Genomic DNA, 52,351 nt, shown 5'->3' on the forward strand with positions numbered 1-52,351 from the left:
GGTAGCTGGGTCGAGCGCTCATGTGCCAGCTCCGCTGCACGTTGCACGCGGCTCAACGGTGATTGTTGGGTCGACACTGTCAGCAGTTCGACGATGTCAGGATGGTCGGTTAACGGTTGGTCGGCCAGATAGCCGAGGTCGTAACAGATAACAGGAGTCTGTAGCACGAAATGCGCCGCATTGGTCGACCGGAACATACGCTTATCCTTAAGCAGGAGGAAAAGAAGCGCGATGTCCAAACCGTCCCTGGTTCGTGCTCGCGAAAATTGGCACGCACGCTACCAAGGCAAAAAGCAGATAGATGTAGGAAGAGTCTTTAAAGTCGGAAGGAATTGTCCTTTACGAGAGAGTACCCTGCAGAAAAGTCCGGGCTGGTCCGCCGGGCTTTTTGTGTTCGCTGCATTTCAGCCTTCGTTGTCTATACTGCGTTCGAATTCGGCCAGTCGCAGGGTTTGCCATCACCCAAGCTAAAAAGGAGTTTGCCTCATGACCGAAGACTCAAAGATCAAAGGGCCGGCGTCTTACTTCCCCTCCATTGAAAAAAGGTACGGGCACCCCATCACTCACTGGCTGAATCTGCTCGAATCAGTCAGCAGCAAGAAGCACATGGAGTTGGTGGCCTTACTCAAATCCGAACATGGCATGGGCCATGGTCATGCCAACGCGTTAGTTGCCTACTATTTTGCTTCAGCCCCATCGCAGCACACTCGATGCCGTGATGGGTCAATCAAGTGAAACACGCCACCACCCTCCCCCGTTCCACCGCTCTTACATGAACAATTGTTCATGCCGTTGTTCACAGCCCTGCATTAATGCATGTGTTAACTGGACTTGAATCGCAACGAATGATTTGTTCGCGATCTACTGACAATTTCATCACATTTCAACCGATAGCCTTGACGATTCAGCCGCTTCGCCGACGTCACGGTGAGCGCAACGTGCGAACCACTCATGAAAAAATCGTTAGTCAGCTTTCTGAAAAGTGATCAGGGTGCGCTGTTCCTTTTGCTGGGCGTGTCCGCGCTTTTGTTGCTTTTCGGGCTGGGCGCCAGAGAGCTTTGGGGCCCGGAAACCCGCTGGGCCAACATCGCCCTGCAAATGTTGCAAACTGGCGATTATTTCGACCCTTATCTCAAGGGCATGCCCTATTACGACAAGCCACTGCCCTCCTATTGGTTGATCACGGCCACGGCCCACTTGATGGGTGGCCTCGGGCACTGGTCCCTACGCCTGCCCTCGGTCTTGTCGGCGTGGCTGAGCGTCTGGCTGGTCTACCTGATCGGCGAACAGTTGTATCGCAAAGGCACGGGCCTGATCGCTGGCTGGTTTCTGGCAACGACGTTCTTTTTCGTGTTCTGGGCTCGGGTCGCCACGGCGGACATCCTCACGGTTTGCGGTGTCCTGGGCGCGGTCTGGTGGTATTGGCGCGGCCCCAACGACACGCGCCTGAGTCGCTATATCGTATTTTTTCTGATACTGGCGCTGACATCGCTGTTCAAGGGTTTGATCGGGTTCATTCTTCCCGGGCTGATCCTGCTGCCGCACCTGCTGGGCGAAGGGCGCTGGAAAAACCACCTCAATCCACGTCTGTGCCTGGCGATACTGATTGCGGGCGCGTTCTACATGTTGCCGTTCCTGCTGTCGCATCGTTACGGCACACCTAGCTACGGACAGAGCGGGCTGGATCTGGTCTTTCGGGAAAACGTGGTCCGGTTCTTTCATCCTTTCGACCAATTTGGCCCGATCTACACCTATCTGATTTATCTGCCGGTCTACACCCTGCCCTGGGCGCCCTGCTGGATACTCGGCCTGTGGGTGGCCGTGCGCAGCTGGAAGCACACCGAGCCCAACGTTCGCTGGCTGATCGGCGGCCTGGGGTTGTTGTTCCTGTTCTTCACCGCCAGTGGCAGCCGGCGCAGTTATTACGTATTGCCGCTGGTGCCGTTTGCCCAATTGCTGGCGGCCTGGTGGGTCACCCGGCGCATGGCCGAACGCGAGGCTGCCGGTAAAGTCAGCGGCCCCGGCTGGACCAAGGGCATTGCCGGCGCGGCGGTTTTTTTATGGTTGATTCTGGGTGTCGTCTACCCCTGGACCAACGGCGGAGACGGCGGCGTCATGCAGTTCACCAGGGATGTGCGTGCCGAAGCCAGCAAAACGGCGCCGTGGAACGAATGGCGCCTGGTGCTGGTAGACGTCGACAACAAGTTGCCCATGTACCTGCAAAACCACGGCTCACCGTTCTACTACGTACTGCCGGACTCGGACCTCCCAAAAACCGGTGACAGCACAGCGCTCATGGCGTGGCTGGAGAAGAAAAGTGGCGAGCGCTGGAATCCCGAACGCACGATCATTTTCGAACAGTACGAAGACATCAATCGGTTGCCGCTGGGTTATCTGACTGCCGATCATCAGTTGATCACCACCAGGCCCAACAACGGCGCCCGCCTGTTTCACGCCCATGAATCCGGCAGTGCCGCGTACATTCCCAAGGTGAAAACGGACGGCTGAGGCGCCATTTTTCCGCGTGAATAACCTTCGTGGATTTTCGGGGGTAGTCGGCCGACTGCCCCATCTGGCGCCCACCTGCTTACCGCGCAGGCAATCGCCCCCTGGCTGCGCGCCGATCTCAGTGGCAGATATTTTTTGTTTGCTACTATTACTGAACGGCATCGAGGTCTGTGGCTTGCAAAGTCAGCTGTCACCTCCCTGGCATTGATCCACTCCTTTCCAATTGCCAGATCACAGGGGGCTGCGATGCGCCTTCCAATTCTTTATGCGTTGTCAGCGCTGCTGTTTTTGAGCGGCGCGCCCTGCATTGCACAGACCGCAGAGACCGCCACCACCACCGCCAACCCTGCCCCCGGCACGCCGATCCCGGCGCCCGCGAAAGATGCCGTGTTTACCCAGGAGCAACTGGATCAGATGCTGGCGCCCATCGCGCTTTACCCGGACCCACTGCTGGCACAGGTGTTGATGGCTACTACCTACCCTGGGGAAGTCGCCGAAGCGGTCACCTGGTCGAAAGCCAGTCCGGACGCCAAGGGCGATGACGCGGTCAAGCAAGTGGCAAACCAGCCGTGGGACCCCAGTGTGCAGGCGCTGGTCGCCTTCCCCCAGGTCCTGGCGACGCTGGGACAGGACCCGGTGTGGGTTCAGCGCTTGGGTGATGCCTTCCTGGCACAACCGGACGATGTCATGGAGGGGGTGCAACGCTTGCGTCGTCAGGCACAAGCCGCCGGCAACCTGCAGAGCAACCAGTATCAGAACGTGACCATCCAGAACGTGGCGGCACCCGCCCCGGCAGCGGCCCCCACGACCACAGCGTCCGCTCCGCCCCCGGCCAGCAGCAGCTCCACCATCATCATTCAGCCCGCTGATCCGCAGGTGGTGTACGTCCCCACCTATAACCCGACCACCACCTACGGCACCTGGCCTTATCCAGCGTCGCCGCCAGCCTACTATCCACCGCCACCGGCCTATTACCCCGGTCAGGCGTTGATGGCCGGGCTGGCGTTCGGGACCGGTGTGGCGATCATTGGCGCGTTATGGGGGGAATGCGACTGGGGCAATAACGACGTCGACATCAACGTCAATCGCTACAACAACATCAATGGCAACAACCGAATCACCAATAACAGCTGGCAGCACAACCCCGTGCATCGCAATGGCGTGCCCTATCGAGACACCAGGAGCCGCGAACAGTACGGCCGTCAACTGGACGGTGCCAATCAACGTGAGGCTTATCGGGGGGACAATGCCCAGCGTGCCCAGGCGCGTGACAGGGCCCGTAGTTCGATGGACAAACACGGCATCGAACGACCGGCCACCAGCAACCTCGAAGCCCGGGATCGGGCCCGCGAAGCCCAGGCGCGTGACTCGGGCAATCGGTTGCAAGCCGGGGCAGACCGGCCCAAGGCTGCCGACAGGTCCAGGGCCACAGATCGACCGCAAGCAGCTGACAGAGGCCAGGGCACGGCCAGGAATACTCGGGAGAATCAGACGTCCAGGAAAGAGACGGCGCAGGTCAATCAACGCGCACAGGGCAATGCACAGGCACGCCAGACCACGCAAAACCGGCCGGCCGCGAAGCCCGCCAGCCGCGGCAGTGCCCGCGACAACGCCTTCGCCGGCGCGCGCTCGCCGTCCCAGGCCAACCTGCAAGCCAGTCGTGGCCGGGCCAGTCAGGCATCCGTCCAGCGTCCCAGCGCTTCGCGTTCAGCCGGTCAACAAATCAGTCGGCCGTCCACTCCACCCGCGCGTCAAAGGGGGGGCCGCCGTTGAATAACCATCCTCGAGTACCGACTCTCAAGGGCTTGCTTGGCAGTGCCCTGGCGATCACGGCCGGCTTGGCCTGGTCATGCATGGCCATGGCGCAGCAGGCATTTCCAACTCCGGAAAAGGCTGCCCAGGCGTTCGTCGAAGCACTGGGCACAAAACACGCCGATCAGAAACGCCTGACCGAGCTGCTGGGCAACGAATGGCGCACCTACATCCCGCGCGAAGGCACGGAGCGCAAGGACGTGGATGCGTTTTTGAAGCAATACCGCGAGCAACACCGCATTGAAAAAACCAGCGACGGCAAGGCGATTCTGTCGGTAGGAGGTGACCACTGGACATTGCCTATTCCCCTGGTCAAAAGCGCGCAAGGTTGGCGCTTCGACATCAAGGCTGGCAACGCCGAAATCCGCGCTCGTCAGATTGGTCGCAACGAACTCGCCGCCGTGCAATCGGCGCTGGCTTATCACGACGCGCAGATGGACTACGCATCGGTGGACCGTGACGGTGACGGCGCACTTGAATACGCGCAGAAAATCTTCAGCACCCCGGGCCAGCACGACGGGCTCTACTGGGCGGACGACAACAGTGGTCAGATCAGCCCGCTGGGCCCCGAGTTCGGCAAGACCATTGCCGGCCAGGACTGGCATGGCTACCGATTCCGCATCCTCGATGGCCAGGGTCCTTCGGCACCCGGCGGTGCCTATAGCTACCTGATCGGCGACAAGATGAGCCGGGGCTTTGCACTGATCGCCTGGCCGGCGAAGTACGGCGAGAGCGGCGTGATGAGTTTCATGATCAGCCATGACGGTCAGGTATTCGAGAAAGACCTGGGGCCGGAAGGTGAAAAGCTGGCGCAGTCGATGAAGCTGTTTGATCCGGATGACAGTTGGAAGTTGGTGCCTGCGGATGACGAGCAGCCGGATTGATTCAGGTGTCATGCGCGGCAGGTTGTTGACGGACACTCGTAGTTGGCAATTGCGCGGTGATATCTGTACCGGGGGCGCTTGATAAAATGAACCGGCGCCTGCCTAAAGCGCCGCCGTACAGTCATTGACTGCGTCGATAGTCACCATTGACTCAATGAAGTTCTCTTAAAAAATCCGCGGCGTAACATGGGCTCCATACCCAACAAACAACACCCCTGGAGCACACGATCATGAAACGCCAAACCATCCTCAGCATCGCTTTTTCGATCTTCGCCGTTAACGCTTTTGCCGCGACCTCTGTTCAGCCTGTTGTCGCTGAAGGTGGCTCGGATCGTCTGATTGAAAGCCGTGTGGCTGAAGGTGGCTCGGACCGCCTGATCGAAAACCGCGTCGCAGCCGATGGTTCGGACCGCCTGCAAGGCAACACCGTCGCTGCCGATGGCTCCGACCGCCTGCAAGGCAACACTGTCGCTGCCGATGGCTCTGATCGCCTGCAAGGCAACACCGTCGCCTGAACACATCGCCTCACCGCCATACCCGCAAAAAGCCCGGCCTGATCAGCCGGGCTTTTTCATGGGCACCCGTTTTGTGCTTGATCGATTATCCTGTGCCACCCCATTGCCCGCTGCCCTGTATCTGTCGGAGACACTTGTGCCCCCCTTGACCGCTCGCGAGGTTTATCAGCAATTGCGTGATGTCGCCCAAGGCATTCGTACGTTAACGCGCCTGGACGAACAAGCCGTGGCCTGCCAGGTGCAGGTCGACATCGAGGGTTGGCACCTGACGCTGGAGGTCGAGGCGCATCAACTGCGCCACTGCCTGCATTGCCTCAGCTCGGACGGTCGTACGCTCGCCGGTTGGCAGCGTTACGGCACCGACCCGGTGAGTCTGCTCAGCACCTGGGAGCTGGCGCAGATTGAGCGGCGGCTGGCCGAGCCTCAGTGCGCTTGATTGCGCCGTGACCACTCGTCCGTTCGTCGCGCCTGTGCTACATAAGACCTCTGTATGAACTCCGCTCCCGATGAGGTCTGCTTATGCTCCACTTTTCGCGCCTTTCACCGCTGCTGACGGGAGCCCTGCTTGGCGTTCTCGCCAGTGGCACCCAGGCCGCTGCTCCCACCCCGGCACCCGATGCGTTGCAACCGCTGCTGGCCACGATCAACGAGCGCTTGAATCTTGCTGATCAGGTGGCACTGACCAAATGGGACAGTGGCAAGCCGATCCAGGATACCGCCCGGGAGACGCTGGTCATCGCCAATGCCCGCCGGCAGGCGATCGAACACAAAGTGGACCCGGAGGACGCGGCCGAGTTGATCGCCGCCCAGATCGAAGCCAACAAACTGGTGCAGTACGGCTTGCTGGCGCAGTGGCAAGCGGCGAGCAAGGCGCCTGACGTGCCACGGCCGGACCTCAATAAAATCAGGCCACAACTGGACGAATTGCAAAACCGACTGCTGCAGCAATACGCCGATTTCGCGCCTTATCGCGTGGACCCGGACTGCCCGGCCTGGTTGGCCGCCCAGCGTTCCGGCCTGATCAAGGATGCGCTGCATGGCCAGGCACTGATACGCGCCACCGGGGAGCTTTGTATCACTGAGCAATGAAGCCAGCGGTATCCAGCGGGAGGGCGATGGTGCCCTTGAGATGACCATCGCCGGCAAGCCGGTGCCTGCACAAAGTGCCTTGGCCCATTCATTGACTGCGTCGATAGTCACCATTGACTCAATGAAGTTCTCTTAAAAAATCCGCGGCGTAACATGGGCTCCATACCCAACAAACAACACCCCTGGAGCACACGATCATGAAACGCCAAACCATCCTCAGCATCGCTTTTTCGATCTTCGCCGTTAACGCTTTTGCCGCGACCTCTGTTCAGCCTGTTGTCGCTGAAGGTGGCTCGGATCGTCTGATTGAAAGCCGTGTGGCTGAAGGTGGCTCGGACCGCCTGATCGAAAACCGCGTCGCCGCCGATGGTTCGGACCGCCTGCAAGGCAACACCGTCGCCGCTGATGGCTCCGACCGTCTGCAAGGCAACACTGTCGCTGCCGATGGCTCCGACCGTCTGCAAGGCAACACCGTCGCTGCCGATGGCTCTGATCGCCTGCAAGGCAACACTGTCGCTGCCGATGGCTCCGACCGCCTGCAAGGCAACACCGTCGCTGCCGATGGCTCGGATCGCCTGCAAGGCAACACCGTCGCTGCCGATGGCTCGGATCGCCTGCAAGGCAACACTGTCGCCTGAACACATCGCCTCACTGCAATATCCGCAAAAAGCCCGGCCTGATCAGCCGGGCTTTTTCGTGGGCGATTTTTAAGCGAATCTATGGCTCTTCTCTCAGGAGCCTCGGTATGAGCAAGATTGAAACGCTGGCCAACATCCTGCTCGGCCCCTTGTTGCTCATGCAGGGTGCACACACCCGTCGGGTCACGCCAAAGCTTCCGGAAGCCGAGGGCGAGCGCGAAGGCGTGGTGGGCTCCGGCAAAGACCTTCGTGTGCTGATTGTGGGTGATAGCGCCGCTGCCGGTGTCGGCGCATCGACTCAGACTGAAGCCCTGAGCGGTCAAGTGGTCAGCCGTCTGGCCAACGATCATCGAGTGCTCTGGAAGCTCTGGGCGCGCTCCGGCCTGGACTCGCGGGCGCTGCTGGATCTGCTCGAACAGCACCCGCCGCACCCCTTCGATGTGGTGCTGCTGTCCATTGGCGTCAACGATGTCACCAGCACGTTGTCGGTCGATCAGTGGATCGCCTTGCAACAGCAGTTGATCGATGTGCTGCGCGATAAATTCGCGGCGACGCAGATCGTCATGTCCCCTCTTCCACCCATGCACCTGTTTCCCGCATTGCCGCAGCCGCTGCGCTGGTACCTGGGCAATCGGGCGGCGCGTTTCAATACACGGCTCGCCGGGCTGGCGACTGGCAACGATCACTGTACGATGCTGACCACCCGCCTGGCGCCCGTGGCCGGTTCGATGGCACGGGATGGTTTTCATCCCGGCCCGGCGATCTACAGTGTGTGGGCGGACGATGCCGTCGAGGCCATTACCCGGCGCCGTCGAGAAACCGCATCAGGCAAGGTTTGAACAACAACAAAAAACAGGAGTTGAAAATGTCTGGACTGAAACTGCAAGCCGACGCCGCCGCGTCCCTGGACCAGTGGCACGCGATGATCCGCAGCGGCGACTTGAGTGCCCTGCCCGGGTTGCTCGACCCGAACGCGATCTTCCGCTCGCCGATGGCCCATACGCCATACCCGGGCGCACCGGTGGTCTCGATGATTCTCAACACGGTGTTCAACGTCTTTCAGGACTTTGCCTACCACCGCGAATTGGCCACCGCCGACGGCTTGAATGTGGTGCTGGAATTCAGCGCCAGGGTCGGCGAGAAACAGCTCAAAGGCATCGACCTGATCCGCTTCAACGAACAGGGAAAAATTGTCGAGTTCGAGGTCATGGTTCGTCCGCTCAGTGGCTTGCAGGCCCTGGGCGAGGAAATGGGGCGGCGTTTGGGTGCTTACCTGGCCGCCAGTAAAGTCTGATCTTTTCAGCAATCAGTCACCGGTCGTGCCTGACCTTGCCGCCACCGTCTACGTCTTTGATCGACCAAGGAAGTCCCTGATGCCTGTGAAACCCCTTCTGCTCTGCGCCGATGCGTGCCTGGCCCGGACTGCCGGGGCCCGGCGATGACGGCGATTATCCGGCCGCGTCCGTTGCTGACAGGCCTGGCCCTGTTGCTGCTATTGGTGTTCTGGCTGTCCCTGGCCCTCGGGCCCGTCAGCCTGCCGCTGGGCGAAACCTGGCTGGCGGGTTTTAGGCTGCTCGGGCTGCCCCTGGACGGCGCCGATACCCAGCAGGCGCAGCTGATTCTCGGTCAAATCCGTCTGCCGCGCAGTTTGCTCGGCATCGCGGTCGGTTCGGTGCTGGCATTGTCCGGCGTGGCCATGCAGGGGCTGTTTCGCAACCCGCTGGCTGATCCGGGGCTGGTCGGCGTGTCCGGCGGTGCGGCGCTGGGCGCGGCCCTCGCCATTGTCGGCGGCAGCCTGATCGGTGGACTGCCGCCAGCCATCGAACCTTATCTGCTGTCGGTCAGTGCGTTCGTCGGTGGCCTGATCGTCACGGCGGTGGTGTATCGCTTCGGGCGCCGCAATGGCCAGACCGACGTCGCGACCCTGCTGTTGGCAGGCGTGGCCATGACGGCGATGGCCGGCGCCGGGGTCGGGCTGTTCACCTACCTGGCGGATGACGCCACGCTGCGCACCCTGACCTTCTGGAACCTGGGCAGCCTCAACGGTGCCAGTTACTCACGCTTGTGGCCGTTGCTGATCGTGGCCGTGGGCGTGGCGTTGTGGTTGCCCCGTCGAGCTGCGGCACTCAATGCGATGCTGCTGGGCGAATCGGAAGCGCGTCACTTGGGGTTCAACGTTGAGCGGATCAAACTGGAACTGGTGTTGTGCACGGCGCTGGGCGTCGGTGCGGCCGTGGCCGCCGCGGGGTTGATCGGCTTTATCGGCCTGGTGGTTCCGCACCTGATGCGCCTGCTGGTCGGTCCGGATCATCGGGTGTTGTTGCCGGCGTCATTGCTCGCCGGTGCCAGCCTGTTGCTGCTGGCCGATCTGGTCGCCCGTTTGCTGTTGGCGCCGGCCGAATTGCCGATCGGCATCGTCACGGCACTCATCGGTGCGCCCTTCTTCCTGTACTTGCTGGTGCGGGGGCGTTCCTGATGTTGCGCGCAAACAACCTGGCAGTACGGCGCGGCAGTCGCACCGTGTTGGCGGGCATCGATGTTCAGTTGCATCCGGGCCGGGTCCTCGGCGTCCTTGGACCGAACGGCGCCGGCAAAAGCACCCTGCTCGCGGCCTTGTGCGATGAGCTTGCGGCCAGCGAGGGCACAGTCAGCCTTGACGGGCAAAAGCTGAGCGACTGGCCAGGTCAGGAGCGGGCCAGACGACTGGCGGTGTTGCCCCAGAGTTCGAGCCTGAACTTCGCCTTTTCGGTCAATGAAGTCGTGGCCATGGGCCGTTTGCCCCATGCCAGTGGCCGGGTGCGCGATGCGCAAATCGTCGCCGAGGCGCTCAGCGCCGCCGACGCCTTGCACCTGGCCGGACGCAGTTATCTGGCCCTGTCCGGGGGTGAGCGCCAGCGCGTGCACCTGGCGCGGGTGCTCGCGCAATTGTGGCCGGGCGCCGAGGGGCAGACCCTGTTGCTCGATGAACCGGAGTCAATGCTCGACCCGCTGCACCAGCACACCACCCTGCAAGCGGTGCGCGATTTCGCCGGGCGCGGCGCGGCGGTGCTGGTGATCCTGCACGACCTCAATCTTGCCGCGCGCTATTGCGATCATCTGCTGCTGTTGCAGGACGGTCGCCCCCACGCCTACGGCCCCCCGGACGAAGTCCTGACCGCCGAAGCGCTGGAAGCGGTCTATGGCTTGCAGGTCCTGATTCAGCGCCACCCGGAACGTGGCCATCCTTTGATTATCGCGCGCTGATCACCCATCCTCAGGTGGTGAATCAAGGGCCCTGATAAGGAAAACCGATGCGCATTCTGTTGCTTTGCCTGTTCAGCCTGCTGGCTGCCTGCCAATCCCATCACGCCGCAGCACCACCGGCACCAATTGCTCCGCAAGGCCGGGATCACGCCGATTTCGGGGTGATCCGTGAACTGGCCACCGGTCGCGCCCTGACCCCGCAGGAACTGGTCGAGCACCTGGCTGGCGCGCCCCGGGTGCTGGTGGGTGAACAACACGACAACCCCGATCACCACGCGCTGCAACTCTGGCTGCTGCGCGAACTGGCGGCGCAACGTCCCCAGGGCAGTCTGCTGATGGAAATGCTCAACCCGGACCAACAAGCCAGGGTCGATGCGGCGCAGGCCGCCAGCCGTGCCGGTCACCCGCCGGCCGATCCTTATCAGGCGCTGGCCTGGCAAGCCAATTGGGATTGGGGGGTTTACGGGGCAGTGGTCAACTACGCGTTGCGTCAACCCTACCCGCTGCTGGCGGCCAACCTCGACCGGTCGCAGATCCTGCAGATCTACCAACAGCGCCCGACGCTGAGTGGCGACGCCTCCACCAGGCCGCAGGTTCAAGCCACGCTGCTGGACGACATCCGAGGGTCCCATTGCGGGTTGCTACCTGAAGCGCTGCTGCCGGCCATGCTCGCTGTGCAACAGCAGCGCGACCGGCGCATGGCCGAACGCCTGCTGGCCGCGCCAACCCCTGCCCTGTTGCTGGCCGGGGCGTTCCATGTGCGCAAGGACCTGGGGGTGCCGTTGCACCTCAAAGACCTCGGCGCCGCCCAGGGCAACGTGGTGTTGGTGTTAGCCGAAGCGGGCAAGACCGTGAGCGCCGAAAACGCTGATTACGTGTGGTACACGGCGGCGCAACCGGAACAGGATCATTGCGCGCTGTTGCGTCAGTGAGCACAAATGCAAAAGGGTCGGCTGTGTGTCATTGCATGGGCTTGACGGCGCTGTCAGGTGCATGGGTCACCGAGGAAACTGCCGGGATTCTCAGTGCACTATGCTCAAGAGCGTCAGCCCAACAACGGGTCAAGGTCCTTTGCGTTGACCCGCCGATGGGATGCTTATCGCCAGAGCCTCTGCGAGGCGGCAATCGATCCCTGTCACAGCCTCCATGAGGAACACCGATGCCTTCAATTATCGTCTTCGCATGGGGGCTGGCGGCCATTACCGTGGTGGTGCATGCAATCGGCCTGGCTTTGTTACTGAAGGCTCTGGCTCGGTTGGAAACGCTGCATCTACATCACCTCTGGGCCATTATTGGCAGACTGGTGTGGGTGGCCTCCTACCTGATTCTGCTCCATATGCTAGAGATCTCGATCTGGGGGATGTTCTATCTGTGGCAAAAATGTCTGCCCGATATTGAAACGGCCTTCTACTTCTCCGGGGTGACTTACGCAACGATTGGTTACGGAGACGTGACGCTCGCGAAACCGTGGCGGTTGTTCGGGCCGACCGAGGGCTTGATCGGCATACTCATGTGCGGCTTATCCACGGGCTTCTTCTTCGCGGTTGTTAATCATATTTATCAGATAGCTCACTTGAAAGCTGACAACGATCACAAGTCCTGAAGCGCTCTCAGCGTGCAGGTCAACGTCCCAGGCAGCGCATCTACTGCTCGCGTTCTCTCCAGCAAGCGGGTTTCATTGACCAGAGCGGGCTACTCGTTGATCTGCGCGTGTATCCGCCCGGCGCGTACAGCTTCCACCAGGGCCGCATGATCGCGCTCGGTCTCATCCGCATAGGATTGGGCAAACGCCGCCAGAGCCAGGTCAAAGGTATCGCTCCCACCCAGATAACCGCTGATGCTCGCTGCGTCTCCGGACTTGGCATGTGCCCTGGCCAGTGTCCATCCGCACACCTGCGCATAGCGTTTAAGCTGCACAGCCGAGAATTTTTCCACCGGAGCGGTGTACTTCATGTCGCGCAACTGGCGAACGAAAAAATCATGCTGATGCCGACCGCGCACCCACCCCAGAAAGATGTCGCTGGCGGACTGCATCAGCCGCTGGCCGACGACGATTCTCTGGCCCTGTCGTTGATATTGGCTCTTGCCACAATAGGGTTCCAGGACGGAGCGGCAGGCTTGCTTGAATTGCAGCAACAGCGGATGTCCGTCCTTGTCGACAAGCAGCACGACATAGCACCGGGTTCCGACGCTGCCAATGCCTGCCACCTTCATGGCGAAGTCTTCCAGGCGGTAACGATCCAACAGCACCCGACGCTCATCGGGCAGCGATTGTCGGTAGTCGGAAAGCCGATCATGAACGTGCGCTTCGAATTCCGCTTCAGCGACATGGAAAAGGGTCGGCCGATGTTCAATGAAGCGATAGTGACCGCTTTCCTCGCAGACAATTTTCGGAAACAGATGCTCTGCTACATGTGCGTGGGCCCTTTCGGCGATCTCCTCGCGATTCTTTCTGATGGGTCCTTTTTGAGCCATGGCCGTGATGCTGTCCACCTCCTGACGCGCGTACCAGACCTCCATAGGACTCATTCGGGAGTATTCGCGCAGGCGTTGCCGATAGGCACAAACGCATTCGAGAACGCAGTCCCTGGCCTCGGCGGCGGACAGTTGAATATCGCGTGCAGCCAAGACAAAGCTGACCGCCAGACGTTTGCAATCCCACTCCCAGGGCCCGGGCAAGGTTTCGTCGAAGTCGTTGATGTCAAAGACCAGATTGCGCTCGGGGGTGGCGAACAAACCGAAGTTCAGCAGATGACAGTCGCCACAGGCCTGGACCCGGATGCCGGTGCTGGGCGTGGTCGCGAGGTCGTGGGCCATGAGTGCCGCCGAGCCCCTCATAAAGGTAAACGGACTGTGCAGCATGCGGCCATAGCGAATGGGCAGGAGCTCTGGCAAGCGGCCCTTGCTCGATTGTTCGAGTATCGCGACGGGGTCGCGGCGGTTGGCGGGTTGCAGCCAGGTGGCATGACTGCTTCGCGGCACACGCTCACGCAGCGATTGACCTTCTGCAACTCGCTCGGCCCGTGATCGAAGTTCGCAAAGCATGCCGACATCGGTGTCGCTCGACTTGGCTGTCGAAGGTTTCTTAGTCAGCGCCACCATAATTTTCACCCTGTTTTCGCGATGCCTGAGGAGGGAGAAAAACGCCAGCAAGCTGCAGGAGGTGCCCGGCCCGGTAGCACAGCGCTTACAGCGAAAGTGAATACAGAATCAACTCAATGTAATGCTCCGATCAGCATAGTTGGACTATCGGCGTGTCCTGGGCAATTCAGCTTGATTCGGATCAAACAACCCTCAGCCTCCGGTCGGTTTCAGCAGGTCGTAACAGGCAGAAATTGGCCAAGAATGGTACCGGGATGCGCCGGGAAAACGTGCTGGTTTAATGGGCATCAGAAATGACGGTGTAGGCCGACGCGATGGCTGATATCTTTCCCGCGCCCCAAATCTCGTCCAATCGACGCGGATCCCATCAAGGAAGATAAAACAATGAAAAGATTATTCATCGCTGCGCTAGGAATTTTATCGCTGACTCAAACATCGCCATCCTTCGCGGATAATGCTAATGGAAAAAATCTCTATCTACAGCGATGCAGCATGTGCCACGGAATGGATCTCAAAGCAACAGGAACGCTGGCTAATAAAAGCAATCCGCCTACACCTGATCTAACAACCTCCGCTTTCAAAAAACGATTACATGATTATCCGGGCGTGATTGTATCTTCGATAATACTTCGCCCAAATGGCGATTTAATTCCAAGAACCTTGCGTGAGAATGGAGTAAAGCTATCGCCGCACTCATGGAGCGTTAAGGATTTTCGCGATTTAAATCAATACATGGGTGGTGTGATTTCACAAAACCGATGACCTTTGAAGTGCCTGCTCCTGTGCTGTCACCTTCGATTGACATGACGCCAGCGCTTGACTCTGTCCCTTAACTGCCAAGGCGCTGAGGGCTCAGCAGGCCCAGTTGCTCATACAAACGAAGGGCTTTGGCAGTGCACCCCGACAACCGGGCAAGTTCACCTATGTACAGATGACGCTCCTCCCTGATCCAGTGCTGGCTTTGGCCGGATGTTGTCCGGGTGCACATGGTGTACATGCAGAGTTGGTCAGCGGCACCGCGACAGGCAGAAAGCGGCCAGAAGCAGTCCTTCTAATGCGTCTACAGAATCAGGACCGATTCACCGTGTACCCATTTCTTTTTTCAATTCCTGTTGCCGTCACAGCGCATGCCCATAGGCTATGGTTTTAGTGGGCTGCGAAGCACAAAAAAGCCGATCTAACTGACCGGCTTTTCTGCTGACACTCGGAAGGTTTTTCTGAACGTCAGCCTGCACGCTGCCAATCCATATTCGGGCTTCGGTTACAACACCTCGAACAATCCCGCCGCTCCCATCCCGCCGCCCACACACATCGTCACCACCACGAACTTCACCCCGCGTCGCTTTCCCTCCAGCAATGCATGACCAACCATACGCGCCCCGCTCATGCCGTAGGGATGCCCGATGGAAATCGCACCGCCATTGACGTTCAGTTTCATTGGGTCGATGCCCAATCGCTCGGCGCAGTACAGCACCTGGCAGGCGAACGCTTCGTTGAGCTCCCACAAGCCGATGTCGTCCACCGTCAAACCGTGTTCACGCAGCAAACGAGGCACCGCCAGTACCGGTCCGATCCCCATTTCTTCCGGCGCCAGACCGACCACGGCGATGCCGCGATAAAGCCCTAACGGTGTGCTCCCCAGTCGAGCCGCCAAACTCCCTTCCAGCAATACACAGGCACTGGCGCCATCGGACAACTGGCTGGCGTTGCCCGCCGTGACACAGCCACCCTCCACCACCGGTTTCAGCGCTTGCAGATCCGCCAGTACGGTATTGGGGCGATTGCCTTCGTCCGCAGCAAGCCGGACGTCCTGATAGCTGACCGCGCCGCTTTCCTTATCGACGACCCGCTTGCGCGTAGAGACTGGAATGATTTCGTCGGCGAACAGTCCAGCCGCCTGAGCGGCAGCAGTACGTCGCTGTGATTGCAGCGCGTAGGTGTCCTGCGACTCACGGCTGATGCCATACCGTCGCGCCACGTACTCGGCCGTCTGCAGCATCGGCATGTAGGCGTGTTCGCTCATGCGCAGCACATTGGCGTCGTAGGCCTCGCTCGCCAATTGGTTGTGGGCATGCTGGACCAGACTGATCTGTTCCTGTCCGGCGCCAACGGTCGCCAGCATGCCGTCGACCATGATCTGCTTGGCGGCAATGGCAATAGCCATCAGACCCGATGCGCACTGGCGGTCGATGGTCTGTCCGCTCACTGAGACAGGCAGCCCGGCCGCCAACGCCGACAGGCGCGCCGGGTTGATTGCCGCCGTACCGCTTTGCATGGCGGTACCCAGCACAAGATCCTCGATCTGCGCAGGTTCGATGCCGGCGCGCTCGACGGCGGCGCGGATGGCAATGGCGCTCATGCTCGGCGTCTTCAAGTCGTTGAATGCACCGCGCATCGCTTTGGCGATCGGCGTGCGGGCAGTGGCTACGATGATGGCGTCTTTCATGTTTGCAATTCCTTGTTCGGGGAAGATAAGCCGTCACAAAGCCATTTATTCAAGGCCCCGCGCAGCGCTTCGGGAATGGGGACCGAGCGGCGATCATGCCGGTCGACGAAAACGTGTACGAAGCGTCCCAGCGCACTGGCCAGGTCGTGACCATCGGCAAATACCGCAAGCTGGTAGGACACCGAGCTGTTACCCAGCCGGGTCACCGACAGACCGACCTCGATGAGCTGTGGAAAGGCGATCGGCGCGAAGTAATCGCAGCTTGAGTTCACCACCAGGCCGATGACCGGTCCGTGGTGGATATCCAGCCCGCCTCGTTCGATCAGCAGACGATTCACCGCAGTGTCGAAAAAGCTGTAGTAGACGACGTTGTTCACATGTCCATAGACGTCGTTGTCATGCCAGCGGGTAGCGATCGTCGTGAAGTGCCGGTAGCTGTCGCGTTGTCTCGGGTGACTCATCAATACGCCGCCTCATAGATCGCCAGGGCGTCGGCTTCGCTGACTTCACGCGGATTGTTCACCAGCAGGCGTTGCTGTTGCATCGCGTCCGCCGCCAGTCGAGCCAGGCTTTCTTTGGTGACTGCGGTATCGCGCAGGCGGTCTGGCAGCCCGCAACGGGGACCCAGTTGCGCCAGTTCTGCAACGAACTGTTCGGCCTGGTCACGATGATCCCCCGCCTTCAAGCGCTCGCCCAGAATCACCGGCGCCAACTCGGCATAGTCCGCTGTCGCGACGGGCAGGTTGAATCGCAGCACGTGGGGCAAAACCAGCGCATTCGCCAACCCATGGGGAATGTGGAAATGCCCGCCCAACGGATAGGCCAGCGCATGCACCGCCGCAACTGGCGCATTCGCAAACGCCTGGCCCGCAAGACAGGCGCCGAGCAGCATGGCCTGACGAGCAGCCAGATTGCTGCCATCATGCACCGCCTGGTGCAGATTGCCGGACAACAGCCGCAGCGCCTCGCGAGCCAGCAGGCTCGAAAGAGGATTGCGCTTGAGTTTGCTGGTGTAGGCCTCGATCGCATGCACCATGGCATCGATTCCCGTCGCGGCTGTCACGGCCGGCGGCAGACCTAATGTGCAGGCGGCATCCAGCACTGCCAGATCCGGCAGCAGCAATGGCGAGACCACGCCCAGCTTGCTGGTGTCGCCGGTGGTGACGATCGCGATCGGCGTGACCTCCGAACCGGTCCCCGCAGTTGTTGGCACCTGGATCAGCGGCAGACGTCGCCCGCGCACCTTGTCGACGCCGTACAACTCGGCGATAGACTGCGCGCAATCGGGACTGGCCAGCAACGCGACCAATTTGGCGACGTCCATCGAGCTGCCACCGCCGAAACCTACAATAAGGTCCGCGCCGATATGCTGCGCGCGTTGCGTGGCGGCCAGCACACACGCCTGACTCGGGTCGGCCGATACCTCGCTGAAAATAGCCACAGCGACCTGCGCCTCGGTAAAGCCGGGCAACACGTCATCCAACAGTCCCAGCCGGGCGATCCCAGGATCGGTGACGATCAATACACGCCGCGCTCCACGCTCGCGACAAAGGCCGGCCAGGCGCCGGGCCGAGCCGGCTTCGCAGAGAATCTGCGCGGTGGTAGCAAAGCTGAATGGCTGCATGGCAGCGCCTCCTTATTATTGTGGGTCTGCAATCAACACGCGAAGTCGCAGGCCGGCATGGCCATCAGGCAGTCAGCGCCGCCGAGCAACGCCTCGCGATGAGCCGTGGCGCGCGGCAACACGCGGCGCCAGTAGAAATCGGCAGCGTGCAGCTTGGCATGGTAAAAGGCCGTTTCGCTGCTGCCATTGGCCAACTCGGTGCTGGCTCGCAGCGCCGCCTGCAACCAGAAACCCGCCAGCAGGACGTAGGCCGAATAGGCGAGAAAATCCACCGAGACTGCGCCGATTTCCTGCGGCTCTCGCTGGCAGGCTTCGATGATGGAAGCGCCGAGCGCGCGCCATTCTTCGAGTCGTCGGGCGACTGCGACCGCCATCCCCTGCAGTTCGACGTGAGCGCCGGCCGCATCGACGTGCCGGCCAAACTCTTCGATCAGCGCGTTCAGCTCCGTACCACCGTCGCCAAGCAGTTTGCGGCGAACCAGGTCCAGCGCCTGAATGCCATTGGTTCCTTCATAGAGCTGGGTGATACGGCTGTCGCGCATCAGTTGCTCCATGCCCCACTCACGGATGTAGCCATGGCCGCCATACAGCTGCACGCCGAGGCTCGCGACTTCCTGACCGACATCGGTGAAGAATGCCTTGACGATGGGGATCAGCAGCGCGGCGCGACGGGAGGCCGCGCGCCGGGTCTCGGGGTCCTGCGCTGCGTGTTCGAGGTCCAGTTGCCGCGCCGTGTAGATGCCCAGCATCCGACAGCCTTCGGTAAGGGTTTTCTGGGTGAGCAACATGCGTCGCACATCGGGGTGGACGATGATCGGATCAGCCGGTTTATCCGGCGCCGCGGCACCGGTCAGCGAACGCGATTGCAAGCGTTCGCGGGCGTAGCTCAAACCACCCTGGAACGCAGCCTCGGCGATGCCCAAGCCTTGCAGGCCGACCTGGAAACGCGCGTCGTTCATCATGGTGAACATGCAGCCCAGTCCTTGATTGGCCTCGCCGATCAGCCAGCCTCGCGCACCGTCGAAATTCATCACGCAGGTGGAAGCGCCCTTGATACCCATCTTGTGCTCCAGCGCACCACAGCTCAGGGCATTTCGCTGACCATCTGGCAACACCTTGGGCACCAGGAACAGACTGATGCCCTTGACCCCTGCCGGTGCATCGGGCAAGCGGGCCAGTACCAGATGAATGATGTTGTCCGTCAGGTCCTGCTCGCCGCCGCTGATGAAAATCTTGCTGCCGGTAATCTCGAAGCTGCCATCGACATCGGGCTGGGCGCGAGAGCGCAACAAGGCAAGGTCGGTGCCGGCCTGGGGCTCGGTGAGACACATGGTTCCAGTCCACTGCCCGCTGACCATCTTGCCCAACCAGGCTTGCTTGAGCGCTTCGCTGCCATGGCGATGCAACGCCAGCACCGCACCTTCGGTGAGCCCCGAATAGATGCGAAAGGACAACGACGCCGCCATCAGCATTTCATGGAAACTGGCCGACACCATTTGCGGCAGACCCTGCCCCCCGAACTCCATGGGGCCGGTCATGCTCGCCCAGCCGTTGTCGACGTACTGACCATAGGCCTCCTTGAAGCCGTCCGGGGTGCGGACATCGCCACCCGAAAGCTGACAACCCTGTTCATCGCTATTGCGGTTGAGCGGTGCGATCACTTCGCCGGCAAAACGCGCCGCTTCTTCCAGAATGCCATCGAGCGTGTCGCGGTCCAGGTCGATGCCCAGTTGTTCGCAGTGACCCGAGACGTCAAACAGTTCGTGCAGCACAAAACGTACCTCTCGCAACGGAGCCTGATAGTTCATGCCAGTTCCCCCGCCACTTCGCCGAAATGCTTGTTGCGGATGCTCAATTGGTCGATCAGCGCTGCGGGGCGCCAGTGCTCGCCCAGCACCTGCTGCAAGCGTTCGAGGCGAGCGCCAATTGCGTTAATCCCTTGCGAATCTGCCCAAGTCATCGGCCCGCCGATCTCGGCGGGAAAACCGTAGCCATTGATCCAGACCTGATCGATGTCATGACTGTTGGCAGCGATGCCCTCTTCAAGAATTTTCGCGCCTTCGTTGACCAGCGCGAGCAGGCAACGTTCGAGAATTTCCTGCGGTTCTATGACGCGGCGGCGATAGCCCAGGCCCTGGGAAACCTTGAGCACAAGCGCATCGACCTGCGGATCATGCTCTGCCTTGCGACTGCCGGGAGCGTATCGGTAGTAACCCTCGCCGGTCTTCTGTCCCAGGCGACCGAGCTCACACAGGGCATTGTCGATTTGCACCAAGGGTGCCTCCATGCCCTGACCGGCCAGTTGACGGGCGCGCCACTCCAGATCGATGCCGACCACGTCATACATGCGAAACGGTCCCATGGCGAAACCAAATTGCTGCAACGCCTCATCCACTTCGTGCGGCAATGCGCCTTCAAGCAGGAGCTTGCGTGCTTCAGCGACGTAGCTGCGCAGCATGCGGTTGCCAATGAAGCCCGGGCAATTGCCGGCGATTACCGCCACTTTGCCGATGCGCTGGCCCAGGGCCTGCGCCACTTGCAGCACCGCGCTCTGGGTGTGCTTGCCGCGCACGATTTCCAGCAGTTTCATGATGTGCGCCGGGCTGAAAAAGTGCAGGCCCAAGACCTGCGATGTTCGGCCAGTTACGGCGGCGATGCTGTCGATATCCAGTGCAGAGGTATTGCTGGCCAGAATCGCCTGCGGCTTCAGATGAGCATCCAGTTCGCGGAAGATCGCCTGCTTGATTTCCAGGTTCTCGTAAACCGCTTCGATCGCAAGGTCGGCGTCGGCCAGGCTGGCGTAATCGGACACCGCCCGCACACGGCGCAGATTGTCGTCAGCATGGGCCTGGGTGATGCGTTGTTTATCGACTTGCTGCGCCCAGGTCTGCTGGATCATGGTCAGGCCCGCGTCGAGGGTGGCGGCATTGCTTTCCAGCCACAACACCGACAACCCGGCACTGGCGAGGCTGACAACAATGCCCCGGCCCATTGTGCCGGCACCAATGACGGCGACCTGCTGGATTTCAAAAGAGTTACTCACGCGCGGCGCTCCTGCTTTTGTGAAAAAAGAACAGCGTCACACTAAGCAGGCATCAAGTATTTTTGAAATTTCATTTTCATATGCCATATATTCCCTGCATGAATACATTGAACTTCGATCTGAATCTGCTGCGGGTCTTCGACATGCTCCTTCGCGAGCAGAACGTTTCCCGTGCAGCCGAGCGTCTGTCTCTGACTCAACCGACCGTCAGCAACGCCCTGGCGCGCTTGCGGGATCAACTGGGCGACCCGCTGCTGGTGCGCGTCGGACGTCGCATGCGCCCTACCCCCAGGGCGCTGGCGCTGGAAGGGCCAATCCGCGCAGCGTTGCAGCAGATCGAGCAGACCCTGGTCATCGGCGATGCCTTCGAACCGCAACACAGCCAACGCCAGCTACGCATTGCCGTCACCGACTTCGTCGAGCAGATGTGCATGCCGCCCTTGCTGGCAAATCTTCAGGTACAAGCGCCATTGCTGCGTATCGATGTCGCGCACCTGACACCGGACCTGCCGGCCGAAGCACTGGATCGCGGCGAACTCGACCTGGTGCTAGGCCGTTTCGATGACGTGCCGGCACGCTTTGGCCGGCATCTGTGGCGCCGCGAGACGTTGCGGGTCGCGGTGCGCCAAGGCCACCCGGAAATGGGCAACGGCTTGACCCTGGACGCGTTTCTGCGGATGCGCCACCTGTGGGTGCATGGCGGTCAGACCCGAGGCATGGTCGATCAATGGCTGGCCGAGCAAAATCTCGCACGGCAGATCGTCTACACCACACCCAACTACCTGCAGGCCGCCCATCTAGTGGCGGCCACGGATCTGTGCGCCGTGCTGCCGATGACGCTGGCGCAACAGTTCGCCACGCTGCTGCCCCTTGAATTGTTTGAATTGCCTTTTGCGCTGGAGCCCTTCGAACTGGAACTGGTGCACCTGACGCATCGTCAGCATGACCCTGCGCTGGGGTGGCTGGTGGAGCAAATCATGACGATTGGAGCCACTTGAGCCATCGCGCAACGCGATAGCCACCATGCCGCTCTGGTATTGGATGCCGTCCGGCGTGCTCCTTAGAGTGGATCGCCTCAACAATAACAAGGACCCTTCCATGCGCTTCAAACAGCCCTTGCTGGCACTTGCCCTGCTGGCCCCGATCGGCGCTTTCGCCGCGACGCCGGCCAAAGACGCAACCGACGTCACCCGTCACAACAACCAGGCGTGGCTGCAAAGGCTGCCCTTCTCCGATACGGCAGACTTCGAAGCGGCAAGGCGCGGCCTGATCGAACGCTACGACGGTGTCATCGCCAACGCGGATGGCAAGACAGTCTGGGACCTGAGTCAATACGCTTTCCTGAACCAGCAGAGCGCACCCGCCACTGTCAATCCCAGTCTGTGGCGCATGGCTCAGCTCAACACCATTGCCGGTTTGTTCCAGGTCACGGAGGGCATCTATCAGATTCGTGGCCTGGACCTGGCGAACATGACCATCGTCGAAGGTGACAGTGGGTTGATCATTCTCGACCCGTTGTTTTCGGTCGAAACCGCCAGGGCCGGTCTTGAGCTGTACTTCAAACACCGTCCACGCAAGCCCGTCACGACGGTGATCTACACGCATCCCCACGTCGATCATTTTGGTGGCGTGCGAGGGGTGATCGATGAGGCCGATGTCAAGGCCGGCAAGGTCCAGGTCATCGCGCCACAAGGCTTCTTCGAACACGCCATCGGCGAAAACGTGCTGGCGGGACCGGCGATGAAGCGTCGCGCGCAATACATGTACGGCGCGCCCCTGCCCCGCAGTGACCGCGGTCAGGTAGACGCCGGGCTGGGCAAGGGTGTGCCGGCAAACGCGACCGTCAGCCTCATCGCGCCAACTCGGGAAATCGCTCAGCCGCTGGAGCGCCTGACGCTGGACGGTATCGAGGTCGAGTTCCAGATGACCCCCGGTACCGAGGCGCCGGCAGAGATGAACATCTATTTCCCTCGCTTCAAGGCTCTGTGCATGGCGGAGAACGCCACTCATGTGCAGCACAACGTGCTCACTTTGCGCGGCGCTCTGGTGCGGGACCCGAAGATCTGGGCGCATTATCTGGACCAGTCACTGGTGCGCTACGGCGATCAGGCCGACGTGGTTTTCGCCCAGCATCACTGGCCCACCTGGGGCGGTGCGCAGATACGCGATTACCTCGCCGACCAGCGCGACATGTACGCCTTCATCGACAGCCAGACCCTGCGCCTAATCAATCAGGGCCTCACACCCATGGAAGTCGCCGATACCCTGACCTCCCTGCCGCCGCGACTGGCAAGCAAGTGGTACAACCGTGATTACTACGGTTCGCTGAGTCACAACGTGCGTGCGGTGTATCAGCGTTACATGGGCTTTTACGACGGCAACCCGGCGAACCTCGATCCGCTGACACCGCAGGCAGCCGGCAAGCGTTACGTCGCAGCCATGGGTGGCGCCGAAAAGGTGCTGAGCCAGGCGCGCAAGGCCTTCGGCGAGGGTGATTATCGCTGGGTGGCGCAACTGACCAATCACCTGGTATTCGCCGAACCGGACAACAGCGAGGCGCGCCACTTGCAGGCCGATGCGCTGGAGCAGATGGGCTACCAGAGCGAGAACGCCACCTGGCGCAACGCCTACCTCAGCGGCGCTCAGGAACTGCGCGACGGTGTGGCCGCGGCGACCGGCAGCGGCGGCAATGTCGATGACATGGTGCGCGCGCTCACTCCCGCGATGTTCTTCGACTATCTGGGTGTTCGGGTCGATGCGCTTAAAGCCAGCGACAGCGATCTGACCATCAACTGGCGGTTCACCGACCTCGACCAGGACTACGCCCTGACCCTGCGAAATGGCGTGCTCACCCATCGGGATCTGACTCGGCATGAGCAGGCCGACGTCGAGATCAGCATGAGCAAGTCCACTCTGGACCGGATCGCGCTGAAGCAGACGGGTTTCCTGAAAGAAGCGACGGTGGGCGATATCACCATCAAGGGTGAAAAGGTGAAATTCCTACGCTTCATGGGTGGCCTTGAAGACGCTGATGCACGATTCAATATCGTGACGCCCTGAGTGGCTGCGGGCGGCGCTTCAGGCGCCGCTCAACAACGCGAGCATCGCGCTGACACTTAGCAGGCAAACCACCGCACCCAATGCGAAGATCGTCCAGGGTGCCGGAACCGCGCGTTCGACCTGCAACATAGCCAACCCCTGTCGATACCGACGACCCTGTCTGGCAAGCAGTATCAACGCCGCGACGGCCCCCATCCCCGTGGGCAGCGGATCGCCCAACCGTCCGGCAAGCATCACCACGGCAATCAGCGCCAGGAGAGTACGTCGCCAGGCCAGTTCCGTGCGCTCGGCCTGCAACCCCGGATCACCCATGCCAGTGCCGCCAGAGCACGCCGCTGACCAACACCGTGGCGGCCACACAGCCCATTGCCAGTGATGGTGCCAGCGCCGGCAAAGGCAGTGCTCGACGCTGGCGCAGCGCACGCTCGACCCGCAGCCAGCGTACGCACGCACCCGCGCTGACCATCAGGCTCAGTATCAGCAGACTGACCGCCATGACCATTCGCAACCGCGCCTCGAACACCTGGGCCGTGAGGGCCTCGATGGCGATCCCGCCACCGAGCAAGGCCAGCGACGTGCGAATCCAGGCGAGAAAGGTGCGCTCGTTGGCCAGTGTGAATCGCGGATCGGGCGACTCTCCCGGGCCAAGCAGAATGTCAGTCAAGCCACGGCGCTTTGACGGCATCCCCATCAGCGCACTCCAAAGCTGCGCAAGGCGCCCGGCGAGAAATACGAGAGGCTCGTGGGCAGGTTGAAGACATAAGGCATGCGCTGTTCATTGATCAGGCCCGAGACGTGATAACGACCGCTCTTCAAGTCATAGGTTGCCTCCATGGCATTGACCGCCGCCTCGCCGCCGGGGTGATAAAAACTGTGCGCCCCCGTGGTACGCCAAAGCTTTCCCTGTTGATCGTAGAGGTCGGCCTCGAGAATCGCCCAGGTGTCTTCGTCCACATAATAACGGCGCTTACCGTAAATGTTCTGGGCGCCGGGTTTGAGGGTCGCGACCACCTCCCACACCCGGTGCAGTTCGTAGCGGGTAGGCACGGGGTCGACGTGTCCCGGGCGGATCAACTCGCTGTAACGCAGATCAGGTGATGCCAGGCGATAGCTGTTGTAGGGCACGTGCAGCAACTTCTTGCCCACCAACTGCCAGTCATAACGATCCGGCGCGCCATTGAACATGTCGCGACTGTCCGCGGTGCGCAGCCCGCCCGTTCCAGGTCCGGTGGTGTCGTAGGCAATACCGGGCGCCCGCCTGACCCGACGCTGGCTAGAACTGTAGATCCAGGACAGGCGCGGCTCGGCGACCTGGTCGAGTGTTTCATGCACCACCATCGCATCGCCGGCGAGCCGCGACGGCGCCGTCATGCGATAGGTGAAGTAGTAAAGAATATTGTCGGCCCCCGCCCCCGGCAGTCCGTCCGGGCGGGCGAATTCCTGACGTGCGCTCATCAGGGTGAAGCGGCCGTTGCCCACTGGTGTGACACTGTCGGAGACCAGGCTGTAACTGGCGTTGCGGTTACGCGTCAGATGGTTCCAGATCACTTCAAGACCATTATGCGGCACGGGGAAAGCGACGGCCCCGGTAAACCCGCGAAGCCCATTGCCCTGATCCGCCAACTGCGCATGTGCGGCATTGCGCGCGGCCGAAGCGGCGAGCGGCGCGGAGATCGGGACACTGCGATGGGTGGGATAGACCGGCAGTTTCATCGTCTGGGGAAAACGCTTGAGTAAAGCGATTTGCCCGGCCGTCAGTTGGCCCTCGTAATGTTGGTAATTTTGCGCGGTGATTTCGTACAGCGGGCGCTCCCCGGCATAAGGATCGACCGGCGTGCCGTTGCGTTCCAGTCGCTGCTGAGCGGAAGTGAGCCCGCCCTGCCAGGCCGGAATTCGCCCGTCAGGGGAAGCACCGCGTTCAGCGCCTATGGGCGTCAGATCCGGGGGCAATTGGCCCGTGGCCAGCGCGCCGGTGGCCCACGTCATTGCAAACAGCAGACAGCAGGAGACGGGCCTCAGGGACGGACGGAATACACCTCGATTGCGGGTTGTCATCACTCTTAACCTCTTATTGTGTTTATCAGAGAGTGAACAGCTGGAGGTCCCGGCGGATACCGTTGAAAAGGCTGCCGGGACAGGTGGCAAATCATTCTTTTCGAGTGGTCGGATAGCCTCTGGATGTGTATCAATGGATACTAAGTAGGCCCCTGGGGCCCGACAAATAGCGTCTTCAGATAGTTGCCATAGCACTTCGGCATAGCCAGAGATTTGCCCATGACTTTGAAACAGCTGCGTTACCTGATCGCCATTGCCGAAGCTGGAAGCTTCTCTAATGCCGCACGCCGGGCGTTCATCGCCCAGCCTGCCCTGAGCCGCCAAATCGGTTTATTGGAAAGCGAACTGGATATGCAACTGCTGGCCCGTCAGCATGATGGCATTGAGTTGACCGATGCAGGACGGCAGCTGTACGAAGTGGCGCGGTCGGTGATCCAACAGATCGATTCGGTGAAGGACGAGCTCAAGTCGAGTCGCGGCAACCCGATGGGTCACGTTTCGATTTCCATTCCGGCCACCGCGTCCGCGCTGCTGTTGCCGCCCATCATCACCCAGGCACAGGCCAAGTTTCCGGGAATCAAACTCACGGTATGGGATGGCTTGAGTCGCGAAGGCGGTCAGGCGATTGAACTGGGCAAAGTGGATTTCGGCGTCGTGCCCAACGCCGAAGAGCTGGATCATGTCATTGCCGAGCCGGTCTTCACTGAAGACCTGTATTGGGTCGGCACCCCTGCCCTTGAGTCGGACGACTCGCCGATAACGCTTGCCGAAGCGGCGGCCACGCGGCTGGTGATGCCACCGCGTGCCCTGCACCTGCGTCGGCGGATCGAGCAATCGGCGATGGAGGCCGGAGTGACGCTCGATTCGAGCTATGAGCAGCAGTCGGCGCCGGGCATCAGCAGCCTGGTGCGTGCAGGCCTTGCGGCAACCATCAGCAACTGGCCACCGCTGACCGAACTGCTACAACCGATCTCGGCACGACTGATCGTGGAACCACGGATCACCCGCACCATTTCCCTGGCCCATTCGCAGCACAAACCGCTGTCGTTCGCGGCTACCTGCATGCGCGACTTGGTGCGCGGGCTCTTGATCGAGGCGGTGTGCGATGACCGCTGGAAAGGCAGTCTGATCGAACGCACGCTGGAGGAAGAGCGGAACACGAGCGATCAGTAAGGGCGCCGCATCGCGCAGCGCCCGGCGTTTCAATTGACCCGAGGCTGCGCGACACCGACGATATTTCGCAGCCGCTCGCGGGTTTTCTGCGGATCCATCCACCACAACCCGATCAGCCCCGCCACCACCAGCACCGCGCCGCAGACCAGAAACCCCTCGCCATAACCGGCCGGATGCTCGGCACCGGCGCCCTGCACCAGGATTCCGGTGACCACCGGTGCCGACAGACCGGCCAGCGAGGCGATGCCATTGCCGATCGCCAGGATTCCCGCGCGCTGGCTGCCCGGCGTGAACTCGGCGAGCATGGCCGGCCCCACTGAGTACATCACCAGCGCCAGACCGCCGCTGAATGTCAGGCAGACGATCCGTTCAATGTTCGATAGCCCCGGTAGAAACAGCGCAGCGCTGAGCAGACCGCTGGCGATCAGACAAAACGAAACGAAAGCGCCTCGCGACCATCGCGTCGCCATGCCGCCGCGCATCAGGCGCTGCGAAAGCCAGGCCATGAATAGGCTCAGCGGCGTGGTGACGACCACAAACAACACGAACACTCGGCCGGTCATGATCGGATCGATACCCAGGCCGTTTTCCAGATAACTCGGCACCCAGGTCAGGGTCAGCGCCAATGACCAGTTGGCCGCGAAATGGCACAGGTAATTACTCAGCAGCGTGCTGTCAGTAAGCAACTTTCGATAAGGCACATGCTCGTCATCCTGCTTCAACTGGCCAGGGCGAATACGATCCAGCGTGCCTTCGCGTCCCAGCAGCCACCACAGCACGCACCACACCGCGCCGATGGCGGCCAGCAGGATGAAGTTCATGCGCCAGCCGTAATGCACGCTGACCCAGGGGATCATCGCGCCGGCGACCAGCAGGCCGAAGGCACTGCCTGTATGCAATAGCGCCACCGGCAGGTTGCGTCGGTCATTGGGAAACCACTTGTACAGGGCGTGGGTCGCCACCGGCGACGCCGGCCCCTCGCCTATGCCCAGCAGCACGCGACAGGCCACGATGGCCCACAAGGATGTAACAAACAGCATCGGCAACTGGATCAGCGCCCAAAACGCGCCCATGCCCAAGAGCAGCGTGCGGGTCGGCCGGCGATTGGCCATGAAGCCACCGACCACTGCGGAAATAGCGAAGAACCAGTGCAAGGCGCCGCCCACCAGGCCGAACTCGGTCGGTGACAGGCCAAGCTCTTTGGACATCGGCACTGCGACCAGGCCGATGACCACCTTGTCGAGGAAGTTGACCAGCATCAGCAGTGCCAGCAGTACCGCAACCATCCAGGCCGTGCCTGAACGTCCGGGGGTGTCAGAGTGAGTCATGGTTGTCTCTCGTTATTGTTTTTGTCTGAGCGTCCGGCCAGTTGCAGCCGGACGTGCGGCGGCACTGCTAGCCAGGCATCAGAACGCCTTTGGCAATGGTATTGCGCTGAATTTCACTGGTACCGGTCAGGATGCGCATCATACGGGTCGCGCGGAAGATCCACTCCACCGCATTGCCGCGCAGTAGCCCCGCACCACCGTGAATCTGCACCGCCCGGTCGGCGATACGGAATGCAGTCTCCGAGACGAACAACTTGCACATCGGTGCCTGCGTACGGATATCGCCGCCTGCGTCGTTCACCGCTGCGGTCGCATAGACCATGCTGCGCGCAGCATGCAGTTCCGTCGCCATGTCGGCAATCATGTGGTTGATCGACTGGAACATTGCGATCGGCTGGCCGAACTGCTTGCGCGTGCGGGCGTAATCAACCGACAGGTTCAAAGCCAACCCTGCCAGGCCCAGCATCGTCGGGCAATGCAGCAGACGATTGAGCGTGATGCGTCCCATCGCCAGTTTGAACCCCAGCCCCTCCTCACCAATCCGGTTGGCCACCGGCACCCGGACGTCGTCCAGGAAAATATCGCCGTGAGCACCACCACCGGACATCACCGAGTAGTCGCTTTCGATCCGCACACCTGACGCCTTGAGATCTACGAAGAATGCCGAGATGCCCTGGGCGCCGCCACCCGGTCCGGTGACCGCCAGCAGCACCGCAATATCGGCATAGGGAGCACCCGAGATGAAGCGCTTGCTGCCGTTGAGGACGTAATCGTCGCCGTCGCGACGGGCATGGGTCTTGATCGCCGTGGCGTCGGAACCTGCCTCACTCTCGGTCAGCGCGAAACATACGGCCTTCTCAGCCCGGCATACCGGTTGCAGAAAAGCCTCTACCTGGAAAGGGCTCGCCACCTTGAACAGATGGCCAACGCGCGGCGGCCCGGATAACTCTCCGAGGATATGCGGCGCGAGCATGGAGCCAGTCAGCACGGTGGCTTCCTTCACCGCGCACAGATCCGAAACGTTGAGCCCGGCGCCGCCAATGGCCTCGGGCAGCATGATGTTGTAGAAACCCTGCTCGCAGGAACGCTTCCAGACCTCCTTGAGCACTTCGCGCGGATGCGGCTCGGCCCAGCTCAGGCCTGCGCGTTGTTCCAGGGGCTGGACTTCGTCGCGAACGAAGCCACCGATGGCCTCGATGATCTGGCTGGCCTTTTCACTTGGCTGGTACATGGTGATCTCCTGTTCAGATGCGACGGTCGCTGTGTTGCCAGTAGGCATCGCGGATAAGACGGCGAACGACTTTGCCGTTGGGGTTCTTGGGCAGCTCGGTGACGAAATCCACGGCGCGGGGTTTCTTGAACCCGGCCAGGGTCTGCGCGCAATGCTCGATGACCTCTCTTTCACTGAGCTTGGTACCCGGCTTGAGCACGATCACGGCTCGCACCGCTTCGCCCCACTGTTCATCCGGCACACCGACGACGGCGGCCTCGTAAACTTGCGGCAGGTTGTAGAGCACCTGTTCGACTTCGGTCGGGTAGATGTTGAAGCCGCCGGAAATGATCATTTCCTTCTTGCGATCCACGATGAACACGTAACCCTCATCGTCGACCGTCGCCAGATCGCCGCTGAGGTAGTACCCGTCGCGCATCACCTCGGCGGTCAGCTCGGGTGCCCGCCAATAGCCCTGCATGATGTCCGGGCCCTTGACCACGATTTCGCCGATCTCGCCCGGCTTCACATCCAGGAATTCGTCATTGACCACCCGCAAGTCGGTCTCGAAATAACAGCGACCGCAGGACGCCAGCCGTCGATAGTCGCCGTTCTCGCAAAGATGATCCTGTTCGGTGAGCACAGTGACCAGCGAACAGGTTTCACCGGCGCCATACCCTTGCGCCAGGATCGGCCCGAACACTTCGATGGCGCGCTTGACCAGCGAAGGCGCCATCGGTGCTGCGCCGTACATGACCAGGCGCAGGCTGCTCAGGTCGTAGCGTTCCACACCGGGGAAGTTCACCAGTCGGTTGATCATCGCGGGCACCAGGAACAACCGGGTGACGCCTTCACGTTGAATCGACTCAAGCAGCAATTGATCGTCGTAGCGTTCCAGTAGCAGGTTGCAGGCACCCACCGCCAGCAATGGCATCAACTGCATGCCACTGGCATGGGTGATCGGCCCGACGTGCGCCATGACATCGCCAGGCGCCGCGCGCCGGGTGGGGCTGGCGATGCTTTTGCGGATCAGCGCCTTGCGATTGCCGACACTGAGCATCGCCGCCTTCAACACACCGGAGCTGCCGGAGGTGTAGTGCAACACAGCCAGTGCATCGTCAGGCGGATCGCAACTGACCGGTTTGGTGTCACCCAGGTTCAGCAGCGTCGGGTAGGCGACGTCGCCGCCCGCCTCTGCCAACGCCACGACCAGACGCAGCGCAGGCACCTGCGCCCGTTGCGCGGCCAAAGCTTGGGCAAACAGCGGTGTAGTGATTAGCGCAACGCTGCAGGAATCGTTAAGAATCTGGATGACTTCGTCCAGCGAGAGGCGCGCGTTGACCGGCACCTTGACCAGGCCGGCCTTGTAGAAAGCCACTTCGGCCTCGACCAGCTCGACCCGGTTCTCGGCAAGGATGGCGACGTGTTCACCAGAGTCGATGCCCTGGGCCAGTAACGCCGAGGCCAGTTGATTGGTGCGCTGTTCCAGCTCGGCGAAGGTCACTCGGGTGTGACGATCGATGACGGCCGTTCGCTCTGGCCAGTACTTGGCACTTCGACTGATTAGGTTTCCAAGGTTCACGTTGTTGTTCTCGTCGACAGTTAGGACTGGGGCGATCCTAAACAGCGTCGCAACGGCGAACGTAATACCAGTTACTGATGCCGGGTATAGCTTTTTTAGCTGGCCGAACCGGGTGTACCGGTCACTCCGGAGCCCCATGCCGAAGTGTTATGGCAACGATCCAAAGACGCTATTTGTGAGCCAATCCGGCGCCTCCCTATCATCCCCTCGCCACCGACGACCAACCTGTTCGCTGGGTCGCGGTGCTTCATCCCCTCACTCTCTAATAAACACAATAAGAGGTTAAGAGTGAACGCTATCGTTCCCGACCGATTCCGGTCCTCGCTGGTTTTACTGTCGTGCAGCCTGCTCGCAGCCCCCGTCGGCGCCATGCAATTCGAACTGGGTGAGATAGAAGGCCAGTTCGATTCTGCTCTGGCACTGGGCGTCGGCGTCAGCACCGCCAATCCGGACAAACTGCAGGTGGCAGCCCCCAACGGTAATGACGGTCGGCGCAATTATCGATCCGGTGACGTGTTCTCGACAGTCTTCAAAGGTACCCACGACCTGGAACTCAAACACGACAACCTGGGCATGTTCGTGCGCGGTACTTATTGGTACGACACGGCGCAGCGCGATCACAGCCAACGCTTCAAGGACATCGACGACCACAACCGCAAAACCTCGGCGAAGACGGCCGGGTTCCAGTGGCTCGATGCTTTCGTCTATCGCCTCTACGACATCAGCGGTGAGCCAGGCTCGGCACGTCTTGGCAAACAAGTGGTGAACTGGGGCGAAAGCATTTTCATCCAGGGCGGCTTGAACGTCGTGAACCCCTTCAACCAGGCTGCGCTGCGTCGACCGGGTTCGGAGGTCAAGGACGCGCTGGTGCCGGTCAATCTGCTGTATGTGACCCAGAACATCAACGAGGCACTGTCCTTTGATGCGTTCTATCAGCTGGATTGGGAGCAGACGCAACTGGACAACTGCGGCACATTTTTTTCGGGTAACGATTTCATTCCCGAGGGTTGCGAAAGCCTCGATGTCGGCGGTCGACAGGTCAACCTCGCAGCGGCAAACCGAGGGCTTGGACCTTTTGGCGTGGTCATGAACGAGGAAGGCGTACGCATCCCCCGAGCAGGCGATCAGGATGCTCGCAACAGCGGTCAGTGGGGCTTGTCGCTGCACTGGTATGTCGCACCGCTGGACGCCGAATTCGGTGTGTATGCCGCCAACTACCACAGCCGCTCGCCTTATCTGGGCACCGTCAGCAGCCCTTACTTCAGCAACAACGCTTTCGCCCCGCAGTTGTGCAGCAATCTCGGTGTGCCTTCGGCCGGGTGCGGCGCGTTTCTGAGGTCCAGCTCAGGCCAGTCCCTGGCGGGCGCGTTGCGCATGGGGACCTCCCAGTACCTCGCGCAGTACCCTGAGGACATTCGCTTGTACGGCCTGACTTTCTCCACCAACCTGCGCACCGGCACGGCGCTTCAGGGCGAGCTCAGCTATCGCCCGAACATGCCCGTGCAGCTCAACGGCACCGATGTGCTGCAGTCATTGCTCAACGCCGAAGGCCGCAGCCCATTGTCCGAACCCGGCCTGCGCCCAACTACCGACTCGACCCTGTTTAACGGTTACCGGCGCAAGGAAGTCACCCAGGCGCAAGTCTCGGCGATGCATTCCCTTGGCCAGGTGATGGGGGCGAACCAGCTGCTGCTGGTGGGCGAAATCGGCGCGACCTATGTCGGCGGCCTGGAAGGAAAAAACGGGCCGCGTTACGGCCGATCCGGTGCCTACAACAGTGGCGAACTGGCCAACAACAGCGTTTGCCTGAGCATTTCCAACAGCCCTGAATACTGCAATAACGAAGGTTTCGTCACGCCCTTTTCCTGGGGTTATCGGCTGCGTGCAACCTGGAGTTACTCAAGCGTGATGCAGGGACTGGACCTGCGCCCGAACCTGTCTTGGTCCCATGACGTCAAGGGTTACTCGCCAGGCGACGGTTCGGCGTTCAACGAAGGTTCGCGCTCGGTGAGCCTGGGCCTGGACGCGACATTTATGAGCAAGTATTCAATGAGCCTCTCTTACACCGACTACATCGACGGCAGCTACGGAACCCGCGGTGATCGCGACTTCGCGGCGATCAGTGTCGGCGCCTCCTTCTAATCCTTACCAAAGGAATAACGCCCCATGCATAAACATTTCCACACCAATTACGACAGGCAGCAATGGTGAGATAGCTGTCTAGCGGCAGTCTGGTACGAGCACTTGAGGACTGGTGCCAACCCTTTGCGGGCTATCATCTCAACTATCCGAATCGCCGTGAGCATTCGCTCGCGTTTGACGCTGTGGTTGATGCACTGCTCCATAAACGCTGAATTACTAACCATAATAACGTCTCATGATTACAGCGAAGAACAGACCGTCGAAATTTAGCCGGTCGACGCGCAAGTAGATTTCTGACTGTTCTCACCGAAAGCAGGGGTTGGCGAGTGTCTCCTTTGGGTCGTTTTGAGCCGATCACGACAGGCAGAAAACGGCCGATTGTGTTGAAAAAGTCGGTTCTTCCAGACTGTCCGCATACTCACTGTGGAAAGTCTCCTGAGCTGCTCTACGCTGTACGACAGGGCGCTCCGACCAACTTGCAGGCCTAGCCTGACGTTGGTGCCCTGTTGTCAGCAAAACTCGACCCCCAAGACTGTACTGAGTCCCCTACCTGATAACAGGGTGCACCCCACCTTTTGACCGCGAATATGTCAAATGGAGAATTGCAAATACTCAAACTATTACTATTGGGTGATCCCTAAATTGAACGAATTCATTCCTGACGCTGTGCGGTTGTCGCAGATCTTTTCACAAGCAACAGCCCCGACGTTTTTCCTCGGTGCAATAGCTGCGTTCGTTTCGTTAATGACTTCGAGATTATCAGCTGTCATCGACCGTACACGGGTACTCAATGCGATCCCCGAAGACGACCCGAGGCGTGCGCATCTCAGGGCTGATCTGGAGAGATTGAGGCGGCGGGCTAACTTATTGAACGCTGGAATCCTGTCTTCTCTGCGCGGCGGACTTTGCGCCACCCTGCTGCTCGCTATCATATTTTTAACTGAGTTCATGGGCTTCAAGTACGCCTATGGTGCCGGCCTTCTTTTTATAGTCGCCACATTCTTCCTAGGTGTAGGTCTATTTCGCTTCGCCCAAGAAGCTAAAATCAGTGTCAGTGCGGCGGATGAACACCTTTGACCGATTCAAATTCTTGATGTCCGGAGCCCCCGAGGCACTACCTCCTGACACGACGAATTCCCCCTAACTTCGGGACATCTTTGATAGTCCGCTATGGGCGATTGCATGGCTCAGATCAACTCTCCACCAGGCAATACGCTCGAATAGTCAAAGCATGGGTAACAGCCATTGGACTTGATCCGACGATGTACGGTACCCACACGCTAAGGCGAAGCAAAGCATCTTTGATCTATCGCAGGACCAAGAATTTGAGAGCAGTTCAACTGTTGCTTGGTCATACGAAGCTCGAAAGCACTGTCAGGTACTTGGGCATCGAGGTAGACGATGCTCGAGAAATGGCAGAGCAGACAGAAGTCTAATCATCCACGGCGACGGTCTGGGCCCGACCGTCGCTTTCCGACCCGTAGCAGTCGGTCACAACGAAAAAAAGGTTCTTCATTTGAATGTAGTTTCTGGCAAAGAGGAAAAAGAGGCGGCAGCCTAGGGCAGGCTGCCGCAGCATGGCTAGTTAGGCATTGGAATGTTGATGCCTTCTTTCTCCAGATCTTCGCGTACCGACTGGAATTTCTGGAACTTGGACAATTCCACCGGGCCGTCATAGCCCATGCTTTGCAGTTTGCGTGGTGGATACTGGACATAGGTTTTCATCAGCTTCGCAATCGCAGTGCTGATCGGCACCATGGTCCAGGTGTGTTCGGTGAAGTTGTTCATGAAGATGTCGTAGCGTTCCTGAGGATCTTGGAGCAAGTCGAAGACTTGCGGCACGGTCGCCACGTATTTGGTTGGCCCCTTCCAACCCTGGTTGGTGTCGACGGCCAGACCGCCCGTCACGGCGCCATCGTCGCCCCTCAGGTTGAACACTGCTTTGTAGTTACCGACACGGGCAGCACCCGGCGACAACTCGTTTTCGGTGAAATAGAACCACTCTTTACGCGGGTCGGGTCCAGTGCCGAGAAGTACCGGGGTCATATCGTAGCTGTCGAAGATGATCGGCTTGCCTTCACGGTCCTTGTCCGGAAGTTTGACACCGGCCACGGAGGCGAAAGTGGCCATCAAATCGAGACCACCGATGATGTCGTGATTTTTGGTGTCTGGCTTGATTTTGCCAGGCCAGGCCATGATCGCCGGAACCCGGTTGCCCCCCTCGCGCACGGTGCCTTTGGTACCCCGGAAAGGCGTATAGCCGGCGTCGGGGTAAACGTCCTGCCAGGCGCCGTTGTCGGTGGTGTAGACCACTAGGGTGTTTTTATCCAGACCCAGCGCTTTGAGCTTGTCCATGATGCGCCCGATGCGGGTATCGAGTTCGACGATGGAGTCGGCGTATTTGGTCTTGGATATCGACTTGTGCACGAACTCCGGTGCCGGCATGTTCGGCTGGTGCACCTTCATGAAGTTGACGTTGATGAAGAAGGGTTTATTGGATTTAGCCGCGGTGTCGAGAAACTCCATCGTGGCTTTTTCCACATAGTTGTCGAAGAACGGAATGCCGACCACACCGGGTTTGCCATCAATGACTGGTGTGTCCACATACTGGCCGTTGATCTTGAATTCCTCGACCGGCTTTTCCCCAGCTTTACCGGACAACGCACCCTTGGTCACTTTGGTGAACATGGCGCGGGTTTCATCGTCCATGTCCGGGAACCAGGTCGGGTCCGCGTAGGTGTAGGCGTTCAGGTGGTAAAGGCCGACGTATTTCATCACGTCGTAACCCTGGGCATTGGGCAGCGCGTAATCGTCTTCGCCCAGGTGCCACTTGCCGGTGAAATAGGTGTCGTAGCCACCGGTCTTGAGCACCGATGCCAGTGTCCATTCAGCCGCCGGCAAGCCACCGCCCTGACCCTGAAAGGCGACCGTGGTCATGCCGCTGCGGTTGGGTATGCGTCCGGTCTGCATGGCGGCCCGGCCTGGGGTGCAACTGGGTTGCGCATAGAAGGAGAAGAATGTCGTGCCTTCTGCGGCGAGTTCGTCGATGCGGGGTGTCGGCATGCCTCGACCCACCCCCCCGCCATATGGCCCCAAGTCGCCGTAGCCGGTGTCGTCGGAAACGATGAACAGAATATTGGGTTTTTCGGTTTGTGCCGCCTGCGCAACACCATGGAGGGCCATGAGCAATGAACATGCAACGTAGAACTTAGTGCGGTGCGAGTGCCTTTTCATGCCTGGTTTCCTTTCTGGGAAGTAGACCCTTGCCGCCCGCGAATATGATGAGTACAAGACAAGGATCTTGTGAGGAACCACCAACTTCGTGCCCGGACAGTCTCGGAAACCCGCTAACTTCTGAATAGAAATTTCCATCAGCTATTCAAGGCTAATGTTGGAGCCTAGTACGAAAGGTTTCGTGTCGTTTGGTGCCTTCGTGCCGCTCGTCGATTATGTCGGCTCTTGGGCATTTATAGCTCGATCAGGCAATGCAGTGCGTGGCCGTGGGGGCATTTCCTCTATCAATGCCCGCTTCTGGCCGATTTCTGCCTGTGGTGACGGGAAGCAATCGGCCAGAAGTGGGTGCCCAGATATCTCAACGAATCAGGCGTTATCCGCCTGCAATGCAAACGCGGTTGCGCCCACAGTGCTTGGCCTCATAGAGCGCAGCGTCGGCGCGATTGAACCAGCGCTGCGAGTCGGTCTCGCCGGCATGGGCAGCGAGCCCCAGGCTGAGCGTGTGCGGAATGATCTGGCCTTCGAATTCGGTCGGCGTCGCCTCGAAGGCTTCACGCAGGTGATTGGTCATGCGTTCAGCGCCTTCGCGATCAATACGCTCAAGGACCAGGACGAACTCCTCTCCACCGAAACGGCCGACGATATCAGTCTGGCGCGAGTTGGCGCGTAAAATCTTGGCAAAGCTACGCAGTACAGCATCGCCGGCAGCATGGCCATAGGTGTCGTTGACCGTCTTGAAGAAGTCGATATCAACAATCCCGAGCCACAGTGTATCCGGTGTAGAAGGCTGTTTTATCAGCTCGTCCAGACGACGCTCGACGCATTTGCGGTTATTCAGCCCGGTAAGGCCATCAGTATTTGCCGAATGCTCAGCAGCGAGACGTTCCTGCTGCTGGGTACGTATCCACAGGGCGAGAGAGATGGCGAAGCATAGGACTTCGATCAGCGCGGCACTCTGAGTCATCGTCATCGGTGCGATCATGTTGATTTCCGGAGGCCCGCCCTTGATACCGTACCAGGCCCAGGTGACGCTGAGCGCACTGAGACCGAAGGTCGCCCAGCCAATCAGCAGCCAAATTGCATGCGGTGTACCACGCCTCCAACTGACAAAAGCAAAGTACGCATTGATAATCGCGGTGGCGTTGAAGAAGCGGTACATGAGAAAAAGTGTATCGAGAGGCAATGCGCGCAACGCACACAAGATCGCAACCACGGCATTCGCCAACGCAAACCCCAGGGCCACGCGGTCGAGTATCGGAGCAACGGAGTTCAGGCGCAGTGCCTTGCGGGTAAATAGGAAGGACAAACACAGCGCGCCGCTGACCAGCAGGCCGAGGCCTTCGTTCGTCCAGAAACTTGTATCCGGTGCAAGATGCTGCGCGAGCAGGCCGCGCAAGTTGAACCACGCGAAGCCAGTACACGTGACGAAGGCGGCATAAGTGATAAAGGTCGGCTGACGCAGCACGATACCGAACAGCAGCCAGATGGCACCCAGCGTGATGTATACGCCCAAGTGTGTTGTGTAGATGGCGGTATAGGTCTGCAGGGCCGCCATGAACGCAGCAGGCTGGTACAGGCGCAAGGTCAATCGCATATCGTCGCCAGACACTGAGCGCAGCCGCACGAAAACCTGCTGTGTTTCGCCAGGGGCGATGCTGTGCATGATCGCAGGTAGGGGCGAAGGCAGAGCGCGGCTGGAAAATGGCAGGCGATCGCCGACTTCCTGCTGCCATGGGATAGGGGCTGTCACGAAAACCGTCATGGAATCAATCCATGCCGTGTCATCAACAAGCACCCAAGGCTGTGCATCCGCGCCTGGATTGTGCAGCGTTAGCCGCAACCAGAACCCGTCGCGGGTGATGCCCTGATAAAGATCAGCTTGTGTCAGCGGCTTCCACGCGAAGGGATCGAGTTGCTGCAGCGAATCGTAATTGTGTGGATCGCGCTGAAATTCGGCGTGACCAACCAGCGACAGGCCATCGAGATTTGCATCAACGGCAACAGGCTCCAGCGCATATACATGTGAATACGCCAGCAGCGCCAGAACAACCAGCAAAAACCGAAACACCGCCAAAGCTCCATGCCCTCTCATACATTCCCTGCTATTGCTCTTCGTGCAAGTTGGATTAAGTAACAATATCCCTATGAATAGGCCGCGCTACTCTAAAGCCTCCGAGCATAAATGAGGAGTCACGTCGCCAGCAGCCAACGGCTGCTTCTGGCCGATTTCTTCCTGTCGCCACTGCCAGCTTTGGGTCGCAAGCTGCCCGTTGCTACAGGCAGCAATCGGCCGATTGTGTTGAAAAAGTCGGTTCTCCAGACTGCCCGCGCACTGACTCCTGAAAATGCTTTTTTTGCGCGCAGCTACGCGAAATCTGAGCCCGAAATCCTCTGCTCAAAGCAAAGAATTCAATCTCAAGCGCGTACTTTTCTCCCGTGGAAACCATGGCCGACTTTTTCAACAGAATCGGCCGATTTCTGCCTCACAAGAGGATCCCCTACGCTTGCAAAAATCGATCGGGCCGGCATGGGCAAAGGGCACTGGACGCCTTGTCATCGATAATCTCCTCGCTGGCCAGACGTCCCACTGTCGCCGCCAAAGTAATTCCAGGGTGCATTGCACAAACGTAGACGCCACCCACTTTGGGTAGATAACCGATGATGGGGAGGCCATCGGCAGGCATGGGCCTGAGTCCGACACAAGCCCGTTCCGGATCTATGGAAACAACACCATGGAGTTCGTTCTGGATTGTCTTGGAAGTTCGAAGCGCTATCGCTGCCGGCTGATTATCCATGGCGTCGTCCAGGTAATCTTCTGCCGCCAGTAACGCACCATCCGAACTTTGCCTCACTTCCATTTCAGGGCTGGAGATGAGGGTGTGCACGAGGTTGGGTTGCGACTTGTAACGAATGAAAATGGCAGGCGAGGCCTCTATTGGCAGGGACACTCCAAGCATGTCTGTCAGCTTCGTGATGCCTGTCCCGGCTGCCAGTACGACAATATCGGCATCGATGATGCCTATTGTTGTTTCGACTCCGGTCACCGTTGCACTCTGGGTTACAAAACCGAGCACTCGCGTCTGAGTGAGAATCTTCGCCCCATACGCCTGGGCACCTGCGATCAACGCATGCGTAGCTGCCACTGCGTCCAGCGCTCCTTCTTCAGCCGCATACAGAGCAGACTGGGGAGGGTTCTTTAGATTTGGTTCAAGGTCGAGAATCTGCGATCGAGACACCAGGTTTGCCGAAGCTTGGTGACCTGAGATCGGCAGCGCTCCAATCGCCATCACGCTGTAAGACAAGGCACCTGTCCATCTTATCTCCAGGCCTGGCAGCTGCGTTTCGAGTCGGCGGTACTCCTTGATGGCAGAACCGCGCAGTTGCGCAATTGGGTCAGGTTCGGGGTGTGAGGCATTGAGCCAAGCGAATGAGCTGCCAGTCACTCCCGAAGCTATATCTTCAGCTTCTACCAAGGTGACATTCGCGCCTTTACCTGCCAAGTGATACGCCAATGACGCGCCAACTATGCCTGCACCAATGACAACGACTCGTTTGTCCTGACCATTTCCCATATCAACCTCCGTTCTGTCGATGTGCCGATGGTACGACAGCTGGATGATTTCATGACATGAGAACCTGGTAGTTCAGGACGCTTTTTGAGTGACCGCTCCTGGCCGGGGGCGGACAATCAATCCAAAGCGGTGGCAACCCGTGCTCGGCTCACCATCAGACCAGATGTCTCTCTATCAACCCTGCCACTTCGACTGCGTGAGTAAAACCCAGATCGTGATCGGCGCCAGGGAAGACGTGTAGTTCCGCGCGGGGTAACAGTTGAGCAAGGCGCTGGCCGACGCGAACGGGGCTGATCGGATCAGAATCTCCCCAGAGGAGCAGGACTGGCATGCGCAACTCGGCCAACCGGAGCGTGAGGTCGGTCTGGTCGTCGAGAAACCAACTCGGCAGTGTCGGGTTGGCGGCAGCAAAATCCGGGCGCCAGTCATGCGCGCCCAGAGCAGAAATGTCCACCCCGCCAGAGGTGACGGTCAGCGTCAGGTGCGTGATCAGTTCAGGGCGCTCAAGCGCTGCACGCACAGCGACTATACCGCCCATAGACTGCGCCACCAGCGCTGTGGGTCGGTCGATCTCGGCCAGCACGCGAGCCACCAGATCATCCATGCCGGTCACGCCAGCCAAGGGCGGAGTGTCTCCAAAGCCGGGCCAGCCGATATGGACCCGCTGCGCCGGGTGGACCAGGCGCTCAGCAACCGGAAGCCAAAACCGGGTGTTACCCGAGGCTCCGGGCAGGAAGAGGAGTTTGGCGGGGGATGCGATCACAGGGTTGGCGAGATTATGGGCCAGCAACGGGGTCAAAATGCCTGACCGCTCTTCTGCAGTCACGTTTTCCGATAGCTTGATTTCTACAGCCATGGCGCTCTCCCTGAGCAACGAGTAAATGACTCAACAAGGTAGCCCATTCAGTCACCCCATGGTGAATCAGCATAAGCATCCGTCGTCCTTTTTTGATGGGCTGAATACCGGCTTGCGGCCGTTCCCTGCCGATCATGGTTACAACGCGTGCGGGGCAAATCCGATGCTATCGGTAGTCAGGTCGAATGCAAGCAGGTGTTCAAGTGGAGTGCAATTTCTCAGGCCGGTCACGGCGCCGGAAAGGTCTCCAGATACGCCAGCAGATCGTCGATTTTTTCCTGGTCGCTGATGCCCCAGAAAATCATCCGGGTGCCGGAAACCACTGCCTTTGGATCTTCGATATACGCAGCGAGTTTTTCCCGGGTCCAGACCACGCCCGATGACTTCATGGCGTCGGAGTACTGGTAGTCGGTGGTGCTTGCGGCCGCGCGTCCGACGATACCGTTGAGCTGCGGGCCAAAAAACGCCCGCGCCGATTCTCCGATCTGGTGGCAGCCGCCACACATACGCTTGAACAGTTTCCCGCCGGCCTCGGCATCGCCGGCCGCTTGGGCCTGCGCACCCGACAAACCTGCCTGAAGCAGCAAGAAGACGGTCAGCACCGCAGCTTTGTTCATGTACAGCTCCAGATCCGGGATGACGCACGGCGAAAAGGGGCGGCCATTTCACCATGTCCAACGCTTTTATCGAAGGGTTTGTTGCGGGTGCCTGCGGGAACCGGCATAAACGCCACCCTGCAGATGAGCGCGCATTCCTGGCCGCAAATCGCTGATGGCAGTCTGACGCAGGCCTTGGCAGACTGTTGCCCTTTGCATCCCGTCCCGCACTTTTACAAGGAAAGAAAACTGATGGTCACCTGCTACCTGAAATACGTACTCGACCCCTACAAGCTCGACGCGTTCGAGCACTACGGCAAGTTGTGGATTCCACTGGTGGAGAAATTCGGTGGTCAGCATCACGGCTACTTCCTGCCGTCCGAGGGTGCCAGCAATATTGCCCTGGCGATGTTCACCTTCCCCAGTCTGGCGGCCTATGAAACCTATCGCCAACAGTCGATGAACGACCCGGCGTGCATTGCCGCGTTCAAGTACGCCGAAGAAACCCGCTGCATCCTCAGCTATGAGCGCAGTTTCTTCCGGCCGGTGTTCGGTTAGGGCTCATCCGCGACTTGAAGCGCCGGGCTCAGCCCTGCTTCAAGTCCAGGCAGTAGGTGTAGTAACCCGGATCTCGTACATACCCCAAAGACTCATACAAGCGCTGCGCGGTGTGGTTGTCGGTGGCGGTTTCCAGGGTCATGCCCTTGGCGCCGCTCAACCGCGCAAAGTCGCGGGCTGTGTTCATCAATAGGGTGGCGACGCCTTTTCCGCGAGCGGCGGGCGCGCTGAACAGGTCGCCGAGCAACCAGGTGCGGTGTGCGTTGATGGAGGAAAAGGTCGGGAACATCTGCACGAAACCCAGGGCTTCGCCGCTGGCGTCCTCGGCGTAGAAGATCACCGATTCGTCGCGGGCGATGCGCTCGGCAATGAAGTCACGGGATTGCGGCAGGTTCGATGACTGACCGTAGAAGCCGCGATAGGCGTCGAATAACGGGGCGATCTTGTCGATGTGGGAAGCGTCGGCGCGCAGGGCCTGAATAGCCATGAGGGTGCTCCTTTGCGGTCTCAAGGACTCTGGAGCCTAGCAAACAATTGCCCGCACGCGGCGTGAAGCTGCGCGAATGCTTCGATCCTGCTGGAGCTGGCTTGCTGGCGAAGGTTGTCAACGATAACGCGTGCGGGCTGGATAAACGCGGCGCTCTCGGGTCCATCGCCAGCAGGCTGGCTCCTACAGGGTTTTATTACACCCGCACATTACGTCCCGGCAGGGTCGACCGCTGGCTGTTTTCCCAGTTTTCGACCAGTCCCACCGGCACATCCGACGCTGGCAGCATCTTGCGTCCGCGCACCAGGTCCGACGCCCGTTCGGCGAGCATGATGGTCGGTGCGTTGAGGTTGCCGTTCGGTTCGGTCGGGAACACCGAGGAGTCGATCACCCGCAGCCCGGCAATGCCATGCACGCGCAACTCGGAATCCACCACGGCCATGTCGTCCTCGCCCATGCGGCACGAACCGCAAGGGTGATAGGTGCTCTCCAGGTTGTCACGCACGAACGCATCAAGGTCCTCATCGCTGGTCAGGTGCGCGCCGGGGGCAATCTCACCATCGCGGAAGCGGTCCATGGCTTTCTGGCCGATGATCTCGCGGGTCAGGCGGATGCACCGTCGGAAGCCTTCGCGGTCCTCTTCGCGCTCCAGGTAGTTGAAGCGGATTTCAGGATGCTCGTAAGGATCGGCCGAGCGCACGCGCACATAGCCGCGGCTCTTCGGTTTGTTCGGCCCGGTCAGCACCATGAAACCATGGCCCTTGATCGGCTTGTTGCCGTCGTAACGCATGGCCGCCGGCAGAAAGTGGAACTGAATGTCCGGCCAGCGCAAGCCCTTGTCGGAGCGGATGAAACCACCGGCCTCGAAGTGGTTGGTGGCCCCCAGGCCATCCTTGAACAGCAGCCAGCGCAAACCGATCATCAGTTTGCTCAGCGGGTCCATTTTGCTGTTGAGCGTCACCGGTTCCTTGCAGCCGAACTGGATGTACACCTCGGCGTGATCCTGCAGGTTCTCCCCTACCCCCGGCAGGTCATGACGCACGGCGATCCCGGCCTTGCGCAGGACCTCGGCCGGGCCGATGCCCGAACGTTGTAGCAGGTGCGGCGAGCCGATCGGCCCGGACGAGATCAGCACTTCCTTGTTGCAATAGACCTGGTGGGTCTGGCCACCGTGGTCATAGCTGATGCCCACGGCGCGCTTGCCCTCGAGGATGACCTGGCGGGTCATCGCATGGGTGATCACCGTCAGGTTCGGACGGTCCATGGCCGGGCGCAGGTAAGCGTTGGCGGTGGAACAGCGCACGCCGTTTTTCACGGTCATGTGCATCGCGCCGAAACCTTCCTGCATGTAGCCGTTGCAGTCATCGGTCTTGATGTAGCCCGCTTCCGCACCGGCTTCGACCCAGGCCCCGTACAGCGGGTTCTTCATATGGTTGCCGTTGGTGGTGTGCAGCGGTCCGGTTTGCCCGCGATAGTTATCACCGCCAGACTCATAGCTCTCGGCGCGCTTGAAGTACGGCAGGCAGTTTTTATAGCCCCAACCCTGGGCGCCGAGGGACTCCCACTCGTCGAAGTCATAGGCATGACCGCGGATGTACACCAGGCCGTTGATCGACGACGAACCACCCAGCACCTTGCCCCGAGGGCAGTGGACGCGACGACCGTTGAGGTAGGTTTCCGGCTCGGTTTCGTAGCGCCAGTTGTACTTCTTGGTGTTCATCGGGATCGAGAATGCGCTGGGCATCTGGATCACTACGCTCTTGTCGCTGCCGCCAAATTCCAGGACCAGCACCGAGGTGGCCGGATCTTCGCTCAGGCGGTTGGCCAACACACAACCTGCCGAGCCTGCGCCGATGATGATGTAGTCGTATTTTTGCGTAGCCATGATTTATCTCCGGACCGTCGATTCGTTGAAAACGGGCTTCGACGGTTTGGTCAATGTGTCGCCGGTGGTGAATTGCGGGGAAATCTTCTCGATGTGCTGGATGACCGCTTCTTCGCGCTTGAGATCGATCGAGCGGCTGAGCACGTAATAGGCCACCCCCGATACGATCAGCCCGACCAGCCAGGCGATGTCGATGCTGCCCAGGGCTTTGGCGAGTGGGCCGACATACACTTCGCGCTGTTCGACGCCGTCGAAGATGTAGAAAAACGGGATCATCGAGATGAAGCCGATGGCGTACGCGGCGATGCCACGCAGGCCCCAGCTGCCGTAGATGTTGCCGTGGGGCATGAAGAAGTGCGGGATGGCGTAGCGGCCCTTGCGCACGAAGAAGTAGTCGGTGAGGTTGACCGAGGTCCAGGGCACCAGGAAGTACAGCATCACCACCAGGTAGATGCCGAGCACCGACAGGCCCTTGCCGGAACTCTGGATGCTCAGGGCCACACCCAATTGCAACAGGATCACGAAGGCGATAGCCAGGATCCGCGCTTTGCGGGTCGGTTCGATATGCTTGATCGAGTCGACGCAGGTCAGCGTGGTGAGCTTGGCGCTGTAGATGTTCATCGCGATCACCGGCAGGAACGCCAGGATAGTGATCACCACGACCGCCGTGCCCATCAGCGGCGACACGGTATTGCCGACTTGCCCGAGGGCCACCAGCACGTCAGTGGAGTGCAGGTGATCGGCCAGCCAGCCCCCTACGGAAATCATCCAGGCACCGGACAGCGAAGCCCCCAGGAACACCACCGCAATCAGCTTGCCGCTGGAGGTGTTCTTCGGCAGGTAGCGCGAGTAGTCCGACACGTACGGGGCGTAGGCGATGTTGTAGCTCGCCGCGGCCGCGAATTGCGCGATGAAACCGGTCCAGTTGAATCCCAGTGGTGCCGGGGCCACTTCACCGGCGCCGAGCGCCGGCAACGCCGCATCCGGCACCCAGCCCATCAGCACCGCCAGGGTCACCAGACCGTAAAGTGGCAACGACAGGTACAGCGCCCATTTGAAGCTGCGGTGCATCCAGTCATGGCCGAGGATCGCCAGCACGGCTGCCGGTATCGTCACCGCCACTGCGATCACGGCGGGGTTGAAGCCGAATAGCGTGTGCAGTCCCTGCATCATCAGCACGAGGTTGACGATGTTGAAACCGGCGAACACAAACAGCGTCGCCAACAGCACCAGAATCACCCCGCGATAACCGAACTGCGCACGGGACTGGATCATCTGTGGCAGGCCCAGGTGCGGGCCTTGCGAGCCATGAAAGGCCATGAACAGCGTGCCGAACATGATGCCCAGCGTACCGGCCAGCGTGGTCCAGAGCGCGGTCAGGCCAACGCTCGGGCCGACGAAGCCGATGGTCATGGTGAAGAAGGTGAAGTTGCCGAGAAACCAGAACGGGCCCTGGCTCGACAGTTTGTCGGTGCGCTCGTGCTCGGGGATGAAATCGATCGAATGGCTTTCGACGACGATTTTGTCGTCGAGGACCGACACGCTCGGGGCGGACTTGGCGTTTGTGTTCATGATGGACTCTTATTGTTGGAAGATCATGACGAAAAAACCGCATTCTTTCGGGTGAACGACTCCCGGGGCGCGTCCTTGCCGTTCCCGAATTTCAAATGTGCAATTGCTTTCAACGTTGGCATTGTTCCTTGTCTTGCCTGATCAGCTTCGGCCCGGCAGCGTGATCCACACCGCCTTGGTCTCGAGCAGGTAGTCCAACTGCTCGGCGCCCAGGTCCTTGCCGAACCCGGACTGCTTGTAGCCGCCGAACGGCATCGACGGGTCGAGGGTGCCGTGGGCGTTGACGTAGACCGAGCCTGCCTTCAGGCGCGGAATCAGGCTGTGCACCTTGCCCAGGTCATTGGAATACAGGGCCGCCGCCAGGCCATAGGGCGAGTCATTGGCCAGCGCCAGTGCCTGTTCCTCATCGTCGAAGGGTGCGGTGACCAGCACCGGGCCGAAGATCTCCTCCTGGACGATGCGCATGTCGTTGCGGCAATGGGCGAAAATGGTCGGCTCGACGAAGAAGCCTGGGCCCTCGACCGGTTGGCCGCCGTAGACCAGTTGGGCGCCCTCCTGCTTGCCAGTCTCGATGTACTCGGTCACGCGCTGCTTTTGCAGGGCCGAGACCAGCGGGCCGATGAAGCAGTCAGGGTCCATCCCCGGCGCGATCTTCAGGGTGCGGGTGTAGGCGATCAGCTCGCGCAGGAATTGGTCATAGACACTGCTGTGAATATAGGCCCGTGTGCCGGCGTCGCATACCTGTCCCGAGTTGAAAAACACCCCGTTGGCGACCGCCTGCGCAGCCGCCGGAATATCGGCGTCGGCGAACACGATGACCGGTGATTTGCCACCCAGTTCCAGGGTCAGGCGCTTCATGTCGTCCAGCGCGGCGCGGCCCACGGTGCGGCCGACCGGGGTCGATCCGGTGAAGGTCAGTTTGTCGATGCCAGGGTGAGTGGCCATGGCCGCGCCGACCACGCTGCCGCCCCCGGTGACGATGTTGATCACCCCGTCCGGGATGCCCGCTTCCTGCACCAATTCGGCAAAGCGCAGGGCCGACAGCGACGTCAGTTCAGCCGGTTTGACGACCACCGTGCAGCCGGTGGCCAGGGCCGCGCCCAGTTTCCAGGCCATGGTTTGCAGCGGGAAGTTCCACGGCACGATGGCACCGACCACGCCCACCGCTTCCTTGCGGGTGTAGGCCAGGTAATTGCCCGGCAGCGACGGCTCGACGGTACGCCCGTGAAGCTTGGTGGCCCAACCAGCGAAGTAGCGCAGGGTATCGACGGTGCCCTGGATATCGACGTCCCGGGCGAAGGCCACTGACTTGCCCATGTCGATCGATTCGATCTGCGCCAGCTCGGCGGCGTTTTGTTCGATCAGGTCAGCCAGGCGTTGCATCATCCGTTCGCGTTCGGCCGGTTTGGCCTGGCGCCAGGCGCCGCCGTCGAACTGGGCGCGGGCGGCTTGCACGGCACGGTCCAGATCAGCGGTGGTGCCCATGGGAATGCGCGTGATCACACCTTCGGTGGACGGCTCGATGACTTCGGACGTCTGGCCATCGCTGGCCTCGACCCAGGCGCCGCCGATGAACATTTTCTGGACCTTGCCAAGGAAGGTCTGGGTGGCCTCGCTGACGCCGAACTTTTGCAGGTAACTTTTGACGATCGTGTCCATTTTTATTCTCTCCGCCCGGCAGTCAGGTCCTGCCGGGTTTGGTGGTTTCGATATCAGGCTGGAGTGGCTTCGCTCTGGGCCGCACGCACCTTGCCCCGCTCGTGGAAGATGAAACCGATGCTGTTGAGCAGCAGTTGCGCGGCGAGGATCGAGGTCATGCCGGTCGGGTCGTACACCGGTGCCACTTCCACCAGGTCCATGCCGACGATGTTGCCTTTGCTGCGCTTGGCCAGGGCCTGGATGATTTCCAGCACTTCGTAGTAGAGGAAGCCGCCGTGGCTCGGGGTGCCGGTGCCAGGAGCGATGGACGGGTCGAAACCGTCGATGTCGATGGTGATGTAGTAGTTGATGTTCTGCGGGATCAGCGCCAGCACGCCTTCGACGCCCAGGCGGCGCACATCGCGTACCGAAAGGATTTTCGAACCGGCTTCGTGGGCCGCTTCGTAGTCGTCGCGGTTGGACGAGGACACGTTGCGGATGCCCATCTGGGTCATGCCGACGATGTGGTTCATTTCCGAGGCGCGGCGCAGCGGGTTGCCATGGCCGTAGCGCACGCCGTGGCGCTCGTCGACGAAATCCAGGTGCGCATCGAAGTGGATGATGTGGATCGGACCACGGCCTTCGAAGGCCTTGATCACCGGGGCGTGCACCGAGTGGTCGCCACCGAGCACCACCGGCATCACACCGGCATCGAGAATCTTGCGTACCGCGTATTCGGTGTTCTTGTTGCTGGTTTCCATATCGGTGTGGACGATGTCGGCATCCCCCACGTCGACCATGCGCACGTCGGCGGCGGTCAGGTACATCACGTCGTCTTCGTGGTCGTAGGCGCCGGCATGGCCGAAGGAAAACAGCGTCGATGCTTCACGAATCCCGCGTGGTCCAAAACGTGCGCCGGAGCGCCACTGGGTACCCATGTCATTGGGCACGCCGAGCACCGCGACGTCGGCATCCAGGGCATCCCAGTCGGTGCACACCGGGGATTTGCCAAAGGTGCAATGACCCACGAATGGCAGGTTCAGGCGACCGGATTCATAACCATTGTTCGACATGTCTAGCCTCTCCACTTCTTGTTTTCGGCCTGGCGGACTGCAAGGCGACCGCCGTTGGAAAGACTATGGGCGCAGCTTTTCGTGGAAAAAATGCTAAACATCAGATACTCATATCGGCATTACCGATGCATCCACACGCGGGAGGTCCCAGTGATTCAACTGCATGATGTCGACCTGAAGCTGCTCAGGGTGTTTGCCACCATTGTCCGCTGCGGCGGCTTCTCGGCCGCGCAGGCGGCGCTGAACGCCGGCCAGTCGACCATCAGCGAACAGATGACCCATCTGGAAACCCGGCTCGGGGTCAAGCTCTGCCAGCGCGGACGCAGCGGTTTTCGTCTGACCGAGCAAGGCGTGGCGATTCACGAAGCCACCCAGCGCCTGCTCTCGGCGGTGGAAAATTTCTGCATGGACGCCGACGTGCTCAAGCAGCACATCAGCGGCAAGCTCAACCTTGGGATCATCGACACCACCATCACCGACCCCGACTCGCCGATCCCGCGCACCACCCAGCGCTTCGTCTCCCGTGGGCACGATGTGCACCTCAACGTGTACGTCGGCACCCCCGCCGAACTGGAAGAGCGCGTGCTCGACGGCCGTCTGCACCTGGCCATCGGGCACTTCCCGATTCACGTGCCGGGGCTGCTGCATTCGCCCCTGTACCAGGAAGCGCTGGGGCTGTATTGCGGGCGGCGGCATCCGCTGTTTGGCAACCAGGCGGAAGGTGAGGAATTGCTCGAAGAGATCGCCGCGAGCCGCATTGTCGTGCGCGGCTACATGCAGCAGTACGACCTGGAACACCTGGGCGTCAGCAAGGCGGCAGCGACCGTGGACAACATCGAAGCCCTGGCGATTCTGATCATCTCCGGCGCTTACCTGGGCTTTCTGCCGGCACATTTCGCCGCGCAATGGATCAAGACCGGCGAGATGCACCAGCTGGCTCCCGCCAGTTTGCAGCTGATGTCGCCGTTCGACGTGATCACCCGTCGCGGCGCGGCTCCACCGCCGATTTTGCAGGCGTTTCTCGAAGACCTGGCGGCCTGTTCCCGCAAAACGCCTGCAGCCGAGAAGCATTGACGGCTCGCCAAATTCAAACAGCGCCCACCATACTCATCGACGCAACGTTTCGCTTCATCACCGCTCAAGGCCACCTATGCGCATCCACGTCACCTTCATCGACCGCGTCGGCATCACCCAGGAAGTCCTGGCCCTGCTGGGCGGACGCAGCTTCAACCTCGACGCCGTGGAGATGGTGCCGCCGAACGTCTACATCGATGCCCCGACCCTCGGCGCCGAAGTCCTGGAGGAGTTGCGCGAAGCCCTTTTCGGCGTGCGTGGCGTGCAAGCGGTGACCCTGGTCGACATCCTTCCGGGGCAACGCCGGCGCCTGCAACTGGATGCCTTGCTCGCCGCCAGTTCCGACCCGGTGCTGGCGGTGGATGAACGTGGTCATGTGCTGCTGGCCAACCCGGCGCTGATCGCCCTGTGCGGCCGCGAGCCGGCCGGTGAATCCCTGGGCACGCTGTTCGATGATCCCGACTTGCAATCGACATTGATCGCCCAGGGCTTCCGCCTGCCCATGCGCGAAGTCAGCCTCGGCGGCCACACCTTGCTGCTCGACGCCATGCCGATCACCGACGCCGGCGCCCTGCTCACCCTCTATCAACCGAACCGCATCGGCGAACGCCTGTCGGCGCTGCATCACGATCACGCCGAAGGCTTCGATGCGCTGTTGGGCGAGTCGCCGCCTATCCGTGCGCTGAAGGCACGGGCCCAGCGGGTGGCGGCCCTCGATGCGCCGCTGTTGATCCAGGGCGAAACCGGCACCGGCAAGGAACTGGTGGCCCGCGCCTGCCACGCCATCAGCGGCCGTTGCGACAAGCCGTTCCTGGCGCTCAATTGCGCGGCACTGCCGGAAAGCCTGGCCGAAAGCGAGCTGTTCGGCTACGCCCCCGGCGCCTTCACCGGCGCCCAGCGCGGCGGCAAACTCGGGCTGCTGGAACTGGCCGACCAGGGCACGGTGTTCCTCGACGAAGTGGGGGAAATGTCGCCGTACCTGCAGGCCAAGTTGTTGCGCTTTTTGAGCGATGGTTGCTTCCGTCGCGTGGGCGGCGATCGCGAGGTCAAGGTCAACGTGCGGATCCTCAGCGCCACCCATCGCAACCTGGAAAAAATGGTCAGCGAAGGTCACTTTCGCGAAGACCTGTTCTACCGCCTCAACGTGCTCAACCTGCAAGTGCCGCCGCTGCGCGAACGCGGCCATGACATCCTGCTGATGGCCCAGCACTTCATGCAGCAGGCGTGCGCGCAGATCCAGCGGCCGGTCTGCCGCCTGGCGCCGAGCACCTTTCCCGCCCTGCTCGGCAACCGCTGGCCGGGCAATGTGCGGCAACTGCAAAACGTGATCTTCCGCGCGGCGGCGATTTGCGAAAACCCGTTGGTCGACCTCGACGACCTCGACATTGCGCGCACGGCAGTGGAACGCCAGAACGATGGCGAAGTGGGTAGCCTGGAAGCGGCTGTCGAAGGTTTTGAAAAGAACCTGCTGGAGCAGTTGTATTGCAGCTATCCGTCCAGTCGATTGCTCGCGGCGCGCTTGCAGACCTCCCACAGCGCCATCGCCATTCGCTTGCGCAAGTACGGGATTCCCAACAAGGCCTGACCGCCGGTTTCAGCAACACTGAAAATCCCTGTGGGTTCGAGTGCTATTCAACAATGTATACAAATCGATACGACGTATCGAAATCAAGACAGAACGAGCTCAACCCGTCTCGCCCGGACTTCGCCCCCTGTTCCTTGCCTGCCTGTATTGATTTCAATACACGAGACCTCCAAGAAACTACCATAAACCATCTCAAGCCATTGATTTAAAACAATTAATTGGTTCTGGCACCGCCCTTGCTATGACTCCTTCAGCCACGCTCGCCACCCAAACGAGCCTGCCCATCGTCATTCGCCACCTGCAGCGAATGAGCCAGAACAATGAGGAGTAGACATGAGCGAATTGCGTTTTACCGTCGACCACGAATGGCTGCGCACCGAAGCTGACGGCACGGTCACCGTTGGCATTACCGCTTTTGCCCAACAGGCGCTGGGGGATGTGGTGTTTGTACAGGTGCCTGAGCTGGGCGACTTCGACGCTGGCACCGAAGTGTCGGTGCTGGAGTCGGTGAAGGCCGCCAGCAGCATCGGCATGCCGCTGGACGGTGAGGTGGTGGAAGTGAATTCGGCGCTCGACGCCAACCCTGAGTTGGTCAATGAAGATCCGCTGGGCGAAGGCTGGTTCTTCCGCTTCCAGCCTGCTGACGCTTCGGCGATCGCCCGCTTGCTCGATCAAGCCGCTTACGAACGCCTGATCAAAGCCAACGCCTAAGCCTGAGGAGCGCTGACATGACTCAAGTAAGCCTGACAACCGCCAACGAATTCATC

General features: G+C 60.4%; 47 protein-coding genes and 3 pseudogenes. 26 read left to right on the forward strand and 24 right to left on the reverse strand.

The genetic code is table 11. The features are described 5' to 3' along the window. A pseudogene (locus AC1Q6D_RS31450) lies at positions 1–197 on the reverse strand (hypothetical protein); the annotation flags it as partial. Between the two features lie 289 nt (positions 198–486). Between AC1Q6D_RS31450 and AC1Q6D_RS31455 the strand changes: the two are divergent. The 14 genes from AC1Q6D_RS31455 to AC1Q6D_RS31520 all read left to right on the forward strand — a co-directional run bounded on the left by AC1Q6D_RS31455 (position 487) and on the right by AC1Q6D_RS31520 (position 12,292). Beyond that, positions 487–735, forward strand: coding sequence for a DUF4287 domain-containing protein (locus AC1Q6D_RS31455; protein WP_103406269.1), 249 nt, complete (start codon positions 487–489; stop codon positions 733–735). Between the two features lie 216 nt (positions 736–951). After that, positions 952–2,508, forward strand: coding sequence for an ArnT family glycosyltransferase (locus tag AC1Q6D_RS31460; RefSeq protein WP_103406268.1), 1,557 nt, complete (start codon positions 952–954; stop codon positions 2,506–2,508). Positions 2,509–2,754: 246 nt separating this feature from the next. Beyond that, the gene (locus AC1Q6D_RS31465) at positions 2,755–4,281 is read left to right on the forward strand and encodes a DUF3300 domain-containing protein (RefSeq protein WP_103406267.1); all 1,527 of its coding nucleotides are present in this window, start codon (positions 2,755–2,757) and stop codon (positions 4,279–4,281) included. 80 nt (positions 4,282–4,361) lie between these two features. Beyond that, the gene (locus AC1Q6D_RS31470) at positions 4,362–5,204 is read left to right on the forward strand and encodes a DUF2950 domain-containing protein (RefSeq protein WP_103406273.1); all 843 of its coding nucleotides are present in this window, start codon (positions 4,362–4,364) and stop codon (positions 5,202–5,204) included. Between the two features lie 230 nt (positions 5,205–5,434). Then, positions 5,435–5,719, forward strand: a complete 285-nt coding sequence (locus tag AC1Q6D_RS31475; RefSeq protein WP_103406266.1) for a hypothetical protein — start codon at positions 5,435–5,437, stop codon at positions 5,717–5,719. 136 nt (positions 5,720–5,855) lie between these two features. Continuing rightward, complete coding sequence (locus AC1Q6D_RS31480) at positions 5,856–6,155, forward strand: DUF7693 family protein (protein ID WP_103406272.1); 300 nt, start codon at positions 5,856–5,858, stop codon at positions 6,153–6,155. 83 nt (positions 6,156–6,238) lie between these two features. Then, complete coding sequence (locus AC1Q6D_RS31485; RefSeq protein WP_103406265.1) at positions 6,239–6,808, forward strand: chorismate mutase; 570 nt, start codon at positions 6,239–6,241, stop codon at positions 6,806–6,808. A 197-nt stretch (positions 6,809–7,005) separates the two neighbouring features. After that, on the forward strand, positions 7,006–7,446 hold the full coding sequence (locus AC1Q6D_RS31490) for a hypothetical protein (protein ID WP_047527796.1): 441 nt from the start codon (positions 7,006–7,008) through the stop codon (positions 7,444–7,446). Positions 7,447–7,553: 107 nt separating this feature from the next. Then, the gene (locus tag AC1Q6D_RS31495) at positions 7,554–8,285 is read left to right on the forward strand and encodes an SGNH/GDSL hydrolase family protein (protein ID WP_103406264.1); all 732 of its coding nucleotides are present in this window, start codon (positions 7,554–7,556) and stop codon (positions 8,283–8,285) included. Between the two features lie 26 nt (positions 8,286–8,311). Next, the gene (locus tag AC1Q6D_RS31500; protein ID WP_103406263.1) at positions 8,312–8,740 is read left to right on the forward strand and encodes a nuclear transport factor 2 family protein; all 429 of its coding nucleotides are present in this window, start codon (positions 8,312–8,314) and stop codon (positions 8,738–8,740) included. A gap of 144 nt (positions 8,741–8,884) precedes the next feature. Next, a complete protein-coding gene (locus AC1Q6D_RS31505) occupies positions 8,885–9,922 on the forward strand; it encodes a FecCD family ABC transporter permease (RefSeq protein WP_103406262.1) in 1,038 nt (345 codons plus the stop codon). Beyond that, entirely contained in the window at positions 9,922–10,689 is a 768-nt protein-coding gene (locus AC1Q6D_RS31510; RefSeq protein WP_103406261.1) for a heme ABC transporter ATP-binding protein, read from the forward strand. Before AC1Q6D_RS31505 ends, AC1Q6D_RS31510 begins: the two co-directional genes overlap by 1 nt. A 47-nt stretch (positions 10,690–10,736) precedes the next feature. Further along, positions 10,737–11,621, forward strand: a complete 885-nt coding sequence (locus AC1Q6D_RS31515) for a ChaN family lipoprotein (protein ID WP_103406260.1) — start codon at positions 10,737–10,739, stop codon at positions 11,619–11,621. A gap of 227 nt (positions 11,622–11,848) precedes the next feature. After that, entirely contained in the window at positions 11,849–12,292 is a 444-nt protein-coding gene (locus AC1Q6D_RS31520) for a potassium channel family protein (protein ID WP_103406259.1), read from the forward strand. Between the two features lie 89 nt (positions 12,293–12,381). Here the strand turns inward: AC1Q6D_RS31520 and AC1Q6D_RS31525 are convergent, their stop codons facing one another. Beyond that, positions 12,382–13,842, reverse strand: coding sequence for a DUF2252 domain-containing protein (locus tag AC1Q6D_RS31525; RefSeq protein WP_256590384.1), 1,461 nt, complete (start codon positions 13,840–13,842; stop codon positions 12,382–12,384). 333 nt (positions 13,843–14,175) lie between these two features. Here AC1Q6D_RS31525 and AC1Q6D_RS31530 point away from each other — a divergent pair, with 333 nt between their 5' ends. Further along, on the forward strand, positions 14,176–14,553 hold the full coding sequence (locus AC1Q6D_RS31530; protein ID WP_103406257.1) for a c-type cytochrome: 378 nt from the start codon (positions 14,176–14,178) through the stop codon (positions 14,551–14,553). Positions 14,554–14,620: 67 nt separating this feature from the next. Here the strand turns inward: AC1Q6D_RS31530 and AC1Q6D_RS31535 are convergent, their stop codons facing one another. The 6 genes from AC1Q6D_RS31535 to AC1Q6D_RS31560 form a co-directional block, all read right to left on the reverse strand. After that, complete coding sequence (locus AC1Q6D_RS31535; RefSeq protein WP_476306455.1) at positions 14,621–14,788, reverse strand: MerR family DNA-binding transcriptional regulator; 168 nt, start codon at positions 14,786–14,788, stop codon at positions 14,621–14,623. 264 nt (positions 14,789–15,052) lie between these two features. Continuing rightward, on the reverse strand, positions 15,053–16,237 hold the full coding sequence (locus tag AC1Q6D_RS31540) for an acetyl-CoA C-acyltransferase (protein WP_103406256.1): 1,185 nt from the start codon (positions 16,235–16,237) through the stop codon (positions 15,053–15,055). Beyond that, entirely contained in the window at positions 16,234–16,698 is a 465-nt protein-coding gene (locus AC1Q6D_RS31545; protein WP_103406255.1) for an acyl-CoA thioesterase, read from the reverse strand. Before AC1Q6D_RS31545 ends, AC1Q6D_RS31540 begins: the two co-directional genes overlap by 4 nt. Next, complete coding sequence (locus AC1Q6D_RS31550) at positions 16,698–17,861, reverse strand: iron-containing alcohol dehydrogenase (protein WP_103406254.1); 1,164 nt, start codon at positions 17,859–17,861, stop codon at positions 16,698–16,700. The genes AC1Q6D_RS31545 and AC1Q6D_RS31550 overlap by 1 nt, the downstream gene beginning before the upstream one ends. A 32-nt stretch (positions 17,862–17,893) precedes the next feature. Continuing rightward, entirely contained in the window at positions 17,894–19,669 is a 1,776-nt protein-coding gene (locus AC1Q6D_RS31555; protein ID WP_103406253.1) for an acyl-CoA dehydrogenase C-terminal domain-containing protein, read from the reverse strand. Further along, positions 19,666–20,904: a 3-hydroxyacyl-CoA dehydrogenase gene (locus AC1Q6D_RS31560; protein ID WP_103406252.1), complete on the reverse strand. Its 1,239-nt coding sequence runs from the start codon at positions 20,902–20,904 to the stop codon at positions 19,666–19,668. The genes AC1Q6D_RS31555 and AC1Q6D_RS31560 overlap by 4 nt, the downstream gene beginning before the upstream one ends. 80 nt (positions 20,905–20,984) lie before the next feature. On the opposite strand from AC1Q6D_RS31560, the gene AC1Q6D_RS31565 reads away from it, so the two are divergent. Next, a complete protein-coding gene (locus tag AC1Q6D_RS31565) occupies positions 20,985–21,902 on the forward strand; it encodes a LysR family transcriptional regulator (protein WP_103406251.1) in 918 nt (305 codons plus the stop codon). Positions 21,903–22,002: 100 nt separating this feature from the next. After that, positions 22,003–23,964: an alkyl/aryl-sulfatase gene (locus AC1Q6D_RS31570; RefSeq protein ID WP_103406250.1), complete on the forward strand. Its 1,962-nt coding sequence runs from the start codon at positions 22,003–22,005 to the stop codon at positions 23,962–23,964. Positions 23,965–23,982: 18 nt separating this feature from the next. Here AC1Q6D_RS31570 and AC1Q6D_RS31575 read toward each other — a convergent pair whose 3' ends face one another. From AC1Q6D_RS31575 to AC1Q6D_RS31585, 3 genes are read right to left on the reverse strand one after another with little or no spacing between them, the layout of a single operon-like run. Continuing rightward, positions 23,983–24,276: a DUF202 domain-containing protein gene (locus AC1Q6D_RS31575; protein ID WP_103406249.1), complete on the reverse strand. Its 294-nt coding sequence runs from the start codon at positions 24,274–24,276 to the stop codon at positions 23,983–23,985. Further along, on the reverse strand, positions 24,269–24,655 hold the full coding sequence (locus AC1Q6D_RS31580; RefSeq protein ID WP_103406248.1) for a YidH family protein: 387 nt from the start codon (positions 24,653–24,655) through the stop codon (positions 24,269–24,271). Before AC1Q6D_RS31580 ends, AC1Q6D_RS31575 begins: the two co-directional genes overlap by 8 nt. Continuing rightward, positions 24,655–25,950, reverse strand: a complete 1,296-nt coding sequence (locus AC1Q6D_RS31585; RefSeq protein WP_256590383.1) for a DUF1329 domain-containing protein — start codon at positions 25,948–25,950, stop codon at positions 24,655–24,657. The genes AC1Q6D_RS31580 and AC1Q6D_RS31585 overlap by 1 nt, the downstream gene beginning before the upstream one ends. Before the next feature lie 288 nt (positions 25,951–26,238). On the opposite strand from AC1Q6D_RS31585, the gene AC1Q6D_RS31590 reads away from it, so the two are divergent. Continuing rightward, the gene (locus AC1Q6D_RS31590) at positions 26,239–27,192 is read left to right on the forward strand and encodes a LysR family transcriptional regulator (RefSeq protein ID WP_103406246.1); all 954 of its coding nucleotides are present in this window, start codon (positions 26,239–26,241) and stop codon (positions 27,190–27,192) included. 29 nt (positions 27,193–27,221) lie between these two features. Here AC1Q6D_RS31590 and AC1Q6D_RS31595 read toward each other — a convergent pair whose 3' ends face one another. The 3 genes from AC1Q6D_RS31595 to AC1Q6D_RS31605 all read right to left on the reverse strand — a co-directional run bounded on the left by AC1Q6D_RS31595 (position 27,222) and on the right by AC1Q6D_RS31605 (position 31,312). Beyond that, complete coding sequence (locus tag AC1Q6D_RS31595; protein WP_103406245.1) at positions 27,222–28,478, reverse strand: MFS transporter; 1,257 nt, start codon at positions 28,476–28,478, stop codon at positions 27,222–27,224. A gap of 109 nt (positions 28,479–28,587) precedes the next feature. Next, positions 28,588–29,751, reverse strand: a complete 1,164-nt coding sequence (locus tag AC1Q6D_RS31600; RefSeq protein WP_103406244.1) for an acyl-CoA dehydrogenase family protein — start codon at positions 29,749–29,751, stop codon at positions 28,588–28,590. A 13-nt stretch (positions 29,752–29,764) separates the two neighbouring features. Continuing rightward, positions 29,765–31,312, reverse strand: coding sequence for an AMP-binding protein (locus tag AC1Q6D_RS31605; RefSeq protein WP_103406243.1), 1,548 nt, complete (start codon positions 31,310–31,312; stop codon positions 29,765–29,767). A gap of 288 nt (positions 31,313–31,600) precedes the next feature. On the opposite strand from AC1Q6D_RS31605, the gene AC1Q6D_RS31610 reads away from it, so the two are divergent. From AC1Q6D_RS31610 to AC1Q6D_RS31625, 4 genes and pseudogenes are all read left to right on the forward strand, one after another. Then, positions 31,601–33,454 (forward strand): DUF1302 domain-containing protein, encoded by a 1,854-nt coding sequence (locus tag AC1Q6D_RS31610; protein ID WP_371919937.1) that lies wholly within the window; start codon positions 31,601–31,603, stop codon positions 33,452–33,454. 74 nt (positions 33,455–33,528) lie between these two features. Beyond that, positions 33,529–33,666, forward strand: a pseudogene (locus AC1Q6D_RS31615) (LysR family transcriptional regulator); the annotation flags it as partial. Positions 33,667–34,096: 430 nt separating this feature from the next. Continuing rightward, the gene (locus AC1Q6D_RS31620; protein WP_047538702.1) at positions 34,097–34,531 is read left to right on the forward strand and encodes a DUF2721 domain-containing protein; all 435 of its coding nucleotides are present in this window, start codon (positions 34,097–34,099) and stop codon (positions 34,529–34,531) included. Positions 34,532–34,629: 98 nt separating this feature from the next. Continuing rightward, positions 34,630–34,890: pseudogene (locus AC1Q6D_RS31625) on the forward strand (tyrosine-type recombinase/integrase); the annotation flags it as partial. Between the two features lie 145 nt (positions 34,891–35,035). Here AC1Q6D_RS31625 and AC1Q6D_RS31630 read toward each other — a convergent pair. From AC1Q6D_RS31630 to AC1Q6D_RS31650, 5 genes are all read right to left on the reverse strand, one after another. Then, positions 35,036–36,688, reverse strand: a complete 1,653-nt coding sequence (locus tag AC1Q6D_RS31630; RefSeq protein WP_103406241.1) for an arylsulfatase — start codon at positions 36,686–36,688, stop codon at positions 35,036–35,038. Positions 36,689–37,061: 373 nt separating this feature from the next. Continuing rightward, positions 37,062–38,744, reverse strand: a complete 1,683-nt coding sequence (locus AC1Q6D_RS31635; RefSeq protein WP_492618494.1) for a sensor domain-containing diguanylate cyclase — start codon at positions 38,742–38,744, stop codon at positions 37,062–37,064. A gap of 442 nt (positions 38,745–39,186) precedes the next feature. Continuing rightward, positions 39,187–40,260 (reverse strand): NAD(P)/FAD-dependent oxidoreductase, encoded by a 1,074-nt coding sequence (locus AC1Q6D_RS31640; RefSeq protein ID WP_103406239.1) that lies wholly within the window; start codon positions 40,258–40,260, stop codon positions 39,187–39,189. 154 nt (positions 40,261–40,414) lie between these two features. After that, on the reverse strand, positions 40,415–41,116 hold the full coding sequence (locus tag AC1Q6D_RS31645) for an alpha/beta fold hydrolase (RefSeq protein WP_256590382.1): 702 nt from the start codon (positions 41,114–41,116) through the stop codon (positions 40,415–40,417). A 227-nt stretch (positions 41,117–41,343) separates the two neighbouring features. Then, positions 41,344–41,733, reverse strand: coding sequence for a c-type cytochrome (locus AC1Q6D_RS31650; protein ID WP_103406238.1), 390 nt, complete (start codon positions 41,731–41,733; stop codon positions 41,344–41,346). 231 nt (positions 41,734–41,964) lie between these two features. Between AC1Q6D_RS31650 and AC1Q6D_RS31655 the strand changes: the two genes are divergently transcribed. Next, positions 41,965–42,270: an NIPSNAP family protein gene (locus AC1Q6D_RS31655; RefSeq protein WP_047527771.1), complete on the forward strand. Its 306-nt coding sequence runs from the start codon at positions 41,965–41,967 to the stop codon at positions 42,268–42,270. Between the two features lie 28 nt (positions 42,271–42,298). Here AC1Q6D_RS31655 and AC1Q6D_RS31660 read toward each other — a convergent pair whose 3' ends face one another. The 5 genes from AC1Q6D_RS31660 to speB form a co-directional block, all read right to left on the reverse strand. Further along, the gene (locus AC1Q6D_RS31660) at positions 42,299–42,757 is read right to left on the reverse strand and encodes a GNAT family N-acetyltransferase (protein WP_090468480.1); all 459 of its coding nucleotides are present in this window, start codon (positions 42,755–42,757) and stop codon (positions 42,299–42,301) included. A gap of 196 nt (positions 42,758–42,953) precedes the next feature. Next, positions 42,954–44,642, reverse strand: coding sequence for a choline dehydrogenase (betA, locus tag AC1Q6D_RS31665; protein ID WP_103406237.1), 1,689 nt, complete (start codon positions 44,640–44,642; stop codon positions 42,954–42,956). Positions 44,643–44,645: 3 nt separating this feature from the next. Further along, positions 44,646–46,214 carry a purine-cytosine permease family protein gene (locus AC1Q6D_RS31670; RefSeq protein ID WP_103406236.1) on the reverse strand — a complete coding sequence of 523 codons (1,569 nt, stop codon included), beginning with the start codon at positions 46,212–46,214 and terminating at the stop codon, positions 44,646–44,648. Positions 46,215–46,355: 141 nt separating this feature from the next. Next, positions 46,356–47,873: an aldehyde dehydrogenase family protein gene (locus tag AC1Q6D_RS31675; RefSeq protein ID WP_103406235.1), complete on the reverse strand. Its 1,518-nt coding sequence runs from the start codon at positions 47,871–47,873 to the stop codon at positions 46,356–46,358. A 53-nt stretch (positions 47,874–47,926) separates the two neighbouring features. After that, positions 47,927–48,925, reverse strand: coding sequence for an agmatinase (speB, locus tag AC1Q6D_RS31680; RefSeq protein ID WP_090323432.1), 999 nt, complete (start codon positions 48,923–48,925; stop codon positions 47,927–47,929). Positions 48,926–49,075: 150 nt separating this feature from the next. On the opposite strand from speB, the gene AC1Q6D_RS31685 reads away from it, so the two are divergent. The 3 genes from AC1Q6D_RS31685 (at position 49,076) to gcvH (ending at position 52,295) form a co-directional block, all read left to right on the forward strand. Continuing rightward, the gene (locus tag AC1Q6D_RS31685) at positions 49,076–49,999 is read left to right on the forward strand and encodes a LysR family transcriptional regulator (protein WP_103406234.1); all 924 of its coding nucleotides are present in this window, start codon (positions 49,076–49,078) and stop codon (positions 49,997–49,999) included. A gap of 76 nt (positions 50,000–50,075) precedes the next feature. Next, positions 50,076–51,584, forward strand: coding sequence for a transcriptional regulator GcsR (gene gcsR / locus AC1Q6D_RS31690; RefSeq protein ID WP_103406233.1), 1,509 nt, complete (start codon positions 50,076–50,078; stop codon positions 51,582–51,584). Positions 51,585–51,917: 333 nt separating this feature from the next. Continuing rightward, positions 51,918–52,295 (forward strand): glycine cleavage system protein GcvH, encoded by a 378-nt coding sequence (gene gcvH / locus AC1Q6D_RS31695; RefSeq protein ID WP_103406232.1) that lies wholly within the window; start codon positions 51,918–51,920, stop codon positions 52,293–52,295. The last annotated feature ends 56 nt before the right edge of the window (positions 52,296–52,351 follow it).

It is taken from the genome of Pseudomonas sp. MT92, assembly GCF_058792515.1.

Bases quoted from the DNA above. Each gene is read 5' to 3' on its own strand.
- AC1Q6D_RS31455 (WP_103406269.1), top strand. From the start codon at position 487: ATGACCGAAGACTCAAAGATCAAAGGGCCGGCGTCTTACTTCCCCTCC.
- AC1Q6D_RS31460 (WP_103406268.1), top strand. From the start codon at position 952: ATGAAAAAATCGTTAGTCAGCTTTCTGAAAAGTGATCAGGGTGCGCTG.
- AC1Q6D_RS31465 (WP_103406267.1), top strand. From the start codon at position 2,755: ATGCGCCTTCCAATTCTTTATGCGTTGTCAGCGCTGCTGTTTTTGAGC.
- AC1Q6D_RS31470 (WP_103406273.1), top strand. From the start codon at position 4,362: ATGGCCATGGCGCAGCAGGCATTTCCAACTCCGGAAAAGGCTGCCCAG.
- AC1Q6D_RS31475 (WP_103406266.1), top strand. From the start codon at position 5,435: ATGAAACGCCAAACCATCCTCAGCATCGCTTTTTCGATCTTCGCCGTT.
- AC1Q6D_RS31485 (WP_103406265.1), top strand. From the start codon at position 6,239: ATGCTCCACTTTTCGCGCCTTTCACCGCTGCTGACGGGAGCCCTGCTT.
- AC1Q6D_RS31490 (WP_047527796.1), top strand. From the start codon at position 7,006: ATGAAACGCCAAACCATCCTCAGCATCGCTTTTTCGATCTTCGCCGTT.
- AC1Q6D_RS31495 (WP_103406264.1), top strand. From the start codon at position 7,554: ATGAGCAAGATTGAAACGCTGGCCAACATCCTGCTCGGCCCCTTGTTG.
- AC1Q6D_RS31500 (WP_103406263.1), top strand. From the start codon at position 8,312: ATGTCTGGACTGAAACTGCAAGCCGACGCCGCCGCGTCCCTGGACCAG.
- AC1Q6D_RS31505 (WP_103406262.1), top strand. From the start codon at position 8,885: ATGACGGCGATTATCCGGCCGCGTCCGTTGCTGACAGGCCTGGCCCTG.
- AC1Q6D_RS31510 (WP_103406261.1), top strand. From the start codon at position 9,922: ATGTTGCGCGCAAACAACCTGGCAGTACGGCGCGGCAGTCGCACCGTG.
- AC1Q6D_RS31515 (WP_103406260.1), top strand. From the start codon at position 10,737: ATGCGCATTCTGTTGCTTTGCCTGTTCAGCCTGCTGGCTGCCTGCCAA.
- AC1Q6D_RS31520 (WP_103406259.1), top strand. From the start codon at position 11,849: ATGCCTTCAATTATCGTCTTCGCATGGGGGCTGGCGGCCATTACCGTG.
- AC1Q6D_RS31530 (WP_103406257.1), top strand. From the start codon at position 14,176: ATGAAAAGATTATTCATCGCTGCGCTAGGAATTTTATCGCTGACTCAA.
- AC1Q6D_RS31535 (WP_476306455.1), bottom strand. From the start codon at position 14,788: ATGTACACCATGTGCACCCGGACAACATCCGGCCAAAGCCAGCACTGG.
- AC1Q6D_RS31540 (WP_103406256.1), bottom strand. From the start codon at position 16,237: ATGAAAGACGCCATCATCGTAGCCACTGCCCGCACGCCGATCGCCAAA.
- AC1Q6D_RS31545 (WP_103406255.1), bottom strand. From the start codon at position 16,698: ATGAGTCACCCGAGACAACGCGACAGCTACCGGCACTTCACGACGATC.
- AC1Q6D_RS31550 (WP_103406254.1), bottom strand. From the start codon at position 17,861: ATGCAGCCATTCAGCTTTGCTACCACCGCGCAGATTCTCTGCGAAGCC.
- AC1Q6D_RS31555 (WP_103406253.1), bottom strand. From the start codon at position 19,669: ATGAACTATCAGGCTCCGTTGCGAGAGGTACGTTTTGTGCTGCACGAA.
- AC1Q6D_RS31565 (WP_103406251.1), top strand. From the start codon at position 20,985: ATGCCATATATTCCCTGCATGAATACATTGAACTTCGATCTGAATCTG.
- AC1Q6D_RS31570 (WP_103406250.1), top strand. From the start codon at position 22,003: ATGCGCTTCAAACAGCCCTTGCTGGCACTTGCCCTGCTGGCCCCGATC.
- AC1Q6D_RS31575 (WP_103406249.1), bottom strand. From the start codon at position 24,276: ATGGGTGATCCGGGGTTGCAGGCCGAGCGCACGGAACTGGCCTGGCGA.
- AC1Q6D_RS31580 (WP_103406248.1), bottom strand. From the start codon at position 24,655: ATGGGGATGCCGTCAAAGCGCCGTGGCTTGACTGACATTCTGCTTGGC.
- AC1Q6D_RS31585 (WP_256590383.1), bottom strand. From the start codon at position 25,950: ATGACGTGGGCCACCGGCGCGCTGGCCACGGGCCAATTGCCCCCGGAT.
- AC1Q6D_RS31590 (WP_103406246.1), top strand. From the start codon at position 26,239: ATGACTTTGAAACAGCTGCGTTACCTGATCGCCATTGCCGAAGCTGGA.
- AC1Q6D_RS31595 (WP_103406245.1), bottom strand. From the start codon at position 28,478: ATGGTTGCGGTACTGCTGGCACTGCTGATGCTGGTCAACTTCCTCGAC.
- AC1Q6D_RS31600 (WP_103406244.1), bottom strand. From the start codon at position 29,751: ATGTACCAGCCAAGTGAAAAGGCCAGCCAGATCATCGAGGCCATCGGT.
- AC1Q6D_RS31630 (WP_103406241.1), bottom strand. From the start codon at position 36,688: ATGAAAAGGCACTCGCACCGCACTAAGTTCTACGTTGCATGTTCATTG.
- AC1Q6D_RS31640 (WP_103406239.1), bottom strand. From the start codon at position 40,260: ATGGGAAATGGTCAGGACAAACGAGTCGTTGTCATTGGTGCAGGCATA.
- AC1Q6D_RS31645 (WP_256590382.1), bottom strand. From the start codon at position 41,116: ATGGCTGTAGAAATCAAGCTATCGGAAAACGTGACTGCAGAAGAGCGG.
- AC1Q6D_RS31650 (WP_103406238.1), bottom strand. From the start codon at position 41,733: ATGAACAAAGCTGCGGTGCTGACCGTCTTCTTGCTGCTTCAGGCAGGT.
- AC1Q6D_RS31655 (WP_047527771.1), top strand. From the start codon at position 41,965: ATGGTCACCTGCTACCTGAAATACGTACTCGACCCCTACAAGCTCGAC.
- AC1Q6D_RS31660 (WP_090468480.1), bottom strand. From the start codon at position 42,757: ATGGCTATTCAGGCCCTGCGCGCCGACGCTTCCCACATCGACAAGATC.
- betA (WP_103406237.1), bottom strand. From the start codon at position 44,642: ATGGCTACGCAAAAATACGACTACATCATCATCGGCGCAGGCTCGGCA.
- AC1Q6D_RS31670 (WP_103406236.1), bottom strand. From the start codon at position 46,214: ATGAACACAAACGCCAAGTCCGCCCCGAGCGTGTCGGTCCTCGACGAC.
- AC1Q6D_RS31675 (WP_103406235.1), bottom strand. From the start codon at position 47,873: ATGGACACGATCGTCAAAAGTTACCTGCAAAAGTTCGGCGTCAGCGAG.
- speB (WP_090323432.1), bottom strand. From the start codon at position 48,925: ATGTCGAACAATGGTTATGAATCCGGTCGCCTGAACCTGCCATTCGTG.
- gcsR (WP_103406233.1), top strand. From the start codon at position 50,076: ATGCGCATCCACGTCACCTTCATCGACCGCGTCGGCATCACCCAGGAA.
- gcvH (WP_103406232.1), top strand. From the start codon at position 51,918: ATGAGCGAATTGCGTTTTACCGTCGACCACGAATGGCTGCGCACCGAA.